The sequence below is a fragment of the 'Nostoc azollae' 0708 genome (assembly GCF_000196515.1).
GTDB lineage: Bacteria > Cyanobacteriota > Cyanobacteriia > Cyanobacteriales > Nostocaceae > Trichormus_B > Trichormus_B azollae.
In genome coordinates this window covers 1,611,888-1,669,558 of the sequence record NC_014248.1, presented here as the reverse complement: position 1 = coordinate 1,669,558, position 57,671 = coordinate 1,611,888, and the positions used below count along the sequence as shown (strand labels likewise).

At 39.3% G+C, this 57,671-nt stretch carries 49 protein-coding genes and 10 pseudogenes (2 of these 59 cut by a window edge); 26 read left to right on the top strand and 33 right to left on the bottom strand.

Features of this window, described 5'->3' with window-relative positions; genetic code table 11:
• The 8 genes and pseudogenes from AAZO_RS07630 to AAZO_RS07590 all read left to right on the top strand — a co-directional run.
• Nucleotides 1-134: pseudogene (locus AAZO_RS07630) on the top strand (prepilin-type cleavage/methylation domain-containing protein) (it extends 352 nt beyond the left edge of the window).
• A gap of 8 nt (nucleotides 135-142) precedes the next feature.
• Nucleotides 143-784: a TIGR04282 family arsenosugar biosynthesis glycosyltransferase gene (locus AAZO_RS07625; protein ID WP_013190790.1), complete on the top strand. Its 642-nt coding sequence runs from the start codon at nucleotides 143-145 to the stop codon at nucleotides 782-784.
• A 373-nt stretch (nucleotides 785-1,157) separates the two neighbouring features.
• Nucleotides 1,158-1,994, top strand: coding sequence for a hormogonium polysaccharide biosynthesis protein HpsJ (gene hpsJ-B, locus AAZO_RS07620; protein ID WP_013190789.1), 837 nt, complete (start codon nucleotides 1,158-1,160; stop codon nucleotides 1,992-1,994).
• A gap of 106 nt (nucleotides 1,995-2,100) precedes the next feature.
• Nucleotides 2,101-2,946, top strand: a complete 846-nt coding sequence (locus tag AAZO_RS07615; protein WP_013190788.1) for a glycosyltransferase family 2 protein — start codon at nucleotides 2,101-2,103, stop codon at nucleotides 2,944-2,946.
• A 429-nt stretch (nucleotides 2,947-3,375) separates the two neighbouring features.
• A pseudogene (locus AAZO_RS07605) lies at nucleotides 3,376-4,138 on the top strand (DUF502 domain-containing protein).
• Between the two features lie 196 nt (nucleotides 4,139-4,334).
• On the top strand, nucleotides 4,335-4,976 hold the full coding sequence (gene nusB / locus AAZO_RS07600; RefSeq protein ID WP_013190786.1) for a transcription antitermination factor NusB: 642 nt from the start codon (nucleotides 4,335-4,337) through the stop codon (nucleotides 4,974-4,976).
• Between the two features lie 242 nt (nucleotides 4,977-5,218).
• Entirely contained in the window at nucleotides 5,219-6,775 is a 1,557-nt protein-coding gene (gene ftsY, locus AAZO_RS07595; RefSeq protein ID WP_013190785.1) for a signal recognition particle-docking protein FtsY, read from the top strand.
• Between the two features lie 1,048 nt (nucleotides 6,776-7,823).
• Entirely contained in the window at nucleotides 7,824-9,206 is a 1,383-nt protein-coding gene (locus tag AAZO_RS07590; protein ID WP_013190784.1) for a PP2C family protein-serine/threonine phosphatase, read from the top strand.
• A gap of 176 nt (nucleotides 9,207-9,382) precedes the next feature.
• Here the strand turns inward: AAZO_RS07590 and AAZO_RS07585 are convergent, their stop codons facing one another.
• Nucleotides 9,383-10,909, bottom strand: a complete 1,527-nt coding sequence (locus tag AAZO_RS07585; RefSeq protein ID WP_013190783.1) for a bifunctional ADP-dependent NAD(P)H-hydrate dehydratase/NAD(P)H-hydrate epimerase — start codon at nucleotides 10,907-10,909, stop codon at nucleotides 9,383-9,385.
• Nucleotides 10,910-11,226: 317 nt separating this feature from the next.
• Nucleotides 11,227-11,406, bottom strand: coding sequence for a hypothetical protein (locus tag AAZO_RS33500; protein ID WP_144031257.1), 180 nt, complete (start codon nucleotides 11,404-11,406; stop codon nucleotides 11,227-11,229).
• A gap of 646 nt (nucleotides 11,407-12,052) precedes the next feature.
• Between AAZO_RS33500 and mnmA the strand changes: the two genes are divergently transcribed.
• The 3 genes from mnmA to AAZO_RS43480 all read left to right on the top strand — a co-directional run bounded on the left by mnmA (nucleotide 12,053) and on the right by AAZO_RS43480 (nucleotide 13,571).
• Nucleotides 12,053-13,108 carry a tRNA 2-thiouridine(34) synthase MnmA gene (mnmA, locus tag AAZO_RS07580; protein WP_013190781.1) on the top strand — a complete coding sequence of 352 codons (1,056 nt, stop codon included), beginning with the start codon at nucleotides 12,053-12,055 and terminating at the stop codon, nucleotides 13,106-13,108.
• A 36-nt stretch (nucleotides 13,109-13,144) separates the two neighbouring features.
• On the top strand, nucleotides 13,145-13,270 hold the full coding sequence (locus AAZO_RS43485) for a hypothetical protein (protein ID WP_420807047.1): 126 nt from the start codon (nucleotides 13,145-13,147) through the stop codon (nucleotides 13,268-13,270).
• A gap of 130 nt (nucleotides 13,271-13,400) precedes the next feature.
• The gene (locus tag AAZO_RS43480; RefSeq protein ID WP_420807046.1) at nucleotides 13,401-13,571 is read left to right on the top strand and encodes a Uma2 family endonuclease; all 171 of its coding nucleotides are present in this window, start codon (nucleotides 13,401-13,403) and stop codon (nucleotides 13,569-13,571) included.
• A 384-nt stretch (nucleotides 13,572-13,955) separates the two neighbouring features.
• Here AAZO_RS43480 and AAZO_RS07570 read toward each other — a convergent pair whose 3' ends face one another.
• Nucleotides 13,956-14,165 carry a hypothetical protein gene (locus tag AAZO_RS07570; RefSeq protein ID WP_013190780.1) on the bottom strand — a complete coding sequence of 70 codons (210 nt, stop codon included), beginning with the start codon at nucleotides 14,163-14,165 and terminating at the stop codon, nucleotides 13,956-13,958.
• Between the two features lie 227 nt (nucleotides 14,166-14,392).
• Here AAZO_RS07570 and sat point away from each other — a divergent pair, with 227 nt between their 5' ends.
• Both sat and AAZO_RS07560 read left to right on the top strand, forming a co-directional pair.
• Nucleotides 14,393-15,583 carry a sulfate adenylyltransferase gene (gene sat / locus AAZO_RS07565; RefSeq protein WP_013190779.1) on the top strand — a complete coding sequence of 397 codons (1,191 nt, stop codon included), beginning with the start codon at nucleotides 14,393-14,395 and terminating at the stop codon, nucleotides 15,581-15,583.
• Between the two features lie 93 nt (nucleotides 15,584-15,676).
• Nucleotides 15,677-17,827 carry a caspase family protein gene (locus tag AAZO_RS07560; protein ID WP_041639652.1) on the top strand — a complete coding sequence of 717 codons (2,151 nt, stop codon included), beginning with the start codon at nucleotides 15,677-15,679 and terminating at the stop codon, nucleotides 17,825-17,827.
• A gap of 107 nt (nucleotides 17,828-17,934) precedes the next feature.
• Here the strand turns inward: AAZO_RS07560 and AAZO_RS07555 are convergent, their stop codons facing one another.
• Nucleotides 17,935-18,162: a hypothetical protein gene (locus AAZO_RS07555; protein WP_013190777.1), complete on the bottom strand. Its 228-nt coding sequence runs from the start codon at nucleotides 18,160-18,162 to the stop codon at nucleotides 17,935-17,937.
• Nucleotides 18,163-18,333: 171 nt separating this feature from the next.
• On the opposite strand from AAZO_RS07555, the gene AAZO_RS07550 reads away from it, so the two are divergent.
• Nucleotides 18,334-19,206 (top strand): S-methyl-5'-thioadenosine phosphorylase, encoded by an 873-nt coding sequence (locus tag AAZO_RS07550; RefSeq protein ID WP_013190776.1) that lies wholly within the window; start codon nucleotides 18,334-18,336, stop codon nucleotides 19,204-19,206.
• A gap of 62 nt (nucleotides 19,207-19,268) precedes the next feature.
• Here AAZO_RS07550 and AAZO_RS37375 read toward each other — a convergent pair.
• From AAZO_RS37375 to AAZO_RS07525, 7 genes and pseudogenes are all read right to left on the bottom strand, one after another.
• Nucleotides 19,269-19,448, bottom strand: a pseudogene (locus AAZO_RS37375) (phosphonate ABC transporter, permease protein PhnE); the annotation flags it as partial.
• A gap of 170 nt (nucleotides 19,449-19,618) precedes the next feature.
• Nucleotides 19,619-19,780, bottom strand: a pseudogene (locus AAZO_RS37370) (phosphonate ABC transporter, permease protein PhnE); the annotation flags it as partial.
• A gap of 133 nt (nucleotides 19,781-19,913) precedes the next feature.
• Nucleotides 19,914-20,142: pseudogene (locus AAZO_RS37365) on the bottom strand (ATP-binding cassette domain-containing protein); the annotation flags it as partial.
• 12 nt (nucleotides 20,143-20,154) lie between these two features.
• Nucleotides 20,155-20,388 (bottom strand): DUF7734 family protein, encoded by a 234-nt coding sequence (locus tag AAZO_RS33495; RefSeq protein ID WP_013190775.1) that lies wholly within the window; start codon nucleotides 20,386-20,388, stop codon nucleotides 20,155-20,157.
• 65 nt (nucleotides 20,389-20,453) lie between these two features.
• Nucleotides 20,454-20,720, bottom strand: a complete 267-nt coding sequence (locus AAZO_RS07540) for a P-loop NTPase family protein (protein ID WP_187289618.1) — start codon at nucleotides 20,718-20,720, stop codon at nucleotides 20,454-20,456.
• 382 nt (nucleotides 20,721-21,102) lie between these two features.
• Nucleotides 21,103-22,590, bottom strand: a pseudogene (locus AAZO_RS29325) (IS1380 family transposase).
• 85 nt (nucleotides 22,591-22,675) lie between these two features.
• Nucleotides 22,676-23,125 (bottom strand): annotated as a pseudogene (locus AAZO_RS07525) (PhnD/SsuA/transferrin family substrate-binding protein); the annotation flags it as partial.
• A gap of 76 nt (nucleotides 23,126-23,201) precedes the next feature.
• Here AAZO_RS07525 and recQ point away from each other — a divergent pair.
• Nucleotides 23,202-25,370 carry a DNA helicase RecQ gene (gene recQ, locus AAZO_RS07520; protein WP_013190774.1) on the top strand — a complete coding sequence of 723 codons (2,169 nt, stop codon included), beginning with the start codon at nucleotides 23,202-23,204 and terminating at the stop codon, nucleotides 25,368-25,370.
• Here recQ and AAZO_RS26195 read toward each other — a convergent pair whose 3' ends face one another.
• The 3 genes from AAZO_RS26195 to AAZO_RS07510 all read right to left on the bottom strand — a co-directional run bounded on the left by AAZO_RS26195 (nucleotide 25,371) and on the right by AAZO_RS07510 (nucleotide 27,376).
• Nucleotides 25,371-25,556 carry a hypothetical protein gene (locus tag AAZO_RS26195; protein ID WP_144031256.1) on the bottom strand — a complete coding sequence of 62 codons (186 nt, stop codon included), beginning with the start codon at nucleotides 25,554-25,556 and terminating at the stop codon, nucleotides 25,371-25,373. It lies immediately after the preceding gene.
• A gap of 50 nt (nucleotides 25,557-25,606) precedes the next feature.
• A complete protein-coding gene (locus tag AAZO_RS35055; RefSeq protein ID WP_187289617.1) occupies nucleotides 25,607-25,747 on the bottom strand; it encodes a hypothetical protein in 141 nt (46 codons plus the stop codon).
• 645 nt (nucleotides 25,748-26,392) lie between these two features.
• A complete protein-coding gene (locus tag AAZO_RS07510; RefSeq protein ID WP_013190773.1) occupies nucleotides 26,393-27,376 on the bottom strand; it encodes a sucrase ferredoxin in 984 nt (327 codons plus the stop codon).
• Between the two features lie 1,420 nt (nucleotides 27,377-28,796).
• Here AAZO_RS07510 and AAZO_RS07500 point away from each other — a divergent pair.
• Nucleotides 28,797-29,765, top strand: a complete 969-nt coding sequence (locus AAZO_RS07500) for an ROK family protein (RefSeq protein WP_013190771.1) — start codon at nucleotides 28,797-28,799, stop codon at nucleotides 29,763-29,765.
• A gap of 33 nt (nucleotides 29,766-29,798) precedes the next feature.
• Here the strand turns inward: AAZO_RS07500 and AAZO_RS07495 are convergent, their stop codons facing one another.
• The 5 genes from AAZO_RS07495 to trmB all read right to left on the bottom strand — a co-directional run bounded on the left by AAZO_RS07495 (nucleotide 29,799) and on the right by trmB (nucleotide 33,470).
• Nucleotides 29,799-31,277, bottom strand: a complete 1,479-nt coding sequence (locus tag AAZO_RS07495) for a DEAD/DEAH box helicase (protein ID WP_013190770.1) — start codon at nucleotides 31,275-31,277, stop codon at nucleotides 29,799-29,801.
• A gap of 351 nt (nucleotides 31,278-31,628) precedes the next feature.
• Complete coding sequence (locus AAZO_RS41100; RefSeq protein WP_266888708.1) at nucleotides 31,629-32,021, bottom strand: FTR1 family protein; 393 nt, start codon at nucleotides 32,019-32,021, stop codon at nucleotides 31,629-31,631.
• A gap of 98 nt (nucleotides 32,022-32,119) precedes the next feature.
• Nucleotides 32,120-32,290 carry an FTR1 family protein gene (locus AAZO_RS41095; RefSeq protein ID WP_266888706.1) on the bottom strand — a complete coding sequence of 57 codons (171 nt, stop codon included), beginning with the start codon at nucleotides 32,288-32,290 and terminating at the stop codon, nucleotides 32,120-32,122.
• Between the two features lie 116 nt (nucleotides 32,291-32,406).
• Nucleotides 32,407-32,571, bottom strand: a complete 165-nt coding sequence (locus AAZO_RS37360; protein ID WP_228371558.1) for a hypothetical protein — start codon at nucleotides 32,569-32,571, stop codon at nucleotides 32,407-32,409.
• 263 nt (nucleotides 32,572-32,834) lie between these two features.
• Nucleotides 32,835-33,470: a tRNA (guanosine(46)-N7)-methyltransferase TrmB gene (gene trmB / locus AAZO_RS07485; protein WP_013190769.1), complete on the bottom strand. Its 636-nt coding sequence runs from the start codon at nucleotides 33,468-33,470 to the stop codon at nucleotides 32,835-32,837.
• A 147-nt stretch (nucleotides 33,471-33,617) separates the two neighbouring features.
• Between trmB and AAZO_RS07480 the strand changes: the two genes are divergently transcribed.
• Nucleotides 33,618-34,727, top strand: coding sequence for a metallophosphoesterase family protein (locus AAZO_RS07480; protein ID WP_013190768.1), 1,110 nt, complete (start codon nucleotides 33,618-33,620; stop codon nucleotides 34,725-34,727).
• A 68-nt stretch (nucleotides 34,728-34,795) separates the two neighbouring features.
• Here AAZO_RS07480 and AAZO_RS07475 read toward each other — a convergent pair whose 3' ends face one another.
• Nucleotides 34,796-36,010, bottom strand: coding sequence for an FIST signal transduction protein (locus AAZO_RS07475; RefSeq protein WP_013190767.1), 1,215 nt, complete (start codon nucleotides 36,008-36,010; stop codon nucleotides 34,796-34,798).
• 454 nt (nucleotides 36,011-36,464) lie between these two features.
• Between AAZO_RS07475 and AAZO_RS07470 the strand changes: the two genes are divergently transcribed.
• The 6 genes from AAZO_RS07470 (at nucleotide 36,465) to AAZO_RS07440 (ending at nucleotide 42,457) form a co-directional block, all read left to right on the top strand.
• Entirely contained in the window at nucleotides 36,465-36,707 is a 243-nt protein-coding gene (locus AAZO_RS07470; protein WP_013190766.1) for a Calvin cycle protein CP12, read from the top strand.
• A 922-nt stretch (nucleotides 36,708-37,629) separates the two neighbouring features.
• Entirely contained in the window at nucleotides 37,630-38,220 is a 591-nt protein-coding gene (locus tag AAZO_RS07460) for a DUF3177 family protein (protein ID WP_013190765.1), read from the top strand.
• 82 nt (nucleotides 38,221-38,302) lie between these two features.
• Nucleotides 38,303-38,602 carry a DUF7734 family protein gene (locus tag AAZO_RS07455; protein WP_013190764.1) on the top strand — a complete coding sequence of 100 codons (300 nt, stop codon included), beginning with the start codon at nucleotides 38,303-38,305 and terminating at the stop codon, nucleotides 38,600-38,602.
• Between the two features lie 152 nt (nucleotides 38,603-38,754).
• A complete protein-coding gene (gene cbiD, locus AAZO_RS07450; protein ID WP_013190763.1) occupies nucleotides 38,755-39,870 on the top strand; it encodes a cobalt-precorrin-5B (C(1))-methyltransferase CbiD in 1,116 nt (371 codons plus the stop codon).
• 217 nt (nucleotides 39,871-40,087) lie between these two features.
• The gene (gene guaA / locus AAZO_RS07445) at nucleotides 40,088-41,710 is read left to right on the top strand and encodes a glutamine-hydrolyzing GMP synthase (protein WP_013190762.1); all 1,623 of its coding nucleotides are present in this window, start codon (nucleotides 40,088-40,090) and stop codon (nucleotides 41,708-41,710) included.
• Between the two features lie 342 nt (nucleotides 41,711-42,052).
• Entirely contained in the window at nucleotides 42,053-42,457 is a 405-nt protein-coding gene (locus AAZO_RS07440) for a response regulator (RefSeq protein ID WP_013190761.1), read from the top strand.
• A 28-nt stretch (nucleotides 42,458-42,485) separates the two neighbouring features.
• Here the strand turns inward: AAZO_RS07440 and cdf31 are convergent, their stop codons facing one another.
• Complete coding sequence (gene cdf31 / locus AAZO_RS07435) at nucleotides 42,486-43,391, bottom strand: CDF family zinc efflux transporter Cdf31 (protein WP_013190760.1); 906 nt, start codon at nucleotides 43,389-43,391, stop codon at nucleotides 42,486-42,488.
• A gap of 628 nt (nucleotides 43,392-44,019) precedes the next feature.
• Nucleotides 44,020-45,312 (bottom strand): annotated as a pseudogene (locus AAZO_RS29310) (IS701 family transposase).
• Nucleotides 45,313-45,569: 257 nt separating this feature from the next.
• Between AAZO_RS29310 and AAZO_RS07425 the strand changes: the two are divergent.
• Complete coding sequence (locus AAZO_RS07425; protein ID WP_013190759.1) at nucleotides 45,570-45,923, top strand: hypothetical protein; 354 nt, start codon at nucleotides 45,570-45,572, stop codon at nucleotides 45,921-45,923.
• A 157-nt stretch (nucleotides 45,924-46,080) separates the two neighbouring features.
• Complete coding sequence (locus tag AAZO_RS07420) at nucleotides 46,081-46,875, top strand: LmeA family phospholipid-binding protein (RefSeq protein WP_013190758.1); 795 nt, start codon at nucleotides 46,081-46,083, stop codon at nucleotides 46,873-46,875.
• 209 nt (nucleotides 46,876-47,084) lie between these two features.
• Here the strand turns inward: AAZO_RS07420 and AAZO_RS07415 are convergent, their stop codons facing one another.
• The 8 genes and pseudogenes from AAZO_RS07415 to AAZO_RS37355 form a co-directional block, all read right to left on the bottom strand.
• Nucleotides 47,085-48,122 (bottom strand): adenosine deaminase, encoded by a 1,038-nt coding sequence (locus tag AAZO_RS07415; RefSeq protein ID WP_013190757.1) that lies wholly within the window; start codon nucleotides 48,120-48,122, stop codon nucleotides 47,085-47,087.
• A gap of 250 nt (nucleotides 48,123-48,372) precedes the next feature.
• Nucleotides 48,373-48,838: pseudogene (locus tag AAZO_RS07410) on the bottom strand (phosphate-starvation-inducible PsiE family protein).
• A gap of 207 nt (nucleotides 48,839-49,045) precedes the next feature.
• On the bottom strand, nucleotides 49,046-49,795 hold the full coding sequence (locus AAZO_RS07405; protein WP_013190755.1) for a cobalt-precorrin-6A reductase: 750 nt from the start codon (nucleotides 49,793-49,795) through the stop codon (nucleotides 49,046-49,048).
• Between the two features lie 84 nt (nucleotides 49,796-49,879).
• Nucleotides 49,880-50,308 (bottom strand): DUF1636 domain-containing protein, encoded by a 429-nt coding sequence (locus AAZO_RS07400; RefSeq protein WP_013190754.1) that lies wholly within the window; start codon nucleotides 50,306-50,308, stop codon nucleotides 49,880-49,882.
• Nucleotides 50,309-50,390: 82 nt separating this feature from the next.
• Entirely contained in the window at nucleotides 50,391-50,801 is a 411-nt protein-coding gene (locus AAZO_RS07395; RefSeq protein ID WP_041639640.1) for a pentapeptide repeat-containing protein, read from the bottom strand.
• A 447-nt stretch (nucleotides 50,802-51,248) separates the two neighbouring features.
• Nucleotides 51,249-51,747: pseudogene (locus tag AAZO_RS07390) on the bottom strand (hypothetical protein).
• Between the two features lie 166 nt (nucleotides 51,748-51,913).
• Nucleotides 51,914-54,034, bottom strand: a complete 2,121-nt coding sequence (locus AAZO_RS07385) for a pentapeptide repeat-containing protein (protein ID WP_013190753.1) — start codon at nucleotides 54,032-54,034, stop codon at nucleotides 51,914-51,916.
• Between the two features lie 213 nt (nucleotides 54,035-54,247).
• Nucleotides 54,248-54,439 (bottom strand): hypothetical protein, encoded by a 192-nt coding sequence (locus AAZO_RS37355; protein WP_013190752.1) that lies wholly within the window; start codon nucleotides 54,437-54,439, stop codon nucleotides 54,248-54,250.
• Between the two features lie 298 nt (nucleotides 54,440-54,737).
• Between AAZO_RS37355 and AAZO_RS07375 the strand changes: the two genes are divergently transcribed.
• Nucleotides 54,738-55,169: a hypothetical protein gene (locus AAZO_RS07375; protein WP_013190751.1), complete on the top strand. Its 432-nt coding sequence runs from the start codon at nucleotides 54,738-54,740 to the stop codon at nucleotides 55,167-55,169.
• A gap of 59 nt (nucleotides 55,170-55,228) precedes the next feature.
• Here the strand turns inward: AAZO_RS07375 and AAZO_RS07370 are convergent, their stop codons facing one another.
• The 3 genes from AAZO_RS07370 to AAZO_RS07360 form a co-directional block, all read right to left on the bottom strand.
• Entirely contained in the window at nucleotides 55,229-55,600 is a 372-nt protein-coding gene (locus AAZO_RS07370; RefSeq protein WP_013190750.1) for a hypothetical protein, read from the bottom strand.
• Nucleotides 55,601-55,810: 210 nt separating this feature from the next.
• Nucleotides 55,811-56,947 (bottom strand): glycosyltransferase, encoded by a 1,137-nt coding sequence (locus AAZO_RS07365; protein ID WP_013190749.1) that lies wholly within the window; start codon nucleotides 56,945-56,947, stop codon nucleotides 55,811-55,813.
• A gap of 12 nt (nucleotides 56,948-56,959) precedes the next feature.
• Nucleotides 56,960-57,671 carry the 3' portion of a GDP-mannose 4,6-dehydratase gene (locus AAZO_RS07360; RefSeq protein WP_013190748.1) on the bottom strand. The gene runs 287 nt beyond the window's last position, so the window shows 712 of its 999 coding nt (coding positions 288-999); its start codon lies off the right edge, out of view; its stop codon occupies nucleotides 56,960-56,962.

Here is a 57,671-nt window from a genome sequence, read left to right as displayed (position 1 = left end):
GGTTAGGGAGGATTACCATATCCAGTAAATCTGCTGGATAGGCAAAACGCTGTGTGTTTGTCTCCACAATTTCAGGAGCAATGCGAACTGTAAAAGAGCGTTCTACAGCAGATAATGGTAGGTATTGTTATTAAGATTTGGTGTGTTGAAATTGCAGAAAAGCCGCAAACAGCATTTAATTATTTTTACCCCCTATCCAGAAGCAGGGAAAACAAAGACTAGATTGATACCTGCTTTGGGTGATATTGGTGCTGCGAATCTGCAAAAACAGATGACAGAACATACTATATTAGAGGTAAATAAATTACAACACAAATCTGCTATAGCCGTAAAAGTGCGGTTTACTGGTGGTAATGGGGAACTAATGCAAAATTGGTTTGGTCTGGATTTTGTGTATCAAACTCAAGGAGAAGGGGATTTGGGTGAACGCATGATGCGATCGCTTGCTGATGCTTTTGACAATAGTGCAGAAGATGTAATTATAATTAACACAGACTGTCCTGGCTTGAATTCGCAAATCTTAACCACAGCTTTTGAGCAACTACAGTGTTTTGACTTGGTTCTAGGCCCTGCGCTTGATGGTGGTTATTACTGCAGTGGGTTACAACAACTAATACCAGAGTTATTTTCTCAGATCCAGTGGGGAACGGCTCAAGTATTTTCGCAAACTGTAGAAATTGCTCAGAAAATTAATTTATCATCAGTCTACTTAACTACTTTAGCTGATGTTGACCGCCCTGAAGATTTACCAGTTTGGCAACAGATATGGAAGGGTATAGGGTAAGCAAAAGAAAAAACTTAATTTTTACCACTGACTACTGATATCATAGTTCACTATTTATGGGATATAACATACATTACAGTTAGTAGTATGGTATACCTTAAAACCGAAAGTCTATATGAATCTAGGTTGGCTATTAATGAAGTTTGATGCTCAAACATGAAAAAGGTAAAGCCAATAGTAGACAAGATTCCATAAGAGACTGTTGCCAAAGTGAGGAAAAAGTTAACAATTCAATAGTAAAGGCAAATTTTTGCCCCTTCTCCTTTGTCTGTTACCCTTTTCCCAACTTCTCTTAATCTGATGAGTTTTATGCTCCAAGAGTTGTAACTTTATAAGTGGCAATCAGTTTTATTCACAACAAATTTACAAAAATATGGTTAACCGTGTTGCTTCCTCAAATAGTGCCCTTGTTATGAAGGTCATTGGTATAGTCTGCATTTTATCTTTTTTCGTGGATTTTGGGGTTTTGTTACTGGATTTCAGCCCTACTAATAAACAATTACAAGTTGGCTTGGTGACAACCATAGTTGATAGAGGAATTGTCCCTCTGTTGGGAATAGGTACAATATTTGTTAGCTCTTGGATGAATAATGCTGAAGATCGCCCCCAAGGTTTAGATTTAAGATTACCAGCCTTAATTCTTGCCAACCTTTTTGGGTTGATGTTCCTGCTGATGTTTCCTCTACACCTGAATAATGTACGCCAAGCCAGTACCCAAAGAGTTAGTCAAATCTCTCAAGATGCCCAGCAAGCAGAAACCCAACTCAACAACCAGCTATCTCAATTTCTTGATCAGCTAAATAACGATCAGGCTAAAGCTCAGTTAGAACAGGTGCGAAACCAAGCTAAAGCTCAGTTTGCTGAACTGCTAAAAGATGAGCAGAAATATAAGCAAGCACTGGACAACCCTCGACTACCTGCAGCACAAAAGGAATTACTCAAGAAATTTAAAGCCAATCCCCAAGAGCTTGACAAGTTTATTGACCAACAAACAGATCCTAAAGAAGTTGCTAACCAAAGAATTAGCCAAATTCGTCAGCGTAAAGAAGAAGCTGAAAAACAGGCTAAAGACCGTGCTTGGAAGTCTGGATTGCGGATTGGTATCAGCAGCTTACTATTATCCATTGGTTATATCATCATTGGTTGGACAGGATTAAAGGGTATGGGTGCTTTACAAGGTGGTGGTAAACGAAAAACACCAGCACGTTAATCTACCACATATCAATGAGTATCCGCCGTCAAATCTAATTGACGGCTTCTTATGAATCAGTTTTACAAAGTAATTCAAATTGACTCAAATCGCTATAAAATCAGAAATGCTATCAATTTACATACTTACCTATAACGAAGAGGTAGATATTGGCCCTTGTATTAAGTCAGCGATGTTATCTGATGACATCATGGTTGTAGACTCATGCAGTAGCGATCGCACTGTAGAAATTGCCAGTTGTTATCCAGTTCGCATCGTTGAACACGCTTTTGAAAGTCACGGGAAACAACGCACCTGGATGTTAGACTCTGTAACTCCTAAATATGAATGGGTCTACATTCTCGAAGCCGACGAGCGAATGACACCAGAACTTTTTGCTGAATGTGTAGCCGCAACTCAAAATCCAGATTATATCGGTTACTACGTTGCTGAACGGGTAATGTTCATGAATCATTGGATTCGCTACAGCACTCAATATCCCCGCTACCAAATGCGTCTTTTCCGTCATGGTAAAGTTTGGTTCACAGATTATGGTCATACGGAACGGGAAGTTTGTAATGGCACAACCAGCTTTATTAAAGAAACTTATCCCCATTACACTTGTAGTAAAGGTTTGACCCGCTGGATCGAAAAACATAACCGTTATTCTACAGATGAAGCTAAAGAGACTGTGTATCAATTACAAAAGGGCGATGTGAACTGGCAAGATTTATTCCTTGGTAAATCAGAAGTGGAAAGACGACGCGCTCTCAAGGATGTATCTTTGCGTATACCTGCCAGACCACTGACACGCTTTATCTATACGTATTTTTTCTTAGGTGGTTGCTTGGATGGGCAAGCTGGTTTAGCTTGGTGTACTTTGCAAGCATTCTACGAATACCTGATCCTGCTGAAAGTTTGGGAAATGAAATACAGCCGCAGTCAGCAGTCAGCAGTCAGCAGTAAACACTAAAATCTCCTTGGTGTCAGGCTTTGTCAGCGTTACCCAACAAATAACCACTTCTGAACACAGAAAACTAATCTTCTTAACAAGACTTATTTAAAAAATTCACTTCTGAGAATATATCACTTGCGCATCAATCAAGAGATATTCTTAGGCTATATACTGCTGTTTATATAATTATGAGCATCTGGGTGAGATTGCACGTTAGGATTAGTAATACCCAAGAAACTTGCAACAATCATTTACAAGTATTACAAAGAAAAGTAACACTGGTTAAATACCCCAAACTAATGCTTTTCTTTGATAGGGATTGAATTTTGTACGCAAAGCGGTCTGAACAGCTATTAACTTGATAATTACAGATGTTTTAGCCTGCTGAATCAAAATGTAGCCCGCCCAGAAAGAAGTATGAGACAAATTTCCCGGCTTTTGGGGACTATGGATACCAATCACAAAAATTTAAGTAGCCTAAAAAAAGGAGAATAGGGGCTTGGTAATTGAACGCCTAAAACAGGACTTAAAAAATGACCTGATTGCTGGTTTGTTGGTGGTGATTCCCCTAGCAACTACCATCTGGCTGACTATTACTATTGCCAGTTGGGTAGTTAACTTTCTCACCCAAATCCCCAAACAGCTAAATCCCTTTGATGGTCTACATCCTATATTAGTTAATGTACTTAACTTAGTAGTAGGACTAGCTGTACCACTACTAAGTATCCTGGTTATTGGCTTGATGGCTCGTAATATAGCTGGTAAGTGGTTACTAGATTTTGGTGAGCGTTTATTGCAAGCCATACCTTTAGCTGGCCAGGTGTACAAAACCCTCAAGCAATTATTGGAAACAATACTCAAAGATTCCAATGGCAAATTTCGCCGTGTGGTTTTATTAGAATATCCCAGACGGGGAATTTGGGCGATCGCCTTTGTCACTGGTGCAATTAACAATGATATCCAAGCTAAGATGTCTCAAAAAATGTTGAGCGTTTTTATCCCCACCACACCTAACCCCACCACCGGATGGTATGCAGTAGTACCAGAAGAAGAAGTAGTCAACCTCACAATATCAGTCGAAGAGGCCTTTAAAATCGTTGTTTCTGGTGGTATTGTTGCCTCTAATGCACCCCTATCCCCCTTGGTTTTACCAAAACCAGTATCATCCCTAGAAGTTCAACAGCACGTAATTCCGGTTGAAGAAACTTAAATTGGGGACTGGGGACTGCAGGATATGAGGAGGATGGGGAAGATCAGGGAGATGGGGAAGTAATTTTCCTAATGACTAATGCCAATCCCCAGTCCCCAATCCCCAATCCCTATTTTGATTGTTTAAGTGTGTAAAAATTGATATAATAGTAGTTTTGTCTCCTTTTAATTAATTAATAACCTTACCCCCCAAAATTATGCAACCTCGCAAACCCCAACAAATAGCCCGTGAATTGGCGTTGTTAAGCCTCAGCCAACTGCCGGTAAACCCCAAGAAATTGGAGAAATTACCAGATGAACAATTAGTAGCCAAGTTAGTTTTAGGCGCAGTACGTACTTTGACTACAGAAGTTCAAGATACCCTCAATAATGCGGCGGGTGAACTGCAACGCAGTAATGACCGCCTCCTAACTAGCCAAACTAGGGCTTCAGACCTAAATACAGCTAGAACTATGCTTCAAGAAGCGATCACCTATACTCAAACAGCCATCAATCAAGTGGGTACAGCAGTTGATTTTCCAGAATTAATTCAGTTGGCTAATCAGGACAAAGAAGTTCGCAATTACGCCAAAGAAATTATCATCACCGTCAACGAAAATCGCAATGTCATAGATCAAATTATTTCTGATGCCTTAGTAGATTGGCAAGTAACTCGTTTAGCCCAAATCGACAGAGATATCCTGCAAATTGCAGCGGCAGAAATGAAGTTTATGGGAGTTCCAGCCAGTATCGCCATCAACGAAGCTGTAGAATTAGCCAAACGCTACAGTGGAGATGAAGGACATCGGTTTATTAATGGTGTCTTGCGCCGCGTCACAGAGCAAAAACAAACGGCATAGAGTGTCATCCTCACTTCAACACTGTCATGAATGCCTTCAGAGTGAGGATAACCCGTAAGTTTTCCTCCCCAGCAAACGTGGCGGATTAAATTAAACTTATATAGCAGGGAATAGAGAACAGAGAGCAGGGAACAAGGTTGAAAGTCTTTTTGTATCTGCTTTTTATCATAACACTCTATTCTGATTCAACTGGCAAACCCTATCACTAACTGATAACTCATAACTAAAATAATATTGCTGCAATGGTTTTTAATTGGTTTCGTCGTCAACATAATGATTCTTCTGATACCCCTGAACAACAGCCAGAGGGGGAAACCCAGCCTATACAAGAAACACAACCAGAACCAGCCGTAGAAACTACAGAAGATACGGCTGAGTTGTTGGCTTTTGCTAAAGCTGCTTACAAAAATATTCAGCACAAACAACAAGCTCAGATTCAAGAAACTGACTCTGCTGAGGAATATGCATCAATATCAGCAGCTATTCCTGAAGAAACGACTCCAGAAGAAGTAGCAACATCTGTCACCGCAGAAGTAACCCCAGTAAATGTTTCTGAAGAACCCACTCGACAAGAAGTAGCCCCAACATCTTTTTCTCAAGAAACAACAGAAGTTTCTAGCCTAGAAAATCCAGCTACCTTATCTTTTTTAGAACGGGCAGCAGTAGAAAGACAAGCCAAACAAGAAAGATTGATAGCCACAGCCATTGAAGTTGAAGAAGCAGAAACAACACCAACTTTGGCATCAACTACAAGTACACCAGATGATATAGAAGCAGAAATTTCCGAACTGGAATTTGATGATGGGTTTGTGTGGTCAGTAGAAGTTTTGGCAGCCCAAGGAAGACGGGCAGAAGATATTTCTATGGAAGAAATTACTTGGCTGAAAAAGTTACGCCAAGGCTTAGATAAAACACGGAGGAATATCCTCAACCAACTGAAAGCAATAGTTGGTCAAGGGCCTCTAAATCAAGCTGCTGTATCGGAAATTGAAGCATTACTACTGCAAGCTGATGTGGGTGTAGAGGCGACAGATTTTATGATTGATGCTTTACAGAAAAAACTCCGGGATGAAGTCACAGCTCCAGACGAAGCGATCGCATACCTGAAAAAAATTCTCCGGGATATGCTGGATGCACCCAATAAAGCCACTGAAAAATCTACCTTTGCGCCAGAAAAAGATAACTTAAGCATTTGGTTAATCACTGGAGTTAACGGTGCTGGGAAAACAACCACAATTGGTAAAATAGCTCATTTAGCCCATAAATCTGGTTATAAATGCTTAATTGGCGCTGCTGACACCTTCCGCGCTGCCGCAGTCGAACAGGTTAAAGTTTGGGGTAGTAGAAGTGGTGTAGAAGTTATTGCCAATCCCGGACAGAATACAGATCCAGCCGCAGTGGTATTTGATGCGATTACCGCAGCCCAATCACGAGGAACAGAATTACTATTAATAGATACTGCTGGAAGACTCCAAAACAAGAGAAACTTAATGGACGAATTGAGCAAAATTCGACGTATTATCGACAAAAAAGCCCCAAATATTCATGTAGAATCCCTCTTAGTTTTAGATTCTACCTTGGGACAAAACGGACTCCGGCAAGCTGAAGTATTTTCCCAAGCAGCCCAAGTAAGCGGTGTAGTCTTAACCAAACTCGATGGTACAGCCAAAGGTGGTGTTGCCCTGGCCGTTGTCCAACAATTAGGTTTACCCATTCGTTTTATTGGTGCTGGAGAAGGAATTGAAGATTTGCGCCCATTCTCCAGTTATGAGTTTGTCGAAGCCCTATTAAATGGCTAATTTCAGTTATCAGTTATCAGTTGTTATTCTCTCTCTACTCCCTGCCCCTGAACTCCTGTAACTTCTGTGACTCCTCATAACCCAGCTTGACACAACTCATACTCCTGATTTCTAAAACTTAAAGTAATTCTTTTTTTTAACAAAAAATGCATAACTTCTGGTAGAATTTCACACTAAAGCCACCTTCCTAACGCGCCTATTAGTTGATCCAATGCAGATCAGGGTTACTTGATCACTGCACAAAATATCGACAAACAAGCAGATTCCTGTAAGTAAGCTGGCTGAATACCCCTGATTTTTTTATCAGGTTCTACTTGCAAAATTGCTCATCAACACTATTCTTCAGCTATTTAGACATTTGAATTGTCATGGGTTACCTAAAACTATCTGAATTTGGGGTTAAAGACTTGAGATTATTCTTGCTCTAGGTAGTATTTCCATAGATTCTAGATATTTTTAGCCCAAAGCAAATTGTATTTTCAGCAATTTAAAATCTGCTAACCAATAAATTGAATATGGAAAATTTATATTGGTGCAAATCTTCAGGAAATGTATGTTATACCAGTTAGATGTTGGGAATATCTAAGTTGTATCTTTGTTTTGACAGGTGATGATGATAAATCTTTTTTCTGCAACTCCAGCAACAAAACAATAATAAACAACCCCATAAAAAATCAATCAGGCCAAAATTCTTCAGACTTACGCTTTAAGTCTAAGATATGACTTTGCAAGCGGAAAAGTTTTATTTCTCAGGGTATATGAATTACTAATTCAGTCATGAAAAGGTTATAAACCGACTGAATAGTTGTGAAAATTACTGTTTTTCTGACCCATGTTTAAGTAAAAGATAAATTGCTATAAAGTCCCATAAAGTTAAGAAACCCCAATCAGCAAATGCAATACTCAGAAAAATCACATCCTAAGTCTTTCTACTCTTGCTAAAATGGCTAATTTTGTCCAAGATAATTGAGCGATACCAAAAACAAAGGATTGAAAAAAATCATAAATCTGCCATCTGCTAATATCAAGTGCAATAGTATATTTACCTGTGTCTCAAGTGCCTTCTCACCCCACTGAAAGTAATAGTAATGCCGCGACAGATGTCACTCCAGTTGTGGCATTGAAAGAACTTGTGGCCAGGTTGAACCGCGAACAGAACAAAATTCAGGATTTGCTCAGTTCTTTAGGATTTGCCCTCAGAAGCTTTAATAATTTGAATCAGTTTTTGGAACTGATTCCACTCATGGCAACAAGAGTTACTGATGCTGATGGTAGCGCCTTATTTCTATATAAACCTAATGGTCAAATTAGGTTAGAGCAGCTACATTGGCAAGATAGCCAACAACGAAAAAATATCAGGAAAGCCCTAGAAACTGCCAGCAGTCAAATTACTCTTTTACCTAATTCTGCACCACTAACAGCAACCACAGGCATTTTAGATGATGAAATGCATCGCTACTTAGGTCCAGATGTACAAATTTTTGGTACAGCGATTTTAGTTAAGCATACAGAACGAGGATGGCTTTATGTATTAAGCCGTGATCCAGAATATAGTTGGACAGAAACTAGACAAAAGTTGGTTAGGTTAGTTGCAGATCAAACAGCCGTAGCGATTGAAAACGATGAACTAGCAGTAGAACTGAGGAAAAAAGAACGCTTAGATCAAGAATTAGAAATTGGGGCAGAAATTCAACGCCGACTTTTACCGCGTCAATGTCCTAATATTCCTGGTGCAGTTTTGGCAGCACGTTGTAAACCTGCTAACCGTGTGGGTGGAGACTACTATGATTTTATTCCCACAAATAATAATCAGTTAAAATTGAATAATAGTAGTGCAGAAGATGCCCGTTGGGCTTTGGTAATTGGCGATGTGATGGGTAAAGGTGTTCCCGCTGGTTTAATTATGACAATGTTGCGAGGAATGCTAAGAGGTGAAGTATTACATGGTAATTCCGCAGCGGGAATTTTGCAAAATTTGAATCGAGTTATGTATGCGGATTTGGAAAATTCCCACCGCTTTGTGACAATGTTTTATTCAGAATATAATCCCCGCACAAGAGTTTTGGCTTATAGTAATGCAGCACACAATCCCCCTTTGTGGTGGCACGCTGCGACTAAAACTGTGAGCAGATTGGATACTTTGGGAATGCTAATTGGTTTGGATGCTAACAGCCAATATGAAGATGGGGAAGTACAATTAGAACCTGGTGATACGGTTATTTATTATACGGACGGCTTGACTGATGCGGCTGCGGCTAGTGGTGATCGCTTTGATGAAGATAATTTTGTCACTTCATTTAATGCGGCTTGTCGTTATTGCAATGGACCCCAGGAAATTGTTGATTATTTATTTGATAAAGTTGAGGAATTTATTGGTCCTGATAAGCAAAATACTGATGATATGACGTTGGTGATTTTGCAGATTTTGTAATTGATTATCAGATTATGACTAGTACCGCCGTGAATTCAAAATGCTTCTTTCAGAAGAGCTACGCTAACAAAATTCAAAATAGTGCTTCCAACAGGCTGCGCCAACAAAATTCAAAATTTATACGGCGTTAGCTTTTCAGAGATTTGGAATGGTTGGTTTATTTACACCCTACTGTACTACGTAAAAGCCTGCAGAACTTTCATTAAATACTGTGTCAAACTAAAAGCATCAACACCTAATTCTGTTCTTTCTTCCGCTGCCAAAATACCTGCTTGAGAATGCCACCAAGTCGCAGTTGCAACAACATCTTCAATAGGAGTTTGTTTATTTGCAGTTTGCGCTAATAATCCACCCATTAAACCAGTTAAAACATCACCACTACCACCACGGGCTAAAGCTGGTGTACTTTCAGAATTGATCCAAACAACACCTTGAGGGTTAGATATAGCTGTTCTTGCCCCCTTTAACAAAACTACAGCCCCAGTTTGAGCCGCTGCTGTTTGCACCGCTTTGACTCTATCTGTGTAGGAAATATCAGGAAATAAACGATGAAATTCACCTGTGTGAGGACTAAGAACCGTTGTTGTCTGACGTTTTTGTAAAGTGGAAATAGTCCCTATTTGTGCCAATATATTTAAAGCATCGGCATCTAGAATTAAAGGAACTTGACTTTCAATTACTTGTTGAACAATTGGCGTGCTATCTTGAGTTAAACCGGGGCCACAAGCAATTACACTGAATGAACTTAAATGCGTTTTTCCTGGTAATTGTAAATGAGAAATTGCCCCTGTTTCTGTTTCAGGACATCCGATAATTAAAGCTTCTGGTAAATGAGAAACTAAAAGCGTTTTAACAGATTCAGGTACAGCAATAGATAACATTCCTACACCAGAAGCACGCGCACCCAAACCACTTAAAATTGCACTTCCAGCATAACGTCGTGAACCACAAATTAATAGTAAATGTCCTGATTTATATTTATGTGTAATTGGGGAACGGGGTAAAGGTAAAGACGCAATTACTGTGGTTTGAGTAATGCGTTTAATTTTCGGTACTTCTCCCAAAACAGTATGAATATCTGCTAAGGGAATATCAAAATCAATTAATTCAGGTTTTCCAATATATTCTAATGCTTGTTCTTGCAATAAACCCTGTTTCCATAAACCTAAACAAAAAGTCTGAGTAGCGCGAATAGCAGTTCCTAAAACTGCTCCTGTATCTGTATGTAAACCTGAAGGTAAATCAATACTGAAAACCTGTTTATTAGATTCATTAAAATAATTAATTGCATAAGCAATAGAATCAGTAATTTCTCTTTCTAAACCCAAACCAAATAAACCGTCAACTAAAAAATCACAACTTGGTAACTTATCAGTTTCTTGAAAACAAGGAATTCCCAAACTTTGAGCATATTGAAAATGTTGATTAGTTAATTCCTTCAGTTTAGAGAAGGGTTGATAAATCCAAACTTGATAACCACGAAAGTGTAGTTCACGAGCTACGACTAAAGCATCACCACCGTTATGGCCAGGACCGACTAAAATTCCCACACATCGCCCTTTTGGTATGATAACCTGTAAGCGATCACTAATCAGTCCTGCTACTTTTTCCATCAAAGCTGCAACAGGCATTCCCGCTGCAAATATTCGCCCTTCAATGTCACACATTTGGGCAGATGTTACTACTATTTGTTCTTTAGTCATTGGTCATTAGTTATTAGTCATTAGACATTGGGCGTTAAAAGGATTTCTTCCCCATCTCCCTCATCTCCCTCATCTCCCTCATCTCTACCAGTCCCCAGTCCCTCACTTACCGTAATAAACTCTCGCATTTCCGTAGCCTAATTTTTTATTATAATCATCATTCCATTCCTTGGCTTCTGGAGGTTTGCTAAAAGGACCCACAGCTATATGCGCTCCTCTTGACTCTCATCTACACATTACTATTTTGACCAAATACTCCGGCCGACTTGTTCACCCAAATTGCGTAAATTATTAGGAATACTGGGAGTAATCACATACTAAGAAGTAGGATTTTTTTGGCTATATATATAATTAATTCTGGTAATTCGATCATTATAGCTAGGGGGATAATAAGAGAGTTCCGAGGTATTGCTGGAATATATAGGATTATTGTTACCCCCTGTTCCATTATTACGCAAACCGACAAAACGAGCGCCAGAAATACCATTTAGTTCCAATTTTCTGAACCTTTGTTGAGCATTAAATTAAATGGTTTGCTAAAAACACCTGCTTGAATTATCGTTCTTCCACCGTACTGTCGAACATAAGCACTACTTTCAATCTGAAGTATGCGTTGCAAAGTTTGAGGATTATCACCGTCAACATAAATAAAGTAACGTTCGAAATCTTGGTTATCTTGACTGATTTGTTGAGTTTGGGAAGGTTGATAGTTTTGACTATTTCGACTAAATTCTATAGCTTGGGTCGTTGGTAATTGAGGTAATCCTTGTGCAATAGTGGGAACGTTTAAATCTGAATATATCCTGATACTGATTCAATTGTGCTTGTGTTGCTCTATTTTGGGGGATGGTTGCCAAAAGACTGCCTATAATAAATAGCGAAATAGATAGGTAGGTAAATCGACTGACTATGAAAATCTGCATATTGATCACTCTCTTGAGCAACTATTTTCCATTAGTCATAATTGTAAATAGTTAATGGATAATTACGGAGATGGTTGAAGCCCCATAACTGAAAGTTGATTACTACCAAAGCTTTTGAGCAACTTGTGCTACAATTGGACAGTCTAGCGTTTTGTTTAGGGTGAAAAATAATCTCCCAGTAATAATCAATCAGTAGCAAGTACTGTTAAAAGTATGAATTATGAAAAAAGTTGTCGTTGGTCTTTCTGGTGGCGTTGACAGTTCTGTAGCTGCCGCTATGTTACACAATCAGGGCTATGATGTAATTGGTTTAACCCTTTGGCTGATGAAAGGCAAAGGGCAATGTTGCTCTGAAGGAATGATTGACGCGGCTAGTGTTTGTGAACAATTAGGCATTCCCCACGAAGTTGTTGATATTCGGGATGTCTTTCAAGCCAATATTGTGGATTATTTACTATCGGGTTACAGTATGGGAATTACGCCGTTACCTTGTTCCCAATGCAATAAAACGGTGAAATTTGGGCCAATGGTGGAATATGCGCGGGAAAAATTGGGAAGTAATGCGATCGCTACAGGTCATTATGCCCAAGTTCGCTACGATGAAACCACCGGACGTTATAAATTGTTACGTGCAGTTTATCGTAACAAAGACCAGTCCTATTTTCTCTATGATTTGTCTCAAGATTTACTAAGTGCTTCGGTTTTTCCTTTGGGAGAATTGAATAAAACCGATACCCGCAGAATTGCGGCTGAATACGGTTTAACAACTGCTGATAAACCAGAAAGTCAAGATTTATGCTTGGTGGAAAGTAACGGTTCCATGCGGGCATTTTTAGATAGATATTTAGTACCTAAACCCGGTGATATTCTCGATACCACTGGTAAAGTTTTGGGACAACATGATGGTGTTCATCATTACACAATTGGACAACGTAAGGGTATAGGTATTGCTGCGGACGAACCCTTGTATGTGATTGAATTGGATGCAGTTAATAACAGAGTAGTTGTAGGCGAGCGCACCAAAGGAACTCAATCAGAATGTACACTAAATAGAGTAAATTGGGTTTCCATAGCTGAACCGGCAACCCCCATCCGTGCAGAAGTACAAATTCGTTATCGTTCACAACCCGTACCGGTGACAGTGATACCTTTAGAAGATTTTCGTGTGCGGTTGGTGTTTGATGAACCACAGTTCAGTATTACCCCTGGACAAGCTGCGGTTTGGTATGAAGGGGATAAGGTATTGGGTGGGGGAATAATTGAACAGTTCAGTTAATTCCCAAGATTTACCTAATCGTGAGGGAAGATCCTCATGGTGCAACCAGCCCTAAAACTTATCAAACTTGATGAATTTATTACTCAGTACGCCTATATTGATAATTATGAACTCATTGATGGGGAATTAATCGAAATAGAACCAACAGGACCCCATAAGTAAATGTCATCTTTAAATTGGGCAACGAAAACTGAATGTAGAAATTGATCGTCAGGAATTACCATATTTTATTTCCCATCGCTGCTTAATTAAACTATTGGGAACATAAACAGTCTTTCGTCCCGATGTCATTGTGTTAGAGCAAACACAACTAATTAATGAACGATTATGGCAACAACAACCTGTAATTACACCAGGAAAATCAATTAAACTCATGGCTGAAGTCGTGAGTACACATTGGCAAAACGACTACGCCCGCAAAGTTGAAGATTACGCCCTATTAGGTATACTTGAATATTATTAGACTGTAAATTATTTGGGTATTGCTGGAAGAGAATATATTGGCAAATCCAAACAGCCAACTATTACAATTTGCACCTTAGTAGAAGATGAGTATCAAAAGCGATTGTTTCAAAACAACGAGCAACTCGTTTCTTCAAACTTTCCTAACTTGCAATTAACAGCAGAACAACTCTTTATGGTCTAATTGTTAGATGAAAAATTGAGAGGTTTGGTGTTTTAAGGCTATGCAAGGATTAGAAAGGATTAGACAGGTCTTATGCAAGTGCTAGTGAAAATCCTGGACTAATAATTAGAATTGCAGAATATCTAAGTCCTAAACAGTGAGAATATATTTTAGAAGCTTTCTACAAAAATGATCAAATATATGATCCTTGGCAATGTTCTGCTACCTTTCATACCTTATAGGTAATTCCCAATCTTGGTTAATTTCTGTTGGATCTTCGGGGTATGCTTCCTCTAACTCTTGAAATCGCAAGCAATCTAATGCTAACTCAATTACTTGCGATCGAGATTTACACTTTTTGGTAATTTTGTAGTTCTCAATAAACTGCACTAAAGAGGCTGCTAAGGAAATTGATATTTTTTCCGTTTGCATAGTATTAGCATCCGGTAATCTCGTCTTTCTTCCCAAAACCTAGCATAAATAATATCTCTTTCTCTCCCTGCCTCCTGTCCCCTACCCCCTGCCTTCTTTTCCCAATCTTATCATTTCCTATCGGCAATTGACAAAATTATTTTGACAAATTGTACTATATCTACCGACAATTTGATAATTTAGTACATAGTTTGCAATAGTATTTATAAATTACGGAAGGAATCACGTTGAGTTACCATCCAGATGCGATCGCCCCCCACGGCGGAGAGTTAATAAACCGAGTTGCTTCGTCAGAACAAAGAGAAGTATTTCTCTCCAAAGGTGACTTTTTACCGCGAGTAACACTTGATGAGCGAGCCCTTTCTGATTTGGAAATGATAGCCATTGGTGGTTTTAGTCCGCTGATTAGTTTCATGAACCAAGCCGACTATGATCGCGTAGTTACAGAAATGCGACTGGCCAACGGACTTGTCTGGTCAATTCCAATTACACTATCTGTAACAGAAGAAAATGCAGCCCCTCTCCAAGCAGGTGGTTTAGTGCGTCTGGATAACCCCAATGGGGAGTTTATTGGGGTTTTGGAACTGAGCGAAAAGTATAGTTATGACAAAAAACGCGAAGCTATCAATGTCTATCGCACAGATGATGTCAAACACCCTGGAGTGGAGGTACTTTACAATCAAGGTTCCGTGAATCTAGCTGGGGATATCTGGTTACTGCAACGTGATTCTCATCCCCAGTTTCCCAGCTACCAAATTGATCCTGCTCCTTCCCGGCAAATGTTTAGAGAGAAAGGTTGGAAAACTATCGTCGGTTTCCAAACTCGCAACCCCATCCACCGCGCCCATGAGTATATTCAAAAATGTGCTTTGGAAACAGTAGACGGTCTATTTTTACACCCATTAGTAGGCGCAACCAAAGAAGACGATATCGCCGCTGATGTGCGGATGCGTTGCTATGAAATACTCATGGAACATTATTACCCCTTAGATAGAGTAATTCTCGCCATTAATCCAGCGGCAATGCGTTATGCTGGTCCAAGGGAAGCTATTTTCCATGCTCTGGTTCGCAAGAATTACGGCTGTACACATTTTATTGTTGGGCGAGATCATGCTGGTGTAGGTGACTACTACGGCACTTATGATGCTCAATATATATTTGATGAGTTTGCGCCTGAAGAATTAGGCATTGTGCCAATGAAGTTTGAACACGCTTTCTACTGCACACGCACCAAACAAATGGCGACAACTAAAACCAGTCCGAGCAGACCAGAAGAACGGGTTCACCTGTCGGGTACAAAAGTCCGGGAGATGTTGCGTCGTGGTGAGTTACCCCCACCAGAATTCTCTCGTCCTGAAGTAGTGGCTGAGTTAGCACGGGCAATGTCTATCCCACAAGCAGCTTTAGCTGAACCCTGATGGAAAAGCAGCAAAAAGTGTAAATTGAAACTTTACTCTATAGCCCTCAGCCCCTTAAGCTGTTAGCTGATGGACTAAGGGCTGATGCTAATTATGAAACGGCGTGCGTTTTTAGAACGAATTGGCTCCATACTGGCAGTATTGGGACTGACTGAAGCTGAGTGGTTAACTTTAGGGAATCGCTATTATCAAGCTTTAGCACAACCCAAACCGCGTAAGTTGGCATTGTTAATAGGTATCAATCAATATCCACAGAGTCCTGTCCTTAGTGGTTGTTTAACTGATGTGGAATTGCAAAAAGAACTTTTGATTCACCGCTTTGGCTTTGCATCTGCGGATATTCTCACCTTAACTGAGGAACAAGCCAGCCGGGAATTTATCGAAGCGGCTTGTTTAGATCACTTGGGTAACCAAGCGAAAGCTGATGATACAGTCGTTTTTCATTTTAGCGGCTATGGCACTCGTGTTAAATTGGCAACTTTTCCAGAGACTGTGGAAAATGCCTTAATTCCTTTCGATGTAGATACACAGAATCAACTATCTGTCAACTATTTATTAGAACAAACTCTTTTATTGTTGTTGCGCTCACTCCCTACCAACCGAGTCACAACAATATTAGATACTAGTTATTATGCTCCCAGTACATTACAGACCCCTGCTTTGAAATTTCGTTCCCGCCCAGAATCATCAGTAGCAAAGTTAGCACTGGAGGAATTGGCATTTCTCAAACAGCAACAAACCCAGAATCCCGCACTTAACAATGCAATGCTGCTAAAAGCAACCTCGACAGAAAATCAGCAAGCGGGAGAATTGCTTTTTGGTAATTTCAGTGCAGGTTTATTTACCTACGTTTTGACCCAATACTTATGGGAAACTACCCCAGCCACAACCATTCAAATTCTGCTCTCTCATATCCGTAGTTCCATATACAAATTGGGTAGCAAACAGCAGCCAGGGTTATGGACTGAAAAGAAAAATCCTCAAAGTGGTTTAATTATTGATAATTTCCCCCTGGTAAGTAGTGATGCAGAAGGAGTGGTAATAGCTCTAAATGAAGATGGTAAAGCAGTCGAGTTATGGCTGGGAGGATTACCTCTGCAAGTTTTGGAATACTATGGAGTTAATTCCAGATTGATTACACCGACTGGAGAACAGTTAATCTTTAAGTCGCACAATGGTTTAACTGCAAAAGCACAGATATCCAACCAAGACGCTACCACATCGCTACAAGTTGGGCAAGTAGTACAAGAAGCAGTGCGCGTCTTACCTCGGAATATTAGTTTAACTGTTCTCTTAGATTCTGGTCTAGAAAGAATTGAGCGTGTAGATGCTACCAGCGCCTTTGCGACAATTACTCGGATAGTTAACATTACAGCAACAGAACAGAAGCCTGATTACATATTTGGCAAGTTAAAAAACATACCGAGTCGTTATGGTCTTTTTTCCCTTGATGGTGAAGTGATTCTCAATACGGCCGGGGAAACTGGAGAAGCCGTGAAAGTAGCAGTGCAGAGATTAACACCAAAATTTTCTACCCTGTTAGCAGCAAAGTTATGGCGACTGACAGAAAATCAAGTTTCTTCTCGCTTGGCTGTGAAAGCTACTTTAGAGATGGTGAACAACATCTCACCCGGTGTCGTTATGCAACAGCAAACATGGCGCGGGTTTAGTGGGAAAAGTACAACTCATAAAGCACTCACCACCCCAGGAACAGCTATTCCCACAGTTCCCGTCGGGAGTACGATGCAGTATAGGGTAGAAAATTTGAGCGCTCGCCCGATATATTTAATGTTAGTGGGGTTAAATAATAGTAGAAGTGCCATCACCTTTTACCCTTGGGAAGTCTCTAAACTAGCAGATACCTCTGACACCAAACCCCATCTCCGAGAAATAGTCATTTCTCCTGGACAAACTCTGAGATTACCAGAAAACAATGCTACTGCTGGTTGGACGCTTCCTTCCCCAGTTTTCTTTTGTGAACACCAACTAATTCTTAGTACCTCTCCCTTCACTGAAACCCTTGCAGCCTTGGGAATTACCAAGTATCCTAGTTCTGATCAACAGCCCATTAGCCCTTTAGTTAATGCTTTAGAAGTTGCCCAAGCCTTGCTTCAAGATTTACATAATGCCAGTAAAATTAAAGTAGAAATTACTGGAACTGCTGCGGACTCTTATGTATTAGATGTGAATAATTGGGCAAGCCTTAACTTTAGTTTCCAAGTGGTTTCAACCCTCCAATTTTAGAAGCGGTAAGTTTTGTGGCAGGCTCTAAATGTTAGTTATAAAACTAAATTACGAATTAGAAATTGCTTATTCATCTAGGGACTGGAAGCACTATTACAAATTACAAATTAATGTAAATCTACAACTTTAATTAATCCTCCTTTTAAAGCATCAAATACTTTATTAATTTGCCTAAGATGGTGATCGCTTAGTCCGTCTTCAGTCAAAAAACTGGACATCATAATCTGTTGATCTTTTCGTGTAATTCGGCGATTAGCAAATATGCGTTCCAAGATTGGCTCTAAATTGCTAGGGTTTGAGTTGACATTGAATTGCATATTATTGTTTTCTAGCATTTTAATATACTCTTCATAGTAACTAACTTTACAATAACAAAGTTTCGTAAACTTGCCATTCGTAGCTTTACCGAAACAAAAAAAACGATTTCATTACTAGCGTGTACCTTTGGATTATTCACATTTCCGGTAGAATAACTTAGCCGTTTAAAAATTTCATGATTTAAAAAAATGACACTAGCACAGATTGGGATTATTGGTGGCAGTGGGTTATACAAAATGGAAGCCCTTAAAGATGTGGAATCTTTAGAACTTCAGACACCTTTTGGCGCACCATCAGATGCAGTAATTCTGGGGACTCTGGTGGGAACAAGAGTGGCTTTCTTAGCTCGTCATGGTCGTAACCATACGCTATTACCTACGGAGTTACCCTTTCCCGCTAATATTTATGCTATGAAGCAATTAGGTGTGAAATACTTAATCTCTGCCAGTGCAGTTGGTTCATTGAAAGCAGAAGCGAAACCACTAGATATGGTAGTGCCAGATCAGTTTATTGACAGAACAAAAAATCGCATCTCTACGTTTTTTGGTGAAGGAATTGTGGCGCATATTGCTTTTGGTGAGCCTATTTGCAAAAATTTGGCTGGAGTTTTAGCTGATGCGATCGCTTCTTTGAATTTAACAGATGTTACTCTCCATCGTGGTGGTACTTATGTGTGTATGGAAGGCCCGGCATTTTCTACCAAAGCAGAATCAAATCTTTATAGAAGTTGGGATGCAACAGTCATTGGCATGACCAACTTGCCAGAAGCAAAGTTAGCTAGAGAAGCGGAAATAGCTTATGCTACCTTGGCTTTAGTTACCGATTATGATTGTTGGCATCCAGATCACGACAGTGTGACCGTAGATATGGTAATTGCTAATTTACAGCGGAATGCAGTAAATGCTCAAAAGGTAATTGAAGAAACTGTGAAGCGTCTCAGTGAAAATCCCCCTGTGAGTGATGCACATTCCGCCTTGAAATATGCAATTTTAACCAACTTAGGCAATGCACCCACAGCTACGAAGGATAAATTGGCTTTCTTGTTGCAGAAATATTTGTAAAAGGGAATAAGGAACAGGTGACAGGGAACAGATTATTCTCCCTCATCTCCCTACACTTTTATTCACATTGAATCGAGGTGACGACGTAATTTACTGCTGAAAACATCTATTACAGTCACTACCACCAATAACACCAACATCATGGTTGTCGCTTTTGTGTATTCAAAACCGTCTATATAGCTTTTTAAATGAAAGCCAATCCCACCTGCAGCAACTACACCGAGTACGGAAGGCGCAAGAATAATAGACCTATTGCAAAATTGTTTCTGTGGTATGATTGAGAGTCTTAGACTTTATGTATTTTTGGTGTTCTTTGGGCTCGCTAATTCAAACATAACCCTGTAACTCTAACTTTTGAATAAAACAAAGACAAACGGCTATTGTATCATAAAATTGATTCTTCAAGAGGTCTATTGTATTCAAACATGCACAGGGTATAACCTAAACTCAAGGGCAACACCTGCGGTAGGATGGCATATTGAGCTATTTGAATTCTGGATGCACCAATCACTTGTAAAGATTCTAGAGACCGAGAATTGACTGCTTCAATTGCTTGCTTATAGAATTTAGCCAGAACCTATTGTCTAGATTGACAAAGCTATTTCTACAAGCTTAAAACTTGGGAAAATCCGGATTGTAAGTTATCTATCGCATATTCCGTCATAAACTATACGTCCAGCATCTAAAACGATAACTCTTTGGGCTTATTCTGCGGCTATGCTCAAATCATGTAAAACTGTAATAATAAATAGTCAAGCCTTGGTCGCTATTGAGTTCTGCTAAAATCTACATCACTTGTTGGGATGCAAGTACATCTAACCCAGTAATCGGTTCGTCGGCTAAAAGTATTTGTGGTGATTGAATTAAAGCACGTGCGATCGCGACTCGTTGTTCTTGTCCACCGAGGTTACCAGTTTTTTGATATATCTGTCTTCTGCCTCGTGCCTCTTAAATTCCTACTTCTAATAACAAAGCTTCCATTGCTTCCCAAGAAATACCTTGTTGAATATAACGGGGTGATTCAGGATTATAAGGACTACCTATACGGTCAATGCTGATAGTTGTTGCTTCATCTGGTAATACAGGTACATCTGGATCAAATGCCGTTGATTGCATTAAAGAACTAGAAAAGCCCTTAAAAACTGCAATTTTATCTTGGTCATCAGCAATACTTATAGACACTATTAGAACTTATTGAGAAAGTACAAGTTAGTTGATTATTTGCAGTATTATCATTAACTCGACAATTAACCTGTATACTTTATCTTTTTTTTATTTTCTTTGAAACCGAGTTGTTCTAATAATTCCAGAGCAAGAATCTGATTGCGTTTAGGAAAACCAAACAAAGTTTGTCCAGTTATTCTCACACCTAAAGGATCACAAAGCAGATTTTCAATAGCTGATAATTGCCGAGTTAAACCACCTCCTTGAAATAACATCCCAATGTCCCGGCGAACTTTCGTTAATGTTTGGTGAGTTATTTGTACACCATGAATGTAAATTTCACCTGCCACCAATGGGACTAACCCTACCAGCAATCACCCTTGGGTACAAATCCCTGTTTTACCAACTCACTCACAGGAAAAATAAACCCATAACCAGAGGTAGGGGAGGTAAACGCCATTCTTTTCCCGGATTTCTCACAAGCAGTAAAAAATAAATTTACATGACCTAATGTGAGACTAAATTTTGATACATCATCAATCAAAACTGAATCGCAGAGATAAATTAAATATAAAATCGCATTTATAAAGCTAAAAAAGTCACTATCTTTTTATTGGTAGTAAAATCAAAATGCTCTGGTCATAAAATTAAGCATGACAAAACAAGACTTGAATCAACCCAAGGGTGAAGTATGATTAATTAGAAATAAGTAAAAGGCAATTTAACTTCAAATTAAGCAGTATTAGTCAGCATTATTAAGCGTTTATGAGCAGTAGCAAAGATATGTCTGTATGGGCAAGAACTAGTAATCGCAATTAAAATGGGACGTGTACTTACAGTAATTAAAGCTCCTAACTGCAATAATTTGGTACGAATAGTCCCAACATTAGCATTTTGTAATTCGGTTTTAGCTAAACATTTTTGACCCAAGGCATTGAGCAAAACCTAAGCTATAGAAGAGAACCATAAACCTAATTGATTTACCGTAAATGTATGGTTGCTTGTTCTATCACTAAAAAGTTCTAATTGTTGTTCTTTAAAACGATTTTCCATCTCCCCTCGCTGACAATATTTTTGTCTATATAGTTGACTAGGAGGTACTTTCTTAGTAGAAAGTGAAGTTACAACAAAACGAACATTAGTCCCTTTTACTCCATATTCAACTTTAAAAACAACACGACGACTACGGCTCCAAGATTCACGAGCTTTATAGTCTAACGATTTATAGCAAATTGAGTTATTAATCAAGTCACAAGCAAATTCTGTAAGTTCTTCATCTGGTTTAAACATAGTTTCTAAGAATGAAACTACTGTTGATAGTTTTTCCTCAAACTCAAGGGATGCTCTACTTTGAGTCTTTCTAGTCATCCCAATTAAACGACTATTTTGCGCCAATCCAAAAACATCATCCACACCCATTTGGGATTCACACCATGTGATGATATCGTCTCTAGAATAAGCACTATATCCACCTACTAAAATCTCAACATTCTTCCATTGTTGACCTATTTATTTAATCACTCCTTGTAGTTCTGATAATGTCCCAAATGCTGGGTCTACGTTTGAAGGGTGAAGTTTGGCTGCTAATAGATGTTTTCCACAGAAAACATAAAGTGGAGCATAGCATTATCCCCCATTATAAGTATTGAAGAAAACTTGCTCCTGATAGCCGTGTACTAAGTCATCAGTTACATCTAAATCCAAAACAATTTATCTTGGTTCTTTGGCGTAAGATTCTAGAAATATTTTGACAAGTAAGCTTTCAATTTCTGATGGAGAATGCCAGATTTCATGGTACCCGCTTTCTGCTCCTTGTTCCACATCTTCAGGACAATGTTCCAGGGGATTTAATGTACTCTTTCCTGCCAATTTTGCAGGTTCATTCTCTACTCCAATGCTTTTTCCTAAAGCTATAGCAAACATCTGGTCATGACGTAATTATTCGTGGTCATTCAAGTCTTCATACCCCATGACCAGCCCGTATATTCTTTGTTTAATTAAGCTCTCTATTGAATGGTCAATCCGATTTGGCTTTCCCTAATCTTGGAAACATTGTGCAAACTGTGATGTGATTTGCAATTTTCTGTCTATTTCAGCAATTAAGCTGAATCCTGCATCTGCTCTTACTTGTCCACCCTGGAAATTGACTATGACTGGCAGCCATTTTTGTTGCTCAAATTTCAACTGTTTTGGTATACAATCTGTTGAAGATAGGGTCATGGTTTACAACTGCTGAAATGCCTGCTATATATAAATTTCCGCAGTCCTTGACCCCTTTTTTTATCTTTTTGTGAGAAATCCGGGTTTTGCCACGCAACTGTTCCAGAGTCGCTTTAGCTGAATGTTTACTTTTAAGTTGGCTATTTGCAGGGACAACAAATATAGATTTATAGGTGTATCTGCCCGAATAATTGGGACGAACTTCAGCCAAGAACAAACGAGCATTTGCTAATTGTTCAGTGTTTAAAGCCGGATGACTGCTCAAAAAAGCAACATCAGCCCGATTTGCTCGCGAAGCTTCTACAGCAGCCGTATCATCACCTATCTGAGTTTTGACAGGAATTACCAATTCTTTGGACAAAAAGCTTCCCACCGCATTGGCTTTGGTTTGTAAATCTATAGAATCAGAACGATTAGGAAAAACAATTGTTAAGGCTTTTAACTTTTGGGTAAATAAGGTAGGTATTTGTTGATTAGGATTAGGTTTAACTCCAGTTGCTTGCTGACCAATCACCCATGACCCATTACCAATCACCAATCACCAATGCCCTGAGTTACAATCCTGATATCTTCATCACAACCCAGAAAGTTAGCACCGCAAGGCATCTACCATGCTTAAGTATCCCCAACTAGAAAAAGCCTTAAAATATCACTTTGGTTATGATCAATTTCGTCCTGGACAAAGGCAAATTATCGAGGATGCGCTGCAAAATCGGGATTTAATGGTAGTGATGCCGACTGGTGGGGGTAAATCTTTGTGCTTTCAATTACCTGCACTGTTGAAATCAGGTTTAACTGTGGTCGTGTCACCATTGATAGCATTGATGCAAGACCAAGTCGAAGCACTGCGAAATAATAACATTTCTGCCACATTTCTCAATAGTAGTCTTAACTTCTATAAAGTTCGATCTCGTGAAGAGGCGATTATGAATGGTAAAGTTAGGTTGCTCTATATCGCCCCAGAACGTCTAATTAGTGATAAATTTCTTCCACTTTTAGATGTAGTTAAAGAAAAAATTGGTATCGCTAACTTTGCTATTGATGAAGCCCATTGTGTTTCCGAATGGGGACATGACTTTCGTCCAGAATATCGTCAGTTAATTTTATTAAAAAAACGCTATCCTGATGTTACCACTACTGCCCTCACTGCCACAGCGACAGACCGGGTGCGTGTTGATATTATTCAACAATTAGGATTAAAACAACCCAGTGTTCACATTGCCAGCTTTAACCGCCATAATCTTTATTATGAAGTCAGATCTAAAAATCAACGTGCTTATGCTGAATTATTAGAAATAGTTAGAGAAAATAAAGGTTCAGGAATTATTTATTGTTTAACTAGAAAAAAAGTTGATGAACTAACTTTTAAACTGCAAAATGACAAGATTGCAGCCTTGCCTTATCATGCGGGATTAAGTGATGATGAACGTTCCAAAAATCAAACTCGATTTATTCGGGATGATATACGGGTAATGGTAGCGACAATTGCTTTTGGTATGGGAATTAATAAACCTGATGTGCGGTTTGTTGTTCACTTTGATTTACCCCGTAATTTAGAAAGTTATTATCAAGAATCTGGTCGTGCTGGTAGAGATAGTGAACCTTCACGATGTACGCTATTTTTTAGCTTTGGCGATGTTAAAACTATTGAATGGAGTATTAATCAAAAAACAGATCTCCAAGAAAAGTTAATTGCTAAACAACAGCTGCGTCAAGTAATTGATTATGCAGAAGGCACAGATTGTAGACGCACAATTCAATTAGCATATTTTGGAGAAAGATTTCCTGCTAATTGTGGAAATTGTGATAATTGTCTTTATCCCAAACCTGTACAAAATTGGACAATTGAAGCGATGAAGTTTTTATCTTGTGTTGCACGGTGTAAAGAAAGATATGGAATGTTGTATATTATTGATGTGTTGCGGGGTGCGAAAAATCAGAAGATTACCCTCAATAAACATGATCAACTTTCTACCTATGGAATAGGTAAAGATAAAACATTAGATGAGTGGAGAATATTGGGGCGCTCACTTTTACATCAAGGTTTATTAGAACAAACCACAGACGGTTACTCTGTTTTGAAACTTAACGCCTTGAGTTGGGAAGTAATGCGAAAACAGCGTTCAGTTTCCATTGCTGTTCCCATCGCCCAAAAGATTAGTTTAGAAGAAGGAAATGCCAAAGCTGCGGAGGTAGAAGTTCTCATGCACAGGTTGCGATCACTCCGTAAACAACTCGCTGATGAACAAGCTGTTCCACCTTACGTCATCTTCCATGATTCTACCCTAAAACTAATGGCGCAAATACAACCAAAAACCTTACATGAATTTGGTAAGCTTTCTGGTGTAGGTAGTCATAAATTAGCCCAATACGGTGATAGATTCTTGGCAGAAATTCAAGCCTATTGTCAACAACAAAGTTTACAGCCACAAAAAACCAATCCAGTGTATTATGCACCAGTTGATAACTTTCCCTCTGATACTGAATCAACCACATTAAAACTATATGAACAAGGCTTCAATATTCAAGAAATCGCCCAAAAACGTAATGTTAAGACTTCCACAATTATCCAGCATTTATCAGACCTAATTGAAAAAAATCAATCTATAGATTTAAATCAATTAATACCTTTAGAACGACAGAAAAAAATCTGGCAAGTCTTAGATGTATTAGGTGATATTGCCCTCAAACCCATTAAAGATTATTTAGGTGAAAGTTATAGTTTTAATGAAATTCGTTTAGTGAAAGCCAAATGGCAACGGGAAAACCGCAAAACTTAGTTATAAGAGAAAAGGCTGAAAACCTAAGTTTTGGGCTTTAGCCCAGATTCCCAGTTCGTCTAGGACATTTTGCTTGATCTCTTCAGGCAGGTTAATACCCCCTAAACCTGGTTTCTTTTGCCAATTATCTAGAGATTCTTGTGGTGTACTAGTAACTTTCCACTCTTGAACTATTACTGATTCCATTTTCCTTCCCCCATACTGCACACATAATTCCACACATAATTCCATCAGCGTTAGCTGATTTTTTCTCCCCGTTTTCCTGACAAACCGTGATGTTGCAGTTGTTGTTGCATCTGTTGTCTGATTTGTTCTCTCACACTTTGTTTGTGTCTTTGGATACGTCGCACCATGAAAAGTGTGTGATCGCTTGCCACTCGGTACAATTCATTGACGGTATGTTTTATATCCAAGAGGTGGATGGCCGTGGAACTAAAAATCACACGAGCTGTAGCATCGGCAACTGGCCACTGTTGGTTGCCATAAAATCAGTTAAGTGCAGCCATTCAATCATTAATAGATAGGGGCGATCACACTAGTGAAGAAACAGTTTTTCTCCCCAAGTCAAACAAAGTCGGAAAACAAACCGACATCTCTAAGAATTCGGGGTTCCCAGCACACCTACTCCAGAAAATCAATAGGGCAGAGGTTCAGGAATGGGTTAAGCCTAAGGAATGGGTACAGGTTCAGGAAATCAGCTTGGTAGAAACCTCTAGCTTAAGCGAAGCCAGCTAAGTAGGTGGGCGGGAAAATTTATAACTATGTCATGGCGAATACAGCAACGGGGAATCAAACCATCGGAAGGGTTGCCAGTAATTTACATTTTGTTACATAGTTATGTGTATTTGTGTCTACCTACTTAGAGATAGTTGATTGTATTGCTGAATCAATTGTATTGCTGAATCAAAGGATGAATTGATGTGTAGAGGTGTTCCATTGGAACATCTCTACAAAATTTTTAGACAAAATAAACCAATAACTCAAAATATTTAAAAAGCTGAGGCTGTACTCATTTTTAATTTTTAATTCTGCCCTGTGGTACTAGCTAGTTTTCTATCAACCAGCCAAAGATTAGCTACAGCATATTTAACAACCAATGATTCTTGTGTCGCATGACAAGAACTCTTTAACACTTGAGTTTTCACTGCATCTTTTACAAGTTTAGCTTGGTAAGTATAGAGAGAACCAGCAGGGTTTTCATAGGTTAGATCTGCCAACATTGTATTATTATCCATACTTTGCTCTAAGATTTTACCTGCTACTTTATAGTTCAACCAATCCCATCCTTGACGGAGAATTATTTCTCTTTCCAAAATCTGTAATGTTGATGCTAAAAGTCCCCAACCACGATAAACTTTATGCAAAAATCCAATATCACCTGTTCTGGTTAAAATTGATCTAAAGGAATCCTGATCCAGGACACCATAATATCTTGCTTCTGGCAAATCTATAGCTGTGGGTGCAAACCGATGTCCTCCAAAATGGCTGGATCTCCAAACTCTTACATCATCCAATTGCAAATCAGAAATAGTACTTTTAGCATAAAAGTAAAAAGGATTGCCATATCTTGCACAACACTGATCATGGCTACCATGTGTACAAACTAAAATATCTCTGGTGATACTTGTTTCTATTTGATAATCAGGTTTTCCACCTGATAACCATTTCCTCACAACTCCAGCTGCTTGTTCAATATTTGGTAATTTAAATTCTTGCTTGTGGTAGCCATTGCTTAAACCCTCTTGTTTTTGATAAATCAATAATGTAGTTTGTTCTAGTTTATGTGATTGATCATTAGCAATTAATAGAAACCTGATGGATAATTTACTCCGCTGTACTTCTTCAACTAACACCCGCAAGTTATCGGGAACCAATTTTGACTGAAATGCTTCTGACATCCAAGGTTGTAGAGATTCTACTAAAATGTAAGTTTGGTAGTTTGTAGCACTACCAATAATATCTTCTCCTAGTTGCCGGGAATAGTCACAGCAGAAAAAATGATTCATATAAATTTACTCAAGAATTGATTTTATACACAAAGGTAAGGGAAATATAAAATTGTGTTTCTAGCTACCAGTTTTAGTTTTAATGGGCTTAACAACTAAAAACTGATGCCATTTTATAATTTTCCGGTTTTTTAAAGTCTTTCCGGGTAATAAATTTTCCATCTCTAAAACTCTATAGACCTCTTGCAGAATTAATGTTATATTGTAAAAGCGGATTGTGTTTGTTTGAGCCAGAAGTTAGAGTTACAGGGTTATGTTTGAATTAGCGAGCCCAAAGAACACCAAGAATACATGAAGTCTAAAACTCCCTATCATACTACAGAAACAATTTTGCAAGAGGTCTAATCCATCTAAGTAGGTGGGCGGAAAAATCTATAACTATGTCATGGCGGATGCAGCAAAGCGGAATCAAGCAATGCCAAGGGTTTCAAGTAATTTACATTTTGTTACATAGTTATATTTCTTTGTGTCTACCACTTATAAAAAGCATTACCGTAAAAGATAAATTAATTTGGTATCTAATTTTAGTCAACAATTCAGAAAATTTTACCTGCTGCAATTTTGTGGTGATCAAATCAAATTTGACGCTTTTAGCAAAAAAATTAACCTTTGTTAGAGTGGGGTAAACGCAATTAGTCTGAGGCTTACTAAATGTTTGAATATACTTAAAAATAGAATTAGTATTATTTTCAACCGCATATAAATTATCCATATTTTTACCAAGACTCTTTACTGATATAGATAAAGACATACATTCATCGTCTGGATTTGTATCCGTTTTGTTCTCTATATTACTAAGATTCTCAATAAGATTTAAAAAAATATAGCCTGTAAAGCCTTTATAAGGATAAACAACTAGGAAATGTAACTTATGGATTCAATGTTAGACCGTTTAACTTACTCTAACTACAACATATCTATCTATTTGATGCTATAAATCAGGGCAAACGTATAAAAAAACAGAAATATGAGGTTTGCTCTATTTTGCTGTACTCAACAATCTCTAGGAGACTTAAAGTCTGAATATACTTTTATTTTGATTGTCTGTATCAAGATTAACAGAATTTAATTGTAAAAGCAAGTATTTAATAAATTTTCTCATTTTGCTAATTTTTGTCAGTATCTTTAGTTTAAATAAGTTTAACCAATAAGGTTTTCAATACAAAAAATAGCCTTTTACCTATGTTACAAAATCTTGCAAAGAATTGAAAAATTCCCATTATGGTTACCACTATCTAAGCAAGGTACAGGAATGAAGAATTAACGCAGATAAATCTGTACTTCTTTATGAGGAAAGGGTCACATTATGCACGACTATAAAATTGTATTGACGAGATAATGAGAATGGGTCATGGGTAATCAATCGGTGATGAGTCAGACTGATTTCCTATCACCAATTACTAATTACCAATTACCGATTATGACATTAATATTAGCTCTTGATTTTGGTGGGACTAAACTAGCAGCAGCCACAGTGGAAGCTGGCTCTAGGGAATGGTTGGACTATGAAAATCGCCTTTCACCTGCAAATGCAGATGCTTTGAGTGATATCGAAATTATGCGATCCCTCATTGATTCTGTGCTAGGTAGATGTAAACCCGATGCTATTGGTGTGAGTTTTGGGGGACCAGTAGACGCAGCCACCGGACTTGTCCGACTTTCTCATCATGTTCCTGGTTGGGAAAATATTCCCCTTAAACAACTGCTAGAAGAAGAATATAACGTTCCTGTCAGTGTGGATAATGATGCTAATGTCGCTGCTGTCGGTGAACATCGCTTTGGGGCTGGACAGGGATACGACAGCTTATTTTACATCACTATCAGTACAGGTGTGGGTGGTGGTTGGATACTCAATGGTAAACCTTGGCAGGGTGCAGGTGGCATGGCGGGGGAAATTGGACATATAGTTGTAGATCCCACTGGGCCAGTATGTCTGTGTGGAAAGCGGGGATGTGTAGAACGTTTAGCCTCCGGTCCTTATATGGCACAAAATGCAAGGGAACTTTTGGAGAAAGAAGCTCATAATTCCCCAACCAGCACCAGAGGAGAAATACTTAAATATTTAGTAGGTAACGATTTAGACTTAATTACCGGGCAAATAGTGAGTGCAGCAGCAGCACATGGCGACGAATTAGCCAGAGAAGTATTATATAAAGCCGCTTGGGCATTAGGTGTAGGTATTGGTAATGTGGCTAACTTGATGAATCCCCAACGCTTTGTTTTAGGTGGTGGTGTCACCAAAGCCGGGGATAGTTTTTGGGCTACAGTACGCAAGGTAGCACAGGAAACCGCATTACCAGAAGTAAATTTTGAGGTAGTGCGCGCATTATTGGGGGATGATGCCCCGTTGTGGGGGGCTGTGGCCTTGGGTTTGGATGTTGTGAAGTAAAATATCTTAGCGATCAAGTTGTGGAGAATGACGTTATGAAGACGTACTATGACCAAACTTTTTGCCACCTGTAGCAGGTGGTGCAGCCTTACGTTTACCTGATGCTTGTGATGAAGGTTTGGGTTTAGCACCAGAACGAGTTGTTTCCTGATGACGACTAGGCTTGGGTTTTTGTTTGCGTTCATGGGAAGCAGAGGAACTAGCACCAGACTTTCTACCATCTGTAGAAGATAGTGCAGCCTTACGTTTACCCAATGTCTGTGGTGACAGTTTAGGTTTACTACCAGAACCAACCATCTCCTGATCAGGTCCAGGCTTGGGTTTTTGCCTACGTCCATTTTGAATTGGTTCCGGCTTAATTTCTGGGTTAATTCCAAAGCCTGTAATAACTTCCAATGGCAACTTCTGCTGAATCAGTTTTTCAATATCTGCCAACAGATGGTATTCATCAACACACACTAAAGATATAGCTTCACCTCTTGCACCAGCGCGGCCTGTGCGACCAATACGATGCACATAATCCTCCGGTACATAGGGCAAATCGTAATTCACAACATGGGGTAATTCACTGATATCAAGACCCCTAGCAGCAATATCCGTTGCTACCAGTACCTGTAAACTACCATTTTTGAACTTTGCTAAAGCGTGGGTACGCGCCCCCTGACTTTTATTACCGTGAATTGCCAGTGCTTGAATACGGTCATCGTTTAACTGCTTCACCAGACGGTCAGCACCGTATTTAGTCCGAGTAAACACCAGCACTTGATACCAATCATCTTGTTTAATTAAGTGAGCAAGTAATTGAGGCTTCTTGTCACGGTCTACCTGATAGGCTCTCTGTGCGATCGTATCAGCAGTAACATTACGGCGTGCGACCTCAATCATCGTCGGGCGATTCAGCAACCCTGCGGCTAGTTCCTTGATTTTATCAGAAAACGTAGCAAAGAATAACAAATTTTGGCGTTTTTTAGGCAAAATCGACATAATACGGCGAATATCACGAATAAAGCCCATATCCAGCATCCTATCTGCTTCATCCAGCACCAAAACTTCAATGCGTGATAGGTTCACCGTTCCCTGTTCCACATGGTCTAACAGCCGACCTGGGGTAGAAACCACAATATCTACACCACTCTTCAAGAGCCGTTTCTGCGGATTGATACTAACACCACCAAACATCGCCATTGATTTCAGCTTCAGGTACTTGCCATAATCATGGACGCTTTCCTCTACCTGTGCAGCGAGTTCCCGTGTGGGAGTAAGAATCAACGCCCGGATTGGCACCCATCCAGTAGAATTGCTTTTAACATTCTTATTTGATGACAACTGATGCAGAAGTGGCAGGGTAAAACTTGCGGTTTTTCCAGTACCAGTTTGAGCGCCCGCTAGTAAATCCCCACCCGACAATACCGCCGGAATGGCCTGCATTTGAATTGGCGTGGGTTTGGTGTATCCTCGCTCTGTAACTGCGCGAATAATTTCAGGGGATAAGGCGAGATTAGAAAAAGACATAAAACTCCATAAATAACATCGGCCTGTCGCTCATCACAGCGTCAGTCTTAGGCGGATGAATGGTTTGAAGGGCTGCATGGGCAAATCCGCCCCAAGACTGAGACCAAATGCCGCAGCACTGAATTTTAACAGACTTTGACTATTTATTGACAATAAGTTTGTCAAATTAACCAGAAGTTATACTAAAACTCAGCCTTTCGAGTTCATAACTTGGGTCTAGAACACCGATTCATTAATCCCAAAAACCTCGTTTATGTAAGGGGTAAGCTTGATATTTGATTGGTTATCTCTTCTTTAAGTGTGAATAAGAACCAATTTGTAGAGATATTTTAAATACCTCTAACGTTACAATTAATTAATTTCGGTTACTGGTTTCAATGGTGTAGGTTGGTTGAGACTACGGAAATATAAACCACTAATGAGCAACCAAAATAGTATATATCCTAAAGCTTGTGCTAAATAAAATTTCTGCTTATAAGCAAACAGGGTTTTTAGCAAAATTCCAGGAAATTGTTTATCAGGTAAGATTTCAGAAAAATCCCAAATTTGCAAACCTAAAATACAAGCATTACTTCCTTGTTGACAAATCTTAATAGCATTAATTTGCTTATAAGCCATGACGGCGGCATCAAGATGACGGAGAGCAGAAATTACTAAACCAGAGACTATTATTAATAGTAATATCCCCATCAATTGGAAAAATTGGCTGACGTTAATGCGGATAATCCATTTAAATAAGAGCATTCCGATTAATACTGCTATAGTTAGTCCTCCTATTGCTCCCAATACAGGTATTAAGCCAGATTGAAATTGGGCAACAATAAGTATGTCTCTAAACCTTCTCAGAAGACTGCAATAAATATTAAGCTAAAAATTGCCCAAGCTGCTTTTTTGTCCTCATCCAAAGCACTAGTTACAGAACTTTGGATTCCAGCTTTTAGTAATTTTGCTTGTTGTGTCATCCAAATTAATATCCAACTCAGCATAGAAGTTGCTATTAACCCTAATCCCATTTAAATCAACTTCTTGAAAACTGGTGCATAGCGCAAATCAGAGGTTTGTAATCCTTGGATGGTTAAGTTAAGAATTAACCCCACAAAAAAACTAGCTATTACTCCACTGATAACACCTAAATATACCTAGCGATGTGTAAACAAGCAAAGACAATTCCCACCACTAAAGGAGCTTCTACACCTTCGCGTAAAGTAATGAAAAAAGTTGGTAATGCAGCACTCCAACTCATAAGATATTCATTAGCTATCATTTTTACATAATTTACAATTGCTGCAAACATTACAGATTTAAGCAAGACATAATGGATGCAAGAAAGGTTGTGCGGGAGATACAAACCCCACATAATATCTGAAGCGGGGCTAGACAAACCTTTAAGAGAACTAATTATTTGGGATATTGAAGGCTTCGGAGGATACTCCAACAAAACATGAATATAGGGCATAGCCACGACCTTAAATGGACAGGGAGTGACTGTCAGACTACAAAGAGAGTAAGTTAGTATGAACTCTCAAGAATCTCCGCACCTTCAGGTCGGTGAGTATGTCAACGTTTCACAAACAAAGCCCGATACACAGGTTCAGCCTTCTTTTGTGTTGCTATTTCGCGTTCTGTGGGAACTGGAAGGGGATTTTCTGCTAACCATTCCTCTGTACCCATTTTCGCAAATGCCGGATTTTCACTAAAGTGCTCGCACATCTCTACAGCAATAAATTTCTGATCAGATTGCAAAAATACAATCCCACCCACAGCCAAATAATTAGCTAATTCTGTCACTAATTCCGGTTGCACTACACGTCGTTTTGCCTGACGAGTTTTAAACCAAGGATCAGGAAATTGAATTGTTACCCGCTGTAAAATTCCTGATGCCAAAGTAGATAAAATTGGTGCTAAAGAATTATTTACATTGCAAAACAAATAATGCAAATTGCTTAAACCCAACTCAGAACGCAACCTATTCGCTTCCTCTACCAAAGGTTCACGAATTTCCAAACCCAAAAAATTCCAGTTCGGTTCTATTGGTGCCATCTGTAGTAAAAACCTGCCTCTGGCACACCCAATATCTAAATGTAGGGGTTGATTTGGCTGTGTATAAACTTTTCCCCATTCTAGGGGATCAACTGGGGTTTGAAACTTTCTCGCTAGTGGGTTAACGTGCTGACGCACTCGAATCAAAGGCAAAATTAACTCTCCTTTAGGTTAACAAAATTAAACATAAATGTGTATAAATATTAAGTCTGACTGCTGCTACGCAGTCAGACAAAGCAAGAGGTATACTTTTGAGAAAAGAGTATTTGCACTTCTGCTTTTAACATTTTCTTAAATCTAATGGATATCAACTTTCGCTTTGCCATAGTTAGTGACCTACACATTGGTCTTCCCCACACAATATGGGAGCATCCCAGCCGATTTCATTTAGTGGAAGTTAGTATCCCAGCCTTTGAAAGTGTACTAGAACATTTAACACAACTTGATTTAGATTTTCTTTTGATCCCCGGAGACTTAACCCAACATGGTGAACCAGAAAACCATGCCTGGTTACAAACAAGGTTATCTCAACTACCTTTTCCAGTCTATGTTGTTCCTGGTAATCATGATGTTCCGGTATTAATAGCAAATGAACAATCTATTGCTTTTGGAGATTTTCCCCATTATTACCGTCAGTTTGGTTATAAAAATCCAGATCAATGTTACTACAATCATCAAATCCTACCAGGAGTAAGACTGATTGGGTTAAATTCTAATTCCTATGATCAGAAAGGTAAGCAGATAGGCAGATTGGATGGTAACCAATTCAGATGGTTAGAAGCAGAGTTAGCAGCAGTTACTGATGAATTAGTTTTGGTAATCATACATCATAATATAGTTGAGCACCTGCCTAATCAATCAGATCATCCCATGGCAAGTCGCTATATGCTAGGAAATGCACTAGAACTTCTCGATTTGTTGTGTAAGTATGGAGTGAGATTAGTATTCACCGGGCATTTGCACGTTCAGGACGTAGCTTGTGCAGATGGAGTTTATGATATTACCACCGGTTCATTAGTAAGCTATCCCCATCCTTATCGGGTTCTGGAGTTTCAGCGAGATCATATCGGTAGGGAATGGTTACAGATTGTATCTCATCGTGTTGAATCAGTACCAGATTTCCCTGATTTACAACAGTCATCAAGACAATGGATGGGCGATCGCTCATATCCCTTCCTGATCAAATTACTCACCCTACCACCCTTAAACCTGCCATTAGCCCAAGCACAAGAACTAGCTCCCGATTTGCGTGACTTTTGGGCTACCATTGCCGATGGCGATGGAGTCTTAGATTATCCTGAACTTCCCCTAGAAGTACGTCGCTACATTCAGAAATATGGGGCAATCACTCAAACTGGTCATACTACCCCCATTGATAACAATAGTAGATTGGTGATTGGTGATTGGTGATTGGGGAGCAGAGGAGCAGAGGAGCAGAGGAGAAAATTACGTATCCCTCACGGGAGCCAGAGGCATTATTACGAATTACGCTGTCGGCAAATTGCAAAAACTGAAGTATAACCATGAAGGAAAGTTCTGCCACTCACAGGGCCAATTTCACCAGCGCAGAAATAACCACCCATGGGGATATCGTGAAAGTAACGCTTAAATAACTCAGAATCAAAATTTGCTTTACCGTAGAGTCCTGCACCACGTCCGACACAACTAAACATAAGTGCAGCCAAAGGAGAAGAGCCACTAGTGCTTTGTTCTTGATATTCTTGTAAAATCAATTCTAGGTCTTCAGCCGAGGCTTGAGCATCACGGAGGTGGAATTGTAACCTTTGACCAGGACGCACGCGATCACCAATAGCGATCGCTCCAGCGGATGGATCTACTCCCAGTAAATTGCGAATTAAAAAATCACCTTGCTTTAAAGAAAGTTGAAACTCATTCATTGCCAAACCCACAAACAAAGAATGCTGTGTTAGCATCTTCTCCTCTTCACTGAGACTACTGATCAAATTCCGCAGCACCACCAAAGGTACTTGTTCATCCAACTCCAAAATAATATTGCGTTCAGCTTTAGTCACCTGTAATAGTTCACCAATTGGTCGGCATCCTTGAGCAACAATAGTTTCCAGGACAATATCACCGCTTAAAGCCAAACCCACCGTACCCTGACGATACAGGCGATCATTACAAAATAGAGCAATGCGATCGCTCACAAAACCACCGCTGGCCTGTCCCCCCACAATCACCGAACTAGGATAAGCAAAATCCAACCCCTGCAACAGATCATTAGTTCCTGACGAAAAAGCACTAGACAACAAAATAAACTGGGGTGCAGATGATGGCAGCACACCAACTAAATCAATCCAAGCATCCGGTGAACAATCCAAATCAGGCAACTGATCACCCAGAATATGAAAAGCTCGAATATCCACACCGGGTAAATGAGCTAAAGTCAAGCTGATAGCTGGTTCAGACTCGATTTCTTGAGTTTTATTCCCTGATTTTGTACCAACTACACCCGCAGCACTACAGCCAATCAGCATAGGTACTGATAGTTTTTCAGTCAGCAACGGTAAAAGTCGGGAATACTCACTTGTAAAAGCAGACGAAATGAACACCAGCCCTAAATCAGCAGGTGCTGTTAAAGATGAAACAGCTTGTTGTACCACATCTGTAACAGCTGTTTCCAAAGAATGATGGGTTGATAGGGCATTTGCCCACTGCATTTTATCTGCCATGAGTTTTGGAATTCTCTTTATGTTGAGGCTGGAAATGTATCTTATTCAGGACTGTACGGTGTGGAGTTTAGTTATCAGGACAAGGGTTAAGGATGTGGGGTTTAGGGTTTATGGTTTGAGGAAATGGGGATAAAAATGTATTATCTCCAGCATAGCTGCCTTCTGGCTACAGTAGAAACGTTCCGACGAAACGTTTCTACTGACTCCTGACTTCTGATGAATCTAAATATATTATTGTATGATTCCTTTTCTGTAGACCTGTCACCATAAAATCTTAAAACATTAACAGAAACACGGTACAAATGAAGTAATTTGCTGTATTACTTATTGATTATGAGGGTGAAATACGAACTGAACGGCTCAGTGGTTAGAATAGTAAGCGAGTAATAGAGCAAAAATAGCAATTTTTGTTTTCTTGACACTGGTATAAACAATACATAGCGAGATTAACGTAATGACCAATATTACAGAAAAAACAAACAACATCCAAGAACAGATTCAAGAAGAAATTGAACAAGCCCGTGCTGTCTGTGATGTTTCAGGTGGCAACTCCGGAGAATGTGCTGCTGCTTGGGATGCCGTCGAAGAGTTGCAAGCGGAAGCTTCCCATCAGCGTCAAAGCAAGCCCAAAAACTCCCTAGAAAAATACTGTGATGCTAACCCAGACGCAGATGAATGCCGGGTTTACGAAGACTAATAGAAATTGAGCTAACGGCTTTTCTTTTTAGTCTAGTCGGCAAGCAATCAATATCTATAATCTGAACATCTTGCGCTTCCAGTAGATTCCCCTATAAATCTCGCATTTTTCCTAGATAATCTGTGAATCTGGGCAAAAAGCAAGTTTATAGAGGGAAAAAGCAACCAAAATCCCATAAAGGCTGCAAAAATCTACCTGAATCTGGGTATGCTCAATTCTCAGCAGATCAGGGTAAATCTAAATTCACCCTGATAGTATTTAGAGACAAGAGCAGAATATCAGCTACAAACGTAAATGTTGCTTACTTTTTTTCCCAAAATATAGGAGTAAACTATAAAATTTACCCACCCACTTACTTATTCAAAGCTAGTACCGCCGTGAATTAAAAATGCTTCTTTCAGAAGAGCTAAGCTAACAAAATAGTGCTTCCAGCAGGCTGAGCCAACAAAGTTCAAAATGTATAGGGCGTTAGCTTTTCAGAGATTTAAATGGTTGGTTTATTTACGCCGTACTATACTATATCAGCAGCAAACTCTATTGAAAGATTTTATCAATCAAGTAACAAATAAGTAAAGCAGATTCTAGGTAAATGAAGTACAAAATTTAAATTAAAAAGTGGCTCTAGCCTAAGGTTAGCCATACACTACGTTGCTCTATCAAGAATAAGAGGGTGGTTGAAAATTTATGCTGTAGCTTGCTTCCCGCACGGTACATAGCGCAGCGAAGTGAAGCATCTCAGAGTGATCCGGTCAACCCCTAGATTCTAGAACCTCCGCCACGCTTCACCTTCACTCAGTGTCCCGAAGGGATACAGAACGACAAATTATACCTTTTCTAACTTTTCAAAGATCCTCTAAAAGGGGTTTGACTCCTTAGTTCTGAATTCTGCTGTAAATTTATCATTGATCAACTGACAGAAATTATGCCACAAATTTGGTTTCGCCCTTACGTCTGGATGGATTATAGATTAACGTTATTATTTGCCTTAATTATTCCCCTAATTCTCCTAATTTGGGCATTCGTGCAACAATCAGAAGGAATACATCGCTTGTTAATGATTTACTGGCGAGTAGCGAGTCTATTAGCAATCACAGCTTACTTGATGATTGGCGGCATGGCAGTAAGTTTTATCTCTGGCTTAATAGCTCGTTTTCTGATTCCCATATCCCTATGGTTTTGGGTGGATCTCAATGATGAAATCGAGTATCAACCAAATAGTCTATTAAAATTTGTGTTCACATCTTGGCGCTGGGCAATGACTCTTTACTGCGCTTTAGGTATAATAGGCTTTGCACCTTTTGTGGGTTGTGGTTTTTCAGGAAATGCCCTCAAAACCCCCTATTGTAGCGTTTGGCTAGAAGCACCATTAATGTTTAAAGACTATTTTCATCATAATAGTAAACCAGCCCTTTTAGGTTTTCTGGGAATAATAGCTTTAATAGTTTATGTGGCTTACTTAAGCTATTTTGTAATGATAAAGCTAGGGAAAAAGGGACGTTCCGCAACACAATAAAAAAAAGATAAAGTATACAGGTTAATTGTCGAGTTAATGATAATACTGCAAATAATCAACTAACTTGTACTTTATTTTTTTGATGGATAATTCAATCGGTAAAAGGCTGGAACAATATACTGTCAAACGACCTCAAGAAGTTCTACTAGTGTCTATAAGTATTGCTGATGACCAAGATAAAATTGCAGTTTTTAAGGGCTTTTCTAGTTCTTTAATGCAATCAACGGCATTTGATCCAGATGTACCTGTATTACCAGATGAAGCAAAAATTATCAGCATTGACCGCATAGCTAGTCCTTATAATCCTGAATCACCCCGTTATATTCAACAAGGCATTTCTTGGGAAGCAATGGAAGCTTTGTTATTAGAAGTAGGAATTTAAGAGGCAGGAGGTAGAAGGCGGATCAGAAGAAGGGGAAGGGGAAGGCGAGGAGGGGATAAAATCTAATAACCCTTTTGAATTTTGTTGGCTCAGCCTGCTGGAAGCACTATTTTGTTAGCTTAGCTCTTCTGAAAGAAGCATTTTGAATTTTTATGTCCAGATCTGGATACACTCTGCCGGTTTTCGCTTGTGCTGCGGCTGTTGCTGCTTTACATTGGTTACGTTATCGTCAACCTCTGAACATAACTACTGTTGATTTGATTTTACCAGCCGAAATAGCAGAAATACCAATTGAACAGGTAGCAGGAATATCTGAAAATTCGGCTTTGGCTATTACTCGAAGTGATCCTGGTGATAACTTGGATTTGACTAAAAATACACCGATTTGGGCGATGGTGGGATGGTATGAGGGATATGGGGAGTCAGTAATTATTCAGGGGGGAGAGGGGATTGGCAAGCAACTTAATGGTGAAGGGAAAGCAGCAATTTATGGTTATGCTCAGAGATTATTAACAGAAAATTTGCAACGGCTGTTAGCACCTAGGGAAAAAATCACAGTCACAATTATTTTACCCGAAGGGCGCTCCCTCGCTGTCAGAACTTCTAATTCTGCTTTTGGTGTAGTCGAAGGTCTTTCTTTGTTGGGAACAACAGGTATTTCTCAACCTTTGAGTACACCAAATCAATTAACAGCTTTTCGTGCTGATTTACAAACTAAAGCCAGTCGGTTTGAGAGTTTAGTTTTCTGTATTGGTGAAAATGGCTTGGATTTCGCAGCAAGATTGGGCATTAACCCTGAAAGGTTGGTAAAAACTGCTAACTGGTTAGGACCAATGTTAGTGGAAGCTCATATTTTAGGGGTTAAGGAAATTTTATTGTTTGGTTATCACGGTAAGCTGATGAAACTGGCAGGAGGGATTTTTCACACCCATCATCACTTAGCTGATGGCCGACGGGAAATTCTAGCAGCCCATTGTGCGATCGCAGGTTTACAACCTTCAAATGTAGAAGTAGTATTTTACAGCGCCACTGCTGAAGCTGCATTAAAACACCTCCATTCGCTAGACAGTAATACTGGCAGTAATTGGGTAAATCAAGTTTATAGCACCATTGCCGAAACCATTGATATCCGTTGCCAAGAATATCTTAAAAGCCACAGTGAGAGGGTTACAGTCACAACACTTTGTGGTTCAGTTCTTTTTGATCGCGATCGAGAAATTATCGTCAAGAGTAAAATTGGTTGTATTTTAATGGAAAAATTGTGTTAACTTATTATGAATTATCATAAATAAACCAAATAAATAATCTTTTTCAGTAGATCATTATAGCTTTTAATACAAGCCAAATTTGTCGGATCAACGGACGCGGTAGCAGTCGCGTCTATATATTAGGTAGGATATTAGGGTTTTTTGACCATTACTAGCCTAGCCTAAAAAGCCAGAAGTGCTAATCACGTTTTATCTTTAAAGACACACTCTCGACATAATGAATACAGCGGTGACTCTACCAACCAAACAAGCACCTCAAGTACAAGAAAATTTGGGGGCTATTAATCGCCAAATAATTGTTATTTTAGACTTTGGTTCTCAATATTCTGAACTAATCGCTCGGCGTATCCGTGAGACTCAAGTATATTCTGAAGTTCTCTCCTATCGCACCACAGCAGAACATTTACGCCAATTAAATCCCAAGGGAATTATCTTGTCTGGTGGGCCAAATTCAGTATATAGCGATTATGCGCCCCATTGTGACCCAGAAATCTGGAATTTGGGAATGCCCATCTTAGGTGTATGCTATGGAATGCAGTTGATGGTGAACCAACTAGGTGGGGAAGTCACCAAAGCTGAGCGAGGTGAATACGGCAAAGCACCATTATATATAGATGATCCCACCGATTTGCTAACTAATGTTGAAGATGGCACAACAATGTGGATGAGTCATGGCGATTCAGTCACAAAAATGCCATCTGGATTTGAACTATTGGCACATACAGAAAATACTCCCTGTGCTGCTATTGCTGACCATGACAAGAAACTTTATGGTGTACAGTTCCATCCAGAAGTGGTGCATTCCCTTGGTGGAATAGCATTAATTCGTAACTTTGTTTACCACATCTGCGACTGTGAACCCACCTGGACAACAGCAGCTTTTGTGGAAGAATCAATTCGGGAAATTCGCGCTAGAGTTGGTGAGAAGCGCGTATTATTGGCTCTTTCTGGGGGTGTAGATTCTTCCACTCTGGCATTTTTGCTGTATAAAGCCATTGGTGAACAGCTAACTTGTGTCTTTATCGACCAAGGCTTCATGCGTAAGTTAGAGCCTGAAAGATTACTCAAACTATTCCAAGAACAGTTTCATATTCCGGTGGAATATGTCAATGCTCGCGATCGCTTTATTAAAGCTATTGCTGATATCATAGACCCCGAAGAAAAACGCCGTCGCATCGGCCATGAATTTATACGCGTATTTGAAGAAACCTCCAAAAAACTCGGTCACTTTGACTATTTAGCTCAAGGTACTCTCTATCCTGATGTGATTGAATCTGCTGATACTAATGTTGACCCCAAAACCGGCGAACGAGTAGCAGTAAAAATTAAGAGTCATCACAATGTTGGTGGTTTACCCAAAGACCTCAGATTTAAACTCGTTGAACCCTTGCGCAAACTTTTTAAAGATGAAGTCCGTAAAGTAGGTCGTTCCATTGGTTTACCAGAAGAAATTGTCCAAAGACAACCCTTCCCCGGCCCCGGTTTAGCAATTCGTATCTTAGGCAAAGTCACAGCCGAAGGGTTAAATATTTTACGCGATGCTGATTTAATTGTCCGCCAAGAAATCAATCAGTGCGGCTTGTATCATGACTATTGGCAAGCATTTGCCGTATTATTACCAATTCGGAGTGTAGGCGTAATGGGTGATAAGCGTACCTACGCTTACCCCATAGTTTTACGGATTGTCACCAGTGAAGATGGGATGACAGCAGACTGGGCCCGTGTACCTTACGATGTCCTAGAAGGAATTTCTAACAGAATCGTCAATGAGGTAAAAGGCGTTAACCGTGTGGTTTATGACATCACTTCCAAGCCACCGGGAACTATCGAGTGGGAATAGGTGACAGGTGACAGGTCACAGGTAAGAGAGCAGGGGGAAAGATTAATTCTTTCTTGTTTCTTCTAATCGTGGAACGTGGCGATATCCTGACTCCTGACTCCTGCTCCATATAGTTCATTTTTTTGGCGATAAGTCCTAAAAAAATCGCCAATTATCAATATTTATCTAATTTAGGAAACCCTGATGAATAATCCTAGTTTTTACCACTAGATTAAGAAAATTAATTAACGGTAATAAATCTCATTTAACGCAGTAAAATTACCATTGGTATGGTGGCTGAGGATAGCAAGAAAAGTTGATGTAAAATTCTTCTTTCTAATTCCCAACACCTATGGAGATCTTATGCAAAATAATCTCCGTCTGATTGGATTACGCATTCTGGTAGTTGATGATGATGATGATAGTTGCTTTTACCTGACTATCGTCTTAGAAGCAGATGGAGCCATAGTTAGAACAGTTCCATCAGCAGCATTAGCTCTAGAAATACTACCCAGATTTAAACCTGATGCTTTGATCTGCGATATTGCACTACCTGGTGAAGATGGCTACACTTTAATTCGGAAAGTGCGATCTCGCAAAGCCTATGAAGGCGGCAGAATTCCGGCTGTTGCTTTAACTGGTTATGCAGATAGTGACGATCGTAGCCGTGCCTTAGAAGCTGGCTTTCAAACTCATGTAGCTAAACCTGTTGATCCTGGTGAATTAGTAGAAATTATCGCCAATTTAGTCACATTTTCTAAGTGTTAACTTGGAAATGGGAGTAAATCAAAATCTACTACCTTACTCGATTTTCAAAACTAATGCTTTCAGACTTATAAGCTGGTGGCTCAACGTGAGTTAAAATCCTGACAGGACTAAAGCGTTCTTCTAATTGACGTTCTAGTTCTTCAGTAATTCGATGAGCAGTTTCTACATCTGGTGCATCTACTATTAAATGCATTTCTATAAAAACTTGGCGACCCAAAACGCCACGGGAAGCAATGTCATGACAGTTAATTACGCCTGGGACAGAAACTGTGATCGCATGAATGGCTTCGGGAGCGATCGCCATTTCATCTACCAACCAAGGTAAGTTCTCTTTTAACACTGACCAACCACTCCAAAATACTAACAAAGCTACCGGAAAAGCCAACACCACATCTAGCCATTGAAAATTTAGCCACCAAATACCTATTAACCCTCCCAGCACAGAGATAGTCACCCAAATATCACTCATTGTATGTGTGGCATCAGCCATTAAAATTGAACTACCTACCCGTTTACTAACACTACGTTCATAAAAAGCGACAGAAATATTTATTCCTAGGACAATTAATAATAACCACAACTCAGAACCTGATATTTTCACAGGTGAACCACCTTTGAGAATTTGTTCTATTGCTCCTTGGAGAATTTCAAAACAAGCTATCCCTAAAAAAGCCGCTATCCCCAAAGCACCCACAGCTTCAAATTTATGGTGTCCATAGGGATGTTCTCGATCTGGTAACGGAGAAGAAAACTTACTAGCAATCAATCCTAAAACGTTATTGGCGCTATCTGTCACACTATGTAATGCGTCAGCCAACAAGCTTAAAGAACCTGTTGAATACCCTACCACTACTTTTAATGCCATCACAAATAAGTTGAGCAGGAGAGTAATAATTAAAACCCTTCTTACCTCAGCGCGATTATCGTAACTCATAAACAATTTATAACATCATGTTCTATCACTTCTACTGTAAAACCTAAAGCAAAAATAAAAACAAAAGAAATGTATCAAAGTCCTACAGTATAACGAATAAAACTCTCTATAAAATCTAAATTTTTTACAGAACTATTGAGATTAATTATAGTTAAATTTCATTGCAATGCAGTAATAGATAGCTACTATTCTTGTTGATAACAGACTATTATTATCATGAATAACTAATCCCACTTTGAAAAATAATTGTGCCAAATTGATTTATAGACCTATAAGCAGAAAAAGATTTCTAATCCAGAATCTAAAATAGTCACAGAACTTACGTAAGTAGGAAGGCACAAAAAAACCTTAGACGCGCAGCGGCTTCTCGGAGAGAAGTATCTAACGAAAAGTAAAATTAACCACAACCTCTTCCCTATTGCATGAGTGCCCTTCGGTTTCTCCAGTCGCACCCTGGGGGAAGGCTAAGCGCCCCTACATGGGGGAAACCACGCCAATTGCTGTATCCCCGGAAACCCGTCCACCGCAGCGGCTCCCCAAGACCGCGTTGGTTCACCTCTTGCCTTGTTATAACGACAATTTTTAACACCCACCTACTTAACTGGCATATTAGTATGGTGTGTCAGACCTATAAATTGGTTAACGGGACGTAAACAGAAATCAAGCCCAAAATGTAGCCCAGACTGGCTTGGTAAGGAGGAAACACGTTCGGATTTAAGTTGAACCAATCAATAAATAGAAAAGATATGGCTGTTCTAAACGCTTCTAAAGCTGCAGTAAAATTATTCAGAGGTTTCTTGGCCCACCTTGGTCTTCATCCTCCAGTCCACTGATGGCAAAGAATAAAAGTGTAGGCACAGAAAACCAAAATAAAATGGCGCAGTCAACTGCTGTTATCTCCAACTTGATATTCTTTGAGTCCTAACCATCCCTTGGCTTCCCTGTAAACAACTTATACCCAATTTCTTTGACAATATGTATCAACTATCCAGGTGTGATAATTGATGAAGAAACATTGGTCATAAAGTAGTCAATATCAGTGGCTTGAGAGAAAGTAGAAGCCTTGATGACGATAGCAATATTCCCCTTTCCACTTAAGGCTGATATTTCTACTTCTTTAGTTACTACCCATAATATTTTGGATTTATCTAACTCCAGTTGAATTTTTGTAAAAGCCTCTTGGGGTAAATTTTGTGCTAATTCATCTAACCGAATTATTTGTGGACTATCCTCTTGGTCACTGGCAAGGACTTTGGGATTTTTAGCTAATCCTCCCCAATACTTTCAATTCCGATTTTCTATCTTTAATAAGAAAGATGTATTGTGGCCATATCCAGCATCTATAATTACTATTCCTGGTTGATAACCACGGCTTAAGGTCAGATCTATTAATTTAATTCCTAACTCAGGTTTATTCTCAAATAGAGGGTCTTGTTTCCCTTTGGGTCAAGAATCACCGTGGTGATATAAATCATATATCTAATGGTAAGCTTTTACTGCCATATAGATGTGTTGTTACTACTACTATTCCAGTATCCCTTTTCCCAACTTCTCCAATATATTCTCTTCCTACTCCATCCCTAAAATTCCCCCTTTTTCTATGGTCATAATCATGAATTATTAAGCTAAGTCCTCTGGTGATTCTCCTCTGACTACACTTGTTCATAATCTCTAACCGACGGTAATTGACTTGGGAACTGGACCAAGGTGCTTCAGTTAAAACGTGGTGTAATCGGTGGTAGGTCACCCCTAGGGCATTCTCTGCCATTTGAAATAGGTTTTTTCTCTCACTTTCACCCAATCATCCCCCTAAATAATGTCTAAACTCTGTTCTTTCCCCTTTATGAGTAAATACATCATCAAACCTTTAACACCATCTTTCAAACCATGGTGCCATTGCTGGGGCAGTGGTTTCTTTCATCAGCTTCTTGGAACGTGAAAGCTACACCGAAACCGCACTATACTCCTTTTTACTCTTAACTTTTGTTTAAGTTCCATTAATATCAATAGATTTTCGGCATCTGACGCACCCTACAATAGATTTGATTGTCACACTTGCATAAGTCCTCAGTCAGTTTTGTCATTGGTGATTTTTCCTCTCCTCCCCCACATCCCAGACTCAATCACTCTATCCTGCTAAGATATGTAATTACCAAGAAGTTTGAATCAAAAAAGTCTATGTCTTCTAACCCGATGACACTGAACCTCGGTGAAGGTTCTGTATCCTTCAGTTTTTCACCCCAAGCAGCACGAGAATTAAAAGCAGCAATCAATGAATTAATAGTAAGCCTAAAAGCTGTTGCCGCTAAACCTACCCCTGGAGGTGGTAAAGTGACTCCCCAAGCTCCTTTAGAGTATCGCTATACTGGTGAGGTATTTTTAGAAGTTTTCTGCAATCCCAATATTTGGCCTACCCCCTTTGCAGCCAAAGTCCTGCTAACTATCCGCAATATCAACATTCGCTTAACTACAGAAGCTGAACTCACTCGCATGATTGAGGATATTAACCAGTATATAGAACAAGTAGACTAACCCTATCACAGCTAACACCGTCATATCCGACACATTTGGCTATCAAGCATCAGGTATACTGCACAATGTCATCAGAACACTAAATTTGGGGATCGCTTGCACTATTGTCCACAATTTGTTACAAAAGTACAAATAACTTCTAGAGAGCCAGAACCTAATGTTAGGCGGACTTACTGGTTTCACAGATCCCAAAGACACAGACTGGGGAGAGCGAATGCTCAACAGAGTCGCCAGCCAAACAATTCGCCACCTGTTTACCCAAAGCGAGTCAGTAGAAGTCTTTGTGCGCTGCTATCCCTCCAGCAAACTGTTGCAAGGCAGCATTGATAGCTTTAAAATGAGCGGTCGTGGTTTAGTAATTCGTAAAGACTTCGCAGTTGAGGAAATGTCCTTTGAAACCGATGCAGTGTCAATTGACTTCAGCTCGATTTTGAGTGGCAAACTAAGCCTTAAGCAACCCACCCAAGCGGTAGCGCAAGTAATATTATCGGAAACAGGTATAAATCAAGCTTTTCAGGCAGAATTGGTTAAAAAGCGTCTGCTCAACCTTTCTGAAGCAAGTTTAACGGCGATATCTGGTGGTGAACCAGTTTCGTTTACGGAAGTTCAAATAAAGCTATTACCGGGAAACCGCTTGCATCTGTTAGCTAAAGCCGATTTAAATAACGGCGAACTCATATCGCTGAGTATGACTCTTGGTATCGGTATTGAAAGACGGAGACGGGTTTCTTTTAAAGACCCAAAAATTGAACTTGAGCAAATTCCAGAAGCACAGCGAGAAGTTTCTCAAACTTTAAGCACCGTACTGGTGGAAATTTTAGATAAGATGGTCGATTTAGATCGCTTTGACTTAGATGGGGTAAAAATGCGACTTAATCGTTTAGAAACTGAAGGACAGAGGTTAATTTTTAGCGGTTATGCGGAAATAGAACGTATTCCTAGCAATTCTTAAATCCATATTTTGTAACTCTAATTGTCAAAAAAAAATTAGTTGATTATCCAAAGCAAAAATCCCCCATCTGAGTGGGGGATTTTTTTAAAAATTGACATATAGATTGCAGATCAATGAGGTACAGAATCTAAATTGAAACCTAGACAGCAAGAGAGTTTTATTCCTGACTCCTGACTCCTGCTGTATTCAAAGTTAGTCCTTTTCAATCTTTATATTGCTAAAACTTTAGCTGGTTCAGGTTTCAACAAGCGATTGAGTAAAGATGCAGGACCTTGACTATGAGGCCAAGTAAAAGCATGGCGAAAAGCGGCATCTTGACAAGCTTGTAGCTGTTGGAAATTAATGATGTCGTAAGTCAATAGATTTTCATACTCAAACGGTAGCCGCACGTTATGTAAGCCAGCGTTGTCTGTACAAATTGCAATATCAACCCCTGCTTCAAAACAGCGGTCAAATACTAACTTCAGTTGATGGATATCCTGTAAAGTTCCTGTTTTTAGGTAGGTTGTGGGACAAACTTCTAAACATTGTCCACGTTTGGCTAAATCTGGCAATAATTCAGGATAAAGTAATGGAATTTGGATACCGTGACCAATTCGCATTAAATAAGGTAGTAGTTGAGGATAACAACCTGCTGTAGTTTCATAAAGATGTCCGGTAGTGTTCAAGCCTAAAGAACGGGCATAATTATATAAACTTACCCATTCATCCATACGTTCAGCATAATACTGATCGCCACCAGCTATATCTACTGCACAAACATATTCCCTATTCCCTGCTGCTAAATCAACAATTGCCTTATTGACTTGATAGGGTAAACCAGAGTGCATACAGAGAATTTGACTATTAACAATTGGATATTCTGAGGAATGGCTGACTTTTCCCACAATCTCAACAATTTCCGTCATCTTGTCAATTCTTTCATTTTGACCCAGATGTTCAGGTGTCCGCAAATAGGGAGTATAGCGGAGTTCTAAATAAGCCAAATTTTCAAATATATACGCACCCCGTAGCAACCGATAGATAAAGTAAGGCAAAGTTTCTACAGTTTGCACACTTTCTACCAAGGTATGTAGTTCTAGATATTTATCTAGAGTGTTACGAGGACGGGTATAAAAATCTTCAAATTCTGAATATTCAGCAAAACGAGAAATTAAGTCTGTAGCATGGCGCTCAAAATATCGCCACAACACACGAGGGACAACAGAACCCCCCAAGTGTCGATGTAATTCAGCGTATAACGCCATAATGGTATTTTTTGGATAAAAATTTCATTAATTGTAACAAAGGCTAGAAATAAAACTATACATATCTAAAGAAGAATTCTTTTTTGTTTTTTGAATAAGGACAATGCTCGCTAGATATTTGCTGGTTTGGTAAAGTTACAAACTAATTTGGATAGGATGTTAAAAATAAGTAGATGCATTTTTTAGGTAAATAGTAAATAGATGAAAGCAGTAAATACACGAAATGCTTTGTAATATATATATATTATTATTACTGTATTTCTGTATCCTGATTAGGGATTTGAGCTTGTTCAAACAAGCGAGATATCGTAGGATATAGAGATGAAAATCCCTGCTAAAACTTATAAAAATACAGAAATTCTAAAAATTTTATCACGGGGAATTTCTAGCACGCCACGTAAAATTACTTCTCGCAAAGCAGAAACAATTGTAATTTCTACTGCTGCACCTACAGAAATACTATGTTCGTGGATATAATCAACTAATAATCTAAATAATTCGACCAGTATCAAGATAAACAAAATATCGGATGTGACTAGCCGCAAATCTAGTGGATGCAAAAAGGAGAGGAACATATCTCCTAATCTGATTAGCATGACACACAATAAACCTACGCACAAAGAAATAACAATAATGTCTTGAAAAATCTCTAAGTTACGGATAATTCTATGTTTCTTAAAACAACTATTTAGTTCTGTAAGAATACACTTTGGCATAATATCTCCAGGATATCTAGATTCGTCTATTTCTATTATTGATTGGTAATGAAAAATGTTAAATTAGAATTCAAGTTCACAATGTTTACTGTAAGCAATAAACAAATTAAAAATTAAAAATTCACAGTGAGTATCTCAACTTTAAATAATATAGGACTATGGGGATTTTTATGTAACAAGGTGCTTTAGGCTAAAGCCTAAAGCACCCTACTGAAGATTTACTTTATCTAACAACCACATCACTGCACTTTCTATATCTGGGACTTCTTCTCCTGGTGGTATGGGTGGACGGTTTACCATCACTACTTTTATTCCCATTTCTCGCGCTGCAATAATTTTGGGATATGTGGCATTACCGCCACTATTTTTGCTGACAATGGTATCTATTTGATGGTGAGTTAAAATTTCCCTTTCGTTTTCTAAGTTAAAGGGACCGCGATCACACAAAACAAATCCAGGTGGAGTAATAACATTAGCAGGAGGCGGATCTATCATTCGCATTAAAAACCACATTTCTTGCAAATGGGTAAAAGCAGAAATTTCTTGTCTACCAATAGTCAAAAAGACCCGTTTTGCTTGATGTTCTAAAGCTGCTGCTGCATTAGTAATATTTTCTACTTCTATCCAATGATCGCCTAAGAGTTTTTCCCAAGGGGGACGATTTACTAATAATCGAGGAATACCTGCTTCTGTTGCTGCTATCGCTCCATTCCAGGAGATATGATTGGCGAAGGGATGAGTAGCGTCAATTAATACATCTATTTGCTGATGCTGTAAATACTCAACCAAACCTGTCACACCGCCAAAACCACCAACGCGAACATTACCAGTCGGTAAAACAGGTTCACGGGTACGACCGGCTAATGATGTGATCGCCTCAATTCCACTAATATCATTTATTCTTGACACTAGTTGTGCTACATCACTTGTTCCACCTAGAATTAAAACACGCAACATAGAAATCTTGGATTTTAGATTTTGGAATTTTATCCATTCTCCAAACCTCTCTCCTCGCAGGAGAGAGGTTTGGAGATAGGTCAATTAATTAAGTGATAAAGACGGAATTCTTGCCAAAATACCCTTTTCCAAAGGTTCTGGGCGTTCTGACCAAGGTAGGAGGCCATCAGGGTGAGAGTAGTATTTACTGGCACATTCCAGCACTGCTTCAGCACAACCCTCAATCGGCAAATCACCGAATAGATAAGTTAATTTACCTTGACCAGCAAAAGCGATGACACAGGAACGGTTACAAGCACTCATGCATTCAACTTCTTTGATGGGGAATTCATCCCGTAAATCCCAATTTTGCGCGACTTGCTGAATTTCTTGTAAAAGTTTTTGACCGCCACTTTCACCGATACGCTTACCATCTTGCCAAGCACTGGCACAGGTTTTACACACAAATAAACTATGAGAAGCTAGACCAGTGTCACTGGTAGGGGAAATTGGAGAAATATTAGCAGCAGTCATCTGTATCCTCGCAGATTTGCACAATTTATAATTATACTGCAAGCATTTTGACTTACACAGTTTTTGATGATATCGGCTGTTGTCACACGGTGCTGGAATCTGTGTCTGTATTCAAATTCGTTAAGTCTTTACCTTCCAGAATACTACCTCTCAGATCTGCCTCCTCAAGATTTGTCCATAGAAGATCCGCCCCTAGAAGATTCGCTGTATAAACATCTTGATGAATCAGAATACAATTCTGTAAATTTAAATGACTCAAATAATTTAAGCAGAAAATCTTACTAATATAATCTAATCTTTGTCCACGTAATCGATAAATCCACACACCAAAATTTTCACAAGAATGCCATTTAATTTCGGAAACTTTCTTTGTCACTTTAGCAAAAGCATTTAAGACAACTAATAATGCTTCTTCTGCATGTCGCGCTTGCCGATTTTCTTCATAAAAGTTAGTTAAGTTTAATTCTTCTATCGGCATCCCATCAGGTAACATAAAACTAGTGAAATTAGATAAAGTCTGCTGCTATTTCTCAATATTTCCTAGTTCTTGCAACCGCATTTCATCACAAATAAAGCTAAATAGATACTCATTCAGCAGAGATGTCCCACACAATATAGCCCATTGTTTTATTGCACAAATTCATAACAGCGGCTTTTGCTCCAGCTTTGGTTGGTGCTGTGAAGACACTCCCAAAGTTAACGTTCAACTTTTTATTGAAAATAGAAACTGGCTTTGTGATGAAAATCCCTAATATGTTACTCATAATATTATGTTTACTTAATTACTTCTAAAGTAGGTTGGATAGAGGAAAGAAACCCAATATTAGAAATCGTTGGTTGTGTTGGGCTTCCCAAGGTCTCAACCCAACGCACACATCATATTGGTATATTCCCAAATTTAGAAGAAATTTGGGGATCTTTTTTCTGATATTTTTACTATTTAAAATCTTAAACCCACACCAGCTTGGAAAGATAAAGCCGTACCTCCACCATTGCAATAAGCATCAAACGTAATAATCGTGTGAACAAAAACCATTCCTTGTATTGCTATTAGGAACAACATAATCAGTTCCCGGTTGCAAAGTAAAACTGATTTTATTACCTACAGGACAAGCACTATCACAACTAGTTAATACCATTCCAGCACCTAGGTAAACATCAGTTTGCCAGTTGAGGGGCAGATCATAAGAAACTGTAGGTACTATTGCTGTACCTTTCCCAATTAAGGCTTGAGTGCGGAAAGAAACCGGGGTTTCTAGTAATTTGTAGCGAAAAGCCAAAATCCCACCCAGTTGAGTATCATAACTTAAGCAGCAGGACCAAAACCTATATAGATACCTACCATAAGCGACTTGAGCTTGTACTGGTTGATTATTGATAGCCAAACTTAAAACCACAGCAGTTCCTAGAACAGAAACTAAATATTGAAGATACTTCATTACCGTACTGCTCCTAACACCATTTATATAAATATGTTATCTATATTACTCTTAACGGTGATTGGTGATTGGAAAAGAAGGGAACAGGGAATAGGCGAAAAGCAAAAGATAGGAAGTAATATATCCCCCTATTACCCCATATCCTCTATCACCTGTCACCTAAATACTATGGACAACGGGAATGAATACCACCCTTGGTACAAATGAAAGCTAGTTGCTGGGGATCTAAATTTTTAGCTTGGCTAAAATCAACTCCTTGGACTATAGCTGCTTGTGAACCGAGATCGGAAGTTTGGACAAATTGATCTCTGGGGTCTTGTTTACCAGGGAAGAGAATAGTTCCTTGAAAATCGGCTCCTTCCAAATTTGCCCCCCGTAAATCTGCACGGCTTAAATCAGCATTCCGCAGGTTGGCGTTTTTCATGTTGGTAGAGCGTAAAACAGCACCTAATAAACGAGCTGCACTAAAGTTAGCATTGGTGAGGTTAGCATTATCTAAATAGGCTTCTGATAAGTCTGCACCTTGCCAGTCTGTGTTGGTTAAGTTGGCGTGTGATAATTGTGTACCAATGGCAGAAACACGACCTAAATTAGCAGCATACAAATCTGCTTCCATTAATTTTGCGTCGCTGATGTCTGCTCCTGTGAGAATTGCATCTTCTAAAATTGTTTTTTGCAAATCGCTACCTATTAGTTGGGTACTGCTGAGGTTAGTTCCCACTAATTTAGCATGGGACATGTTGGCTTTATTGAGGATGGAACGGCTTAAATCACTGCGACTCATCAATACACGACTAAGATTAGCTTCAGTGAGGTTAGCTTGCTTCATTTGAATTTTACTCAAATCAGCGATCGCATCATCATAAGTATCCCAACGTCCATCTTCACCAGCACTGCGGAAGCGACTAGCTTTTAAACTGGCTTGGTTAAGGTTGGCAGATTTAAAAACTACTCCAGATAAATCAGTATTGTCCAGTACCAATTTAAATAAAGAATTTTCCTCAGAGCTTTTTGAACCCAATTGGGCATTACTTAAATCTATGTCCTTAACTTTGCCAGTGTAGACAGAGAGAATTTTGTTGATTGCCTGTTGGTTAAGACTTAACTGCTGTTGCCGAATATTTCGGAAAGTACTGACTGATTCTACTTCTCCGGCGAGAAACAAATTCATGCGTTTTAGTTCTGGTATGGCTTTGGGTCCAATATTGGCCAAGGCTTGCTGTATAGTATCTATAGTGCTGGGGTCAGTTTCCTTCACCAGCAAATCTACGAGAAATTTAATTGATTGTGTATCATTCATACCACCTAATGCTAGAATTGCTCTCTGGCGTTCTTCATTGGTGACTCCAGAGCTAGGATTAAGTTCTTTGACAAGTTCGAGAAATTTCTGGCTGTTGATTTGCTCCATCTTACGCAAGCTTTCTTGATTTTGGATGTAAATTTGTGTACCAACTAGTGTTGATAATACCGCTATCATACTCGTTAGCCCGACTACAAATAAGGTGAAACTGGGGCTGCGTCGGATTATATTTGTGGGACTAGGCGGCTGAGTACATGTACTTACTTCCTGAACGTTTTCCAGCGGTAACTGTTCACTAGTATTTTCTGGAGAAGTTTTTACCCATCTGTTGATGTCTCTAGCATCTATGGTATATGTACCTACTAACTGATCATGGAAGGAACGACGACGTTTTTGCGAAGGCCAGCCCATTCCTTCCCCCAGCACCAATAAGACAGCTAAAAATGTGAATAAACCTAAGTTGGGAAAGGTAAAGCTGTAACGCCATAGTATATAAGCAATGGAAACTGGTGCAGTCCAGCGTCCTAGCCCTTCACGAACCACCACAACTCCCAAACCAGGGGTTTGACCTTCTTCATTTACTACCCGGACACGAAACCAACGCTTGGGAAGGGTGCTGCCAGTTTTACCCAGTAAATACAAGTGCCACCCTGAGAGGGTAATAGGTGCTAGTAGGGCGATTGTCCATAAAAAATTAGTCGGACTGGCAACATTATTAATACCATAACTAACTGGTAGTGCTAAAGGCCGAGCAATTGCTCTTTCTGTGACTACCAAAACCGGGTTCAGAGGTACTCGGTTAAGATCGCTGCGAGAATTGGCATAAACGCCCATGCCAAAGGGGACTAACCCGCTGGCAACTACTAGTGTGATTTCGACTGCCCAAGCGGCCAACCGTCTTGTTCCCAGAGGGAGGGAATTAACTTTTTCAGGTTCTTGGGACTGGCTTGATTGATTAATATTTCTCCTGACAGTTGGGGTCGTCATTGCATAATTCCCTTTGACTTTATGTTTACGCCAATCTCGGCGCGGTTAAAATAGACTATTGCTTACGTTGAAAGCTATTAGATACAAAAAATTGGTATCCAAAATACACTAACACTGGTAACAGCGCCAGATTCATCACCGATGCCACAAGTTTAAATACTGTTTGCAGTATGCAAGAAGGCTACGAACATCGCTACACCGGCAACGGCAAGCTTATTCATCCCTCCCTGATAACCCCTGATACCAAATTTGTGCTCGCTGGAAATGCCAGGTTAATTTGGCAAAACCAGACTGTCGTGTCTGTTCTTGCCTCTCTCTTTGGGACGAGATTGGGGAAAATGAATTCATCTCAGCCTCTAGCTTTTGGAGGCGACGCTGGAAGTATTCTTCGGGTTGAGGATTCATGATTTTTTTACTTCAGCTTGAACACTGGTTATACAACCCACTAAGGAAATTTCTTATTCGCTAGTTATGTTAGTGATTTTAGCTAAAAAGGCAATTATAACTTGGGTATCAGCAAGATTTTTCTGCTTCTTCCCCGTTACTTCAGGATATTTTAATTTTTGCTAATAAGTTAGTTGAATTTGACAAGAAAAATTTATACTTTCTCTGTGGGAACAACAACGGATTGTTTCCGTCAAGCAGATCATAAGAATATATATAAATAATATTGCTCTATCAATAGTCGGGAGCATTAATTAAAATGAAGACTTTAAGGTTATTGACCCTTGTTCCCGTATGTGTGGTAACAAGTTTGCTATTTAACCAAGCTAATTTAGCTCAAACTCCTGTCATACAAATTAATCAAAACCTGGCCATAGATACCCTTGTTCTCAATGGTACTTCGGGGGGAATAGTGCCGAGTAATTGCGGAAATATTACTGCTCAACCTAGTCAAGTAATTAAGGTTACAGAATCCCTACCCTATTTGCGATTAACAGTTGAGAGTCAGGGTAAGCCAACACTGCTAATTGACGGACCTGGAGGGCGCTTTTGTGTGTTGGCAGATAATTACTCTGACAATAAACCGGAACTTGCTGGTTTTTGGGAGCTTGGGCAATATTCGCTGTTTATAGGCAATCTATCCCCAGGACAGTTTACTTATAATCTTTCTATTTCCAAACAAAAGAAATAGTAATTGGGGATTGGTGATTGGTGATTGGTAACAGTACAGGACTGATAACTGATAACGGATCAGTCTTCTAGTGATTTGGCTGGGACTTCAATTGCTGTAACATCAATTGTTCCTTCTGGTGCAAAGCGGCTAAATTGATTATTTTCTACTGATAGCTGTTCTCCGCAGTTTTGACACTGCAATTGACTGTTGTTTAAACCTGTTACTTCATATGCGCAGACGGGACACTGACCAGTAACTAAGTTTCTTTGTAGCCACCAACGAAATCCGAAAAATGCTATTACTGGTGTTACTAACAAGAATCCAAAAATAATTAGCAGGGAATTAACCAACCAACCTAAACCTAATGATGCTAATAACCAGGCCACTGCTAACAAAGTGAGCCAAGGACGGAGTTTTTCAAGCTTAAATTGCAAGTTTTGAAGACTCATTTCTCAAATTTTTCTACTCTAGTTTGATCTTAGTTATGCAAGCTTTCAGCTATCAGCCATCAGCAGTCAGCTTTTTCAGGCTAACGCCAAAAATACCTATTTGTTAATTAACCAATTTCTCAAATATTCTGACTCCTGACTCCTGACTCCTGACTCCTGACTCCTGACTCCTGACTCCTGACTCCTGACTCCTGACTCCTGACTTAGTTATTAGTTATTAGTTGATTGGAGCATTTGCTGTAAACGTTGTTGAAAAGCTTGTATCCCAAAAATAGCGATCGTTTGCTCTCTTAACCATTTACCATCACAACGTTGATCCTGACCTTGAAGAATTTCAATACAAGCTGCTGCCACTGCATCAGGATTCCGGTGTTGTACTCTCCATCCTAGTTTACCATCTTGTAATGGGTCAGCCGAGCCATCATCATCACCAGATAACACTGGGACACCACAAGCCATTGCTTCTAGGTAAACTATACCAAACCCTTCTTGGGAGGGCATAATATAGGCATCGGCTAGGCGATAGTGTAACATTAATGCTTCTGTAGGTATAAAACCAGCAAAGATAAGGGGATCGCTCACACCTAAATCTTTTGCTAACTGGGCTAATCTTGGTTGGTCATTACCACGGCCAATCACTAAATATTTTACCTCTGGAAACACCTGGATAATCTGTGGTAAGGCTCTAATTGTTACATCCACACCTTTATAAATATCTCCAGACCACAACCGCGCCACTGTCATTAATACTTTGGCATTATTTAAACCATACTTTTGGATTAATTCCAGTGCTTTTTCTCCAGGAGTAAACTTCTCTCCATCTATTGCACAAGGTAGCATTTGTACCTTTTTTGGGTCGATACCATTAGCAGCACAAGCGCGATCTCGACTATAACGGCTAATTGTCCAAATTGCTGAAGCTGAAGCTAAAGCACGTCGTTCTGTATTATTTAGAGGTTCCCATACCTCCTTACCATAAGTGAGTACTGTATAGGAAATGCTCAAGGGCTGACATAAAATTTGTATCAGTCCTGCTAACTTAATATGACCACAGAAAACTTGTTGCGGTCGTTTTTGCAGAAGATATCGAACTAATGCGATCGCCAATTTGAGTCTACCTATTTTGGACGATTTGCTTTTAAAATAATGAAACTTTAAATTTACTGATGCGAAAATATTAATACAAGCAGGACTATCTCGCAACAAGAAAACTTCGGCTTTACAAGTTTGATTTAATCCCTGATAGACACGAAAAATATCCTTAATATAGGATTGAATTCCACCTTCAACTGTAAAGAGTTCTAAGAACACAAATAGATGATTATTTGGCACTTTATTAATTGGCATTTTTGGGTTTTACTATTTCTTATGAACTTCTATAAAAGGCTCAATTTTACCACTTTCTAACTGGTGTAAATCTCTTTGTACCATATTGTCTAAAAGTTGTTCAAAACTAACTTGCGGTTCCCACCCCAGGTTCTTTTTAGCTTTATCAGGGTTAGCTACAAGTTGAAAATGTTCATCTGCTCGTAATAAATTAGTATTCACAATTACATACTTTTCCCAATCAAGTCCGACAGCATCAAAGGCTGTACTAGTTAATTCCTTAACACTGTGGAGCTTACCTGTACCAATTACATATTCTTCTGGTTGATCAACCTGCAGCATTTGCCACATTGCATTTACGTAATCTCCCGCAAAACCCCAATCCCGTTGAGCATCTAAGTTACCTATTTCCAGGGTTTGGGCTAAACCCAATTTAATTGATGCTACTGCTAAAGAAACTTTCCGTGTCACAAACTGAGGAGGACGTAAAGGAGACTCATGGTTATATAAAATACCACTACAAGCAAACAAACCATAACGCTGTCGGTGATGTACCATCGTCCAGTGAGCGTGTAATTTTGCGGCTGCGTAGGGATTTTTAGGACGGAAAGGAGTTTCTTCATCCTGGGGAGAAACAGTTACATTACCAAACATTTCTGAACTGCTGGCTTGATAAAACCTTGTAGATAAACCAACTTGCCGGATTGCGTCTAATAATCTGGTAGCAGTACCCGTGATGAGCTCG

Coding starts and splice junctions, on each gene's coding strand:
- AAZO_RS07550 (WP_013190776.1), top strand. CDS start 18,334: ATGACACTAGCACAGATTGGGATTATTGGTGGCAGTGGGTTATACAAA.
- AAZO_RS07480 (WP_013190768.1), top strand. CDS start 33,618: ATGGATATCAACTTTCGCTTTGCCATAGTTAGTGACCTACACATTGGT.
- AAZO_RS07510 (WP_013190773.1), bottom strand. CDS start 27,376: ATGAATCATTTTTTCTGCTGTGACTATTCCCGGCAACTAGGAGAAGAT.
- AAZO_RS07365 (WP_013190749.1), bottom strand. CDS start 56,947: ATGCCAATTAATAAAGTGCCAAATAATCATCTATTTGTGTTCTTAGAA.
- AAZO_RS07460 (WP_013190765.1), top strand. CDS start 37,630: ATGCCACAAATTTGGTTTCGCCCTTACGTCTGGATGGATTATAGATTA.
- AAZO_RS07470 (WP_013190766.1), top strand. CDS start 36,465: ATGACCAATATTACAGAAAAAACAAACAACATCCAAGAACAGATTCAA.
- AAZO_RS07555 (WP_013190777.1), bottom strand. CDS start 18,162: ATGCTAGAAAACAATAATATGCAATTCAATGTCAACTCAAACCCTAGC.
- AAZO_RS07455 (WP_013190764.1), top strand. CDS start 38,303: ATGGATAATTCAATCGGTAAAAGGCTGGAACAATATACTGTCAAACGA.
- guaA (WP_013190762.1), top strand. CDS start 40,088: ATGAATACAGCGGTGACTCTACCAACCAAACAAGCACCTCAAGTACAA.
- AAZO_RS07395 (WP_041639640.1), bottom strand. CDS start 50,801: ATGTTACCTGATGGGATGCCGATAGAAGAATTAAACTTAACTAACTTT.
- AAZO_RS43485 (WP_420807047.1), top strand. CDS start 13,145: ATGGTGCAACCAGCCCTAAAACTTATCAAACTTGATGAATTTATTACT.
- AAZO_RS07385 (WP_013190753.1), bottom strand. CDS start 54,034: ATGACGACCCCAACTGTCAGGAGAAATATTAATCAATCAAGCCAGTCC.
- cdf31 (WP_013190760.1), bottom strand. CDS start 43,391: ATGAGTTACGATAATCGCGCTGAGGTAAGAAGGGTTTTAATTATTACT.
- AAZO_RS07400 (WP_013190754.1), bottom strand. CDS start 50,308: ATGACTGCTGCTAATATTTCTCCAATTTCCCCTACCAGTGACACTGGT.
- recQ (WP_013190774.1), top strand. CDS start 23,202: ATGCTTAAGTATCCCCAACTAGAAAAAGCCTTAAAATATCACTTTGGT.
- AAZO_RS07375 (WP_013190751.1), top strand. CDS start 54,738: ATGAAGACTTTAAGGTTATTGACCCTTGTTCCCGTATGTGTGGTAACA.
- AAZO_RS07475 (WP_013190767.1), bottom strand. CDS start 36,010: ATGGCAGATAAAATGCAGTGGGCAAATGCCCTATCAACCCATCATTCT.
- AAZO_RS07415 (WP_013190757.1), bottom strand. CDS start 48,122: ATGGCGTTATACGCTGAATTACATCGACACTTGGGGGGTTCTGTTGTC.
- AAZO_RS07495 (WP_013190770.1), bottom strand. CDS start 31,277: ATGTCTTTTTCTAATCTCGCCTTATCCCCTGAAATTATTCGCGCAGTT.
- AAZO_RS26195 (WP_144031256.1), bottom strand. CDS start 25,556: ATGGAATCAGTAATAGTTCAAGAGTGGAAAGTTACTAGTACACCACAA.
- AAZO_RS07585 (WP_013190783.1), bottom strand. CDS start 10,909: ATGACTAAAGAACAAATAGTAGTAACATCTGCCCAAATGTGTGACATT.
- mnmA (WP_013190781.1), top strand. CDS start 12,053: ATGAAAAAAGTTGTCGTTGGTCTTTCTGGTGGCGTTGACAGTTCTGTA.
- ftsY (WP_013190785.1), top strand. CDS start 5,219: ATGGTTTTTAATTGGTTTCGTCGTCAACATAATGATTCTTCTGATACC.
- AAZO_RS37360 (WP_228371558.1), bottom strand. CDS start 32,571: ATGTTTGCAGCAATTGTAAATTATGTAAAAATGATAGCTAATGAATAT.
- AAZO_RS07370 (WP_013190750.1), bottom strand. CDS start 55,600: ATGAGTCTTCAAAACTTGCAATTTAAGCTTGAAAAACTCCGTCCTTGG.
- AAZO_RS07405 (WP_013190755.1), bottom strand. CDS start 49,795: ATGTTGCGTGTTTTAATTCTAGGTGGAACAAGTGATGTAGCACAACTA.
- AAZO_RS07425 (WP_013190759.1), top strand. CDS start 45,570: ATGTCTTCTAACCCGATGACACTGAACCTCGGTGAAGGTTCTGTATCC.
- AAZO_RS07615 (WP_013190788.1), top strand. CDS start 2,101: ATGCTATCAATTTACATACTTACCTATAACGAAGAGGTAGATATTGGC.
- AAZO_RS07500 (WP_013190771.1), top strand. CDS start 28,797: ATGACATTAATATTAGCTCTTGATTTTGGTGGGACTAAACTAGCAGCA.
- AAZO_RS41095 (WP_266888706.1), bottom strand. CDS start 32,290: ATGGGATTAGGGTTAATAGCAACTTCTATGCTGAGTTGGATATTAATT.
- AAZO_RS41100 (WP_266888708.1), bottom strand. CDS start 32,021: ATGCTCTTATTTAAATGGATTATCCGCATTAACGTCAGCCAATTTTTC.
- AAZO_RS07420 (WP_013190758.1), top strand. CDS start 46,081: ATGTTAGGCGGACTTACTGGTTTCACAGATCCCAAAGACACAGACTGG.
- AAZO_RS07440 (WP_013190761.1), top strand. CDS start 42,053: ATGCAAAATAATCTCCGTCTGATTGGATTACGCATTCTGGTAGTTGAT.
- AAZO_RS07570 (WP_013190780.1), bottom strand. CDS start 14,165: ATGCAAACGGAAAAAATATCAATTTCCTTAGCAGCCTCTTTAGTGCAG.
- cbiD (WP_013190763.1), top strand. CDS start 38,755: ATGTCCAGATCTGGATACACTCTGCCGGTTTTCGCTTGTGCTGCGGCT.
- nusB (WP_013190786.1), top strand. CDS start 4,335: ATGCAACCTCGCAAACCCCAACAAATAGCCCGTGAATTGGCGTTGTTA.
- AAZO_RS07560 (WP_041639652.1), top strand. CDS start 15,677: ATGAAACGGCGTGCGTTTTTAGAACGAATTGGCTCCATACTGGCAGTA.
- hpsJ-B (WP_013190789.1), top strand. CDS start 1,158: ATGGTTAACCGTGTTGCTTCCTCAAATAGTGCCCTTGTTATGAAGGTC.
- AAZO_RS37355 (WP_013190752.1), bottom strand. CDS start 54,439: ATGAATCCTCAACCCGAAGAATACTTCCAGCGTCGCCTCCAAAAGCTA.